General features: G+C 57.7%; 56 protein-coding genes (1 of these 56 running past the window's edge). 21 read left to right on the forward strand and 35 right to left on the reverse strand.

Features of this window, described 5'->3' with window-relative positions; all coding sequences use genetic code 11:
* Nucleotides 1-293: 293 nt before the first annotated feature.
* Entirely contained in the window at nt 294-1,169 is an 876-nt protein-coding gene (locus PH5382_RS09045) for a hypothetical protein (protein ID WP_058334060.1), read from the forward strand.
* Nucleotides 1,170-1,290: 121 nt separating this feature from the next.
* On the opposite strand, the gene PH5382_RS09050 is transcribed toward PH5382_RS09045, so the two are convergent.
* On the reverse strand, nt 1,291-1,743 hold the full coding sequence (locus tag PH5382_RS09050; RefSeq protein WP_231751835.1) for a hypothetical protein: 453 nt from the start codon (nt 1,741-1,743) through the stop codon (nt 1,291-1,293).
* A 162-nt stretch (nt 1,744-1,905) separates the two neighbouring features.
* Between PH5382_RS09050 and PH5382_RS09055 the strand changes: the two genes are divergently transcribed.
* Nucleotides 1,906-2,895 carry a hypothetical protein gene (locus PH5382_RS09055; protein WP_058334061.1) on the forward strand — a complete coding sequence of 330 codons (990 nt, stop codon included), beginning with the start codon at nt 1,906-1,908 and terminating at the stop codon, nt 2,893-2,895.
* A 156-nt stretch (nt 2,896-3,051) separates the two neighbouring features.
* Entirely contained in the window at nt 3,052-4,344 is a 1,293-nt protein-coding gene (locus tag PH5382_RS09060; RefSeq protein ID WP_058334062.1) for an O-acetylhomoserine aminocarboxypropyltransferase/cysteine synthase family protein, read from the forward strand.
* Between the two features lie 83 nt (nt 4,345-4,427).
* On the opposite strand, the gene PH5382_RS09065 is transcribed toward PH5382_RS09060, so the two are convergent.
* Complete coding sequence (locus tag PH5382_RS09065) at nt 4,428-5,144, reverse strand: SIMPL domain-containing protein (protein ID WP_058334063.1); 717 nt, start codon at nt 5,142-5,144, stop codon at nt 4,428-4,430.
* A 173-nt stretch (nt 5,145-5,317) separates the two neighbouring features.
* On the opposite strand from PH5382_RS09065, the gene PH5382_RS09070 reads away from it, so the two are divergent.
* A complete protein-coding gene (locus tag PH5382_RS09070) occupies nt 5,318-8,119 on the forward strand; it encodes a hypothetical protein (RefSeq protein ID WP_058334064.1) in 2,802 nt (933 codons plus the stop codon).
* Between the two features lie 247 nt (nt 8,120-8,366).
* Here the strand turns inward: PH5382_RS09070 and hppD are convergent, their stop codons facing one another.
* Entirely contained in the window at nt 8,367-9,467 is a 1,101-nt protein-coding gene (gene hppD, locus PH5382_RS09075; RefSeq protein ID WP_058334065.1) for a 4-hydroxyphenylpyruvate dioxygenase, read from the reverse strand.
* A 158-nt stretch (nt 9,468-9,625) separates the two neighbouring features.
* Here hppD and PH5382_RS09080 point away from each other — a divergent pair, with 158 nt between their 5' ends.
* The 4 genes from PH5382_RS09080 to PH5382_RS09095 all read left to right on the forward strand — a co-directional run bounded on the left by PH5382_RS09080 (nt 9,626) and on the right by PH5382_RS09095 (nt 14,745).
* Nucleotides 9,626-10,081 (forward strand): Lrp/AsnC family transcriptional regulator, encoded by a 456-nt coding sequence (locus PH5382_RS09080; protein ID WP_058334066.1) that lies wholly within the window; start codon nt 9,626-9,628, stop codon nt 10,079-10,081.
* 62 nt (nt 10,082-10,143) lie between these two features.
* Nucleotides 10,144-11,364, forward strand: a complete 1,221-nt coding sequence (locus PH5382_RS09085) for a PAS domain-containing protein (protein WP_058334067.1) — start codon at nt 10,144-10,146, stop codon at nt 11,362-11,364.
* 128 nt (nt 11,365-11,492) lie between these two features.
* Nucleotides 11,493-12,713 carry a PAS domain-containing protein gene (locus PH5382_RS09090; RefSeq protein WP_058334068.1) on the forward strand — a complete coding sequence of 407 codons (1,221 nt, stop codon included), beginning with the start codon at nt 11,493-11,495 and terminating at the stop codon, nt 12,711-12,713.
* A 148-nt stretch (nt 12,714-12,861) separates the two neighbouring features.
* Entirely contained in the window at nt 12,862-14,745 is a 1,884-nt protein-coding gene (locus tag PH5382_RS09095) for a monovalent cation:proton antiporter-2 (CPA2) family protein (protein WP_058334069.1), read from the forward strand.
* Nucleotides 14,746-14,830: 85 nt separating this feature from the next.
* On the opposite strand, the gene cobT is transcribed toward PH5382_RS09095, so the two are convergent.
* Nucleotides 14,831-15,847 carry a nicotinate-nucleotide--dimethylbenzimidazole phosphoribosyltransferase gene (gene cobT, locus PH5382_RS09100; protein WP_058334070.1) on the reverse strand — a complete coding sequence of 339 codons (1,017 nt, stop codon included), beginning with the start codon at nt 15,845-15,847 and terminating at the stop codon, nt 14,831-14,833.
* A 100-nt stretch (nt 15,848-15,947) separates the two neighbouring features.
* On the opposite strand from cobT, the gene PH5382_RS09105 reads away from it, so the two are divergent.
* The gene (locus PH5382_RS09105; protein ID WP_058334071.1) at nt 15,948-16,715 is read left to right on the forward strand and encodes an adenosylcobinamide-GDP ribazoletransferase; all 768 of its coding nucleotides are present in this window, start codon (nt 15,948-15,950) and stop codon (nt 16,713-16,715) included.
* Nucleotides 16,716-16,856: 141 nt separating this feature from the next.
* On the opposite strand, the gene PH5382_RS09110 is transcribed toward PH5382_RS09105, so the two are convergent.
* From PH5382_RS09110 to PH5382_RS09130, 5 genes are all read right to left on the reverse strand, one after another.
* Nucleotides 16,857-17,369 carry a CarD family transcriptional regulator gene (locus PH5382_RS09110; protein WP_058334072.1) on the reverse strand — a complete coding sequence of 171 codons (513 nt, stop codon included), beginning with the start codon at nt 17,367-17,369 and terminating at the stop codon, nt 16,857-16,859.
* 348 nt (nt 17,370-17,717) lie between these two features.
* Nucleotides 17,718-18,056, reverse strand: coding sequence for a ferredoxin FdxA (gene fdxA / locus PH5382_RS09115; RefSeq protein WP_058334073.1), 339 nt, complete (start codon nt 18,054-18,056; stop codon nt 17,718-17,720).
* 63 nt (nt 18,057-18,119) lie between these two features.
* Nucleotides 18,120-18,506 (reverse strand): RNA-binding S4 domain-containing protein, encoded by a 387-nt coding sequence (locus PH5382_RS09120; RefSeq protein ID WP_058334074.1) that lies wholly within the window; start codon nt 18,504-18,506, stop codon nt 18,120-18,122.
* A gap of 6 nt (nt 18,507-18,512) precedes the next feature.
* Nucleotides 18,513-21,512, reverse strand: coding sequence for a helicase-related protein (locus PH5382_RS09125; RefSeq protein ID WP_058334075.1), 3,000 nt, complete (start codon nt 21,510-21,512; stop codon nt 18,513-18,515).
* Between the two features lie 65 nt (nt 21,513-21,577).
* Entirely contained in the window at nt 21,578-22,147 is a 570-nt protein-coding gene (locus PH5382_RS09130; RefSeq protein WP_058334076.1) for a tetratricopeptide repeat protein, read from the reverse strand.
* Nucleotides 22,148-22,262: 115 nt separating this feature from the next.
* Between PH5382_RS09130 and PH5382_RS09135 the strand changes: the two genes are divergently transcribed.
* From PH5382_RS09135 to PH5382_RS09150, 4 genes are all read left to right on the forward strand, one after another.
* Nucleotides 22,263-22,553, forward strand: coding sequence for an SCP2 sterol-binding domain-containing protein (locus tag PH5382_RS09135; RefSeq protein WP_058334077.1), 291 nt, complete (start codon nt 22,263-22,265; stop codon nt 22,551-22,553).
* Complete coding sequence (locus tag PH5382_RS09140; RefSeq protein WP_058334078.1) at nt 22,553-23,527, forward strand: alpha/beta fold hydrolase; 975 nt, start codon at nt 22,553-22,555, stop codon at nt 23,525-23,527. Before PH5382_RS09135 ends, PH5382_RS09140 begins: the two co-directional genes overlap by 1 nt.
* A gap of 200 nt (nt 23,528-23,727) precedes the next feature.
* Nucleotides 23,728-25,575, forward strand: coding sequence for a M3 family oligoendopeptidase (locus PH5382_RS09145; protein WP_058334079.1), 1,848 nt, complete (start codon nt 23,728-23,730; stop codon nt 25,573-25,575).
* The gene (locus PH5382_RS09150; RefSeq protein WP_058334080.1) at nt 25,575-26,045 is read left to right on the forward strand and encodes a GNAT family N-acetyltransferase; all 471 of its coding nucleotides are present in this window, start codon (nt 25,575-25,577) and stop codon (nt 26,043-26,045) included. The genes PH5382_RS09145 and PH5382_RS09150 overlap by 1 nt, the downstream gene beginning before the upstream one ends.
* A gap of 74 nt (nt 26,046-26,119) precedes the next feature.
* Here PH5382_RS09150 and PH5382_RS09155 read toward each other — a convergent pair whose 3' ends face one another.
* Complete coding sequence (locus tag PH5382_RS09155) at nt 26,120-27,241, reverse strand: serine/threonine protein kinase (RefSeq protein WP_058334081.1); 1,122 nt, start codon at nt 27,239-27,241, stop codon at nt 26,120-26,122.
* A 318-nt stretch (nt 27,242-27,559) separates the two neighbouring features.
* Between PH5382_RS09155 and PH5382_RS09165 the strand changes: the two genes are divergently transcribed.
* A complete protein-coding gene (locus PH5382_RS09165; RefSeq protein ID WP_082645613.1) occupies nt 27,560-28,309 on the forward strand; it encodes a helix-turn-helix transcriptional regulator in 750 nt (249 codons plus the stop codon).
* A 100-nt stretch (nt 28,310-28,409) separates the two neighbouring features.
* Nucleotides 28,410-28,886, forward strand: coding sequence for a DUF995 domain-containing protein (locus PH5382_RS09170; RefSeq protein ID WP_058334084.1), 477 nt, complete (start codon nt 28,410-28,412; stop codon nt 28,884-28,886).
* Between the two features lie 16 nt (nt 28,887-28,902).
* Here the strand turns inward: PH5382_RS09170 and PH5382_RS09175 are convergent, their stop codons facing one another.
* The 3 genes from PH5382_RS09175 to PH5382_RS09185 all read right to left on the reverse strand — a co-directional run bounded on the left by PH5382_RS09175 (nt 28,903) and on the right by PH5382_RS09185 (nt 31,978).
* Nucleotides 28,903-29,172 carry a DksA/TraR family C4-type zinc finger protein gene (locus PH5382_RS09175; protein ID WP_058334085.1) on the reverse strand — a complete coding sequence of 90 codons (270 nt, stop codon included), beginning with the start codon at nt 29,170-29,172 and terminating at the stop codon, nt 28,903-28,905.
* 704 nt (nt 29,173-29,876) lie between these two features.
* Entirely contained in the window at nt 29,877-30,773 is an 897-nt protein-coding gene (gene rpoH, locus PH5382_RS09180) for an RNA polymerase sigma factor RpoH (protein ID WP_058334086.1), read from the reverse strand.
* Nucleotides 30,774-30,937: 164 nt separating this feature from the next.
* A complete protein-coding gene (locus PH5382_RS09185) occupies nt 30,938-31,978 on the reverse strand; it encodes an RluA family pseudouridine synthase (protein WP_058334087.1) in 1,041 nt (346 codons plus the stop codon).
* Here PH5382_RS09185 and PH5382_RS09190 point away from each other — a divergent pair.
* Entirely contained in the window at nt 31,977-32,294 is a 318-nt protein-coding gene (locus PH5382_RS09190; protein ID WP_058334088.1) for a DUF6476 family protein, read from the forward strand. The two genes, PH5382_RS09185 and PH5382_RS09190, sit on opposite strands and share 2 nt — an antisense overlap.
* A gap of 51 nt (nt 32,295-32,345) precedes the next feature.
* Here PH5382_RS09190 and PH5382_RS09195 read toward each other — a convergent pair whose 3' ends face one another.
* A complete protein-coding gene (locus tag PH5382_RS09195; RefSeq protein ID WP_058334089.1) occupies nt 32,346-32,843 on the reverse strand; it encodes a GNAT family N-acetyltransferase in 498 nt (165 codons plus the stop codon).
* Between the two features lie 91 nt (nt 32,844-32,934).
* Between PH5382_RS09195 and PH5382_RS09200 the strand changes: the two genes are divergently transcribed.
* Complete coding sequence (locus tag PH5382_RS09200; RefSeq protein ID WP_058334090.1) at nt 32,935-33,123, forward strand: DUF6324 family protein; 189 nt, start codon at nt 32,935-32,937, stop codon at nt 33,121-33,123.
* A gap of 154 nt (nt 33,124-33,277) precedes the next feature.
* Here the strand turns inward: PH5382_RS09200 and PH5382_RS09205 are convergent, their stop codons facing one another.
* From PH5382_RS09205 to ribB, 5 genes are all read right to left on the reverse strand, one after another.
* Nucleotides 33,278-33,751: an MmcB family DNA repair protein gene (locus tag PH5382_RS09205; RefSeq protein WP_058334091.1), complete on the reverse strand. Its 474-nt coding sequence runs from the start codon at nt 33,749-33,751 to the stop codon at nt 33,278-33,280.
* 470 nt (nt 33,752-34,221) lie between these two features.
* Nucleotides 34,222-34,557: a hypothetical protein gene (locus PH5382_RS09210; protein ID WP_058334092.1), complete on the reverse strand. Its 336-nt coding sequence runs from the start codon at nt 34,555-34,557 to the stop codon at nt 34,222-34,224.
* A 206-nt stretch (nt 34,558-34,763) separates the two neighbouring features.
* Nucleotides 34,764-35,246: a transcription antitermination factor NusB gene (gene nusB / locus PH5382_RS09215; protein ID WP_058334093.1), complete on the reverse strand. Its 483-nt coding sequence runs from the start codon at nt 35,244-35,246 to the stop codon at nt 34,764-34,766.
* Nucleotides 35,243-35,794: a 6,7-dimethyl-8-ribityllumazine synthase gene (locus PH5382_RS09220; protein WP_058334094.1), complete on the reverse strand. Its 552-nt coding sequence runs from the start codon at nt 35,792-35,794 to the stop codon at nt 35,243-35,245. Before PH5382_RS09220 ends, nusB begins: the two co-directional genes overlap by 4 nt.
* Before the next feature lies 1 nt (nt 35,795).
* Nucleotides 35,796-36,917, reverse strand: coding sequence for a 3,4-dihydroxy-2-butanone-4-phosphate synthase (ribB, locus tag PH5382_RS09225; protein ID WP_058334095.1), 1,122 nt, complete (start codon nt 36,915-36,917; stop codon nt 35,796-35,798).
* Nucleotides 36,918-37,101: 184 nt separating this feature from the next.
* Between ribB and PH5382_RS09230 the strand changes: the two genes are divergently transcribed.
* Complete coding sequence (locus PH5382_RS09230) at nt 37,102-38,154, forward strand: proline racemase family protein (protein WP_058334096.1); 1,053 nt, start codon at nt 37,102-37,104, stop codon at nt 38,152-38,154.
* 183 nt (nt 38,155-38,337) lie between these two features.
* On the opposite strand, the gene PH5382_RS09235 is transcribed toward PH5382_RS09230, so the two are convergent.
* Entirely contained in the window at nt 38,338-38,925 is a 588-nt protein-coding gene (locus tag PH5382_RS09235; protein ID WP_058334097.1) for a riboflavin synthase, read from the reverse strand.
* Between the two features lie 276 nt (nt 38,926-39,201).
* On the opposite strand from PH5382_RS09235, the gene PH5382_RS09240 reads away from it, so the two are divergent.
* The 3 genes from PH5382_RS09240 to PH5382_RS09250 all read left to right on the forward strand — a co-directional run bounded on the left by PH5382_RS09240 (nt 39,202) and on the right by PH5382_RS09250 (nt 43,773).
* On the forward strand, nt 39,202-40,494 hold the full coding sequence (locus PH5382_RS09240; RefSeq protein ID WP_058334098.1) for a capsule biosynthesis protein: 1,293 nt from the start codon (nt 39,202-39,204) through the stop codon (nt 40,492-40,494).
* Between the two features lie 95 nt (nt 40,495-40,589).
* Nucleotides 40,590-41,726, forward strand: a complete 1,137-nt coding sequence (locus tag PH5382_RS09245; protein WP_058334099.1) for a polysaccharide biosynthesis/export family protein — start codon at nt 40,590-40,592, stop codon at nt 41,724-41,726.
* Nucleotides 41,727-41,730: 4 nt separating this feature from the next.
* Nucleotides 41,731-43,773, forward strand: coding sequence for a capsular polysaccharide biosynthesis protein (locus PH5382_RS09250; RefSeq protein WP_058334100.1), 2,043 nt, complete (start codon nt 41,731-41,733; stop codon nt 43,771-43,773).
* 84 nt (nt 43,774-43,857) lie between these two features.
* On the opposite strand, the gene ribD is transcribed toward PH5382_RS09250, so the two are convergent.
* From ribD to PH5382_RS09320, 15 genes are all read right to left on the reverse strand, one after another.
* On the reverse strand, nt 43,858-44,955 hold the full coding sequence (gene ribD / locus PH5382_RS09255; protein ID WP_255354100.1) for a bifunctional diaminohydroxyphosphoribosylaminopyrimidine deaminase/5-amino-6-(5-phosphoribosylamino)uracil reductase RibD: 1,098 nt from the start codon (nt 44,953-44,955) through the stop codon (nt 43,858-43,860).
* A 124-nt stretch (nt 44,956-45,079) separates the two neighbouring features.
* Entirely contained in the window at nt 45,080-45,547 is a 468-nt protein-coding gene (gene nrdR, locus PH5382_RS09260) for a transcriptional regulator NrdR (protein WP_058334102.1), read from the reverse strand.
* Nucleotides 45,548-45,686: 139 nt separating this feature from the next.
* Nucleotides 45,687-46,142, reverse strand: coding sequence for a secondary thiamine-phosphate synthase enzyme YjbQ (locus PH5382_RS09265; RefSeq protein ID WP_058334103.1), 456 nt, complete (start codon nt 46,140-46,142; stop codon nt 45,687-45,689).
* Nucleotides 46,143-46,212: 70 nt separating this feature from the next.
* A complete protein-coding gene (locus tag PH5382_RS09270) occupies nt 46,213-46,635 on the reverse strand; it encodes a hypothetical protein (RefSeq protein ID WP_058334104.1) in 423 nt (140 codons plus the stop codon).
* An 88-nt stretch (nt 46,636-46,723) separates the two neighbouring features.
* Entirely contained in the window at nt 46,724-47,164 is a 441-nt protein-coding gene (locus tag PH5382_RS09275) for a hypothetical protein (RefSeq protein ID WP_058334105.1), read from the reverse strand.
* A gap of 242 nt (nt 47,165-47,406) precedes the next feature.
* Nucleotides 47,407-47,817, reverse strand: a complete 411-nt coding sequence (locus tag PH5382_RS19440) for a DOMON domain-containing protein (protein ID WP_082645615.1) — start codon at nt 47,815-47,817, stop codon at nt 47,407-47,409.
* A 249-nt stretch (nt 47,818-48,066) separates the two neighbouring features.
* Nucleotides 48,067-48,366 carry a hypothetical protein gene (locus PH5382_RS09280; RefSeq protein WP_058334106.1) on the reverse strand — a complete coding sequence of 100 codons (300 nt, stop codon included), beginning with the start codon at nt 48,364-48,366 and terminating at the stop codon, nt 48,067-48,069.
* 143 nt (nt 48,367-48,509) lie between these two features.
* Complete coding sequence (locus PH5382_RS09285; RefSeq protein ID WP_058334107.1) at nt 48,510-49,040, reverse strand: DUF4166 domain-containing protein; 531 nt, start codon at nt 49,038-49,040, stop codon at nt 48,510-48,512.
* The gene (locus PH5382_RS09290) at nt 49,037-49,468 is read right to left on the reverse strand and encodes a thiol-disulfide oxidoreductase DCC family protein (protein WP_058334108.1); all 432 of its coding nucleotides are present in this window, start codon (nt 49,466-49,468) and stop codon (nt 49,037-49,039) included. Before PH5382_RS09290 ends, PH5382_RS09285 begins: the two co-directional genes overlap by 4 nt.
* Before the next feature lie 21 nt (nt 49,469-49,489).
* Nucleotides 49,490-49,960 (reverse strand): hypothetical protein, encoded by a 471-nt coding sequence (locus PH5382_RS09295; RefSeq protein ID WP_156414875.1) that lies wholly within the window; start codon nt 49,958-49,960, stop codon nt 49,490-49,492.
* Nucleotides 49,961-50,058: 98 nt separating this feature from the next.
* Nucleotides 50,059-52,050: an RNA polymerase sigma factor RpoD gene (gene rpoD / locus PH5382_RS09300; RefSeq protein WP_058334110.1), complete on the reverse strand. Its 1,992-nt coding sequence runs from the start codon at nt 52,048-52,050 to the stop codon at nt 50,059-50,061.
* A gap of 128 nt (nt 52,051-52,178) precedes the next feature.
* On the reverse strand, nt 52,179-54,218 hold the full coding sequence (gene dnaG, locus PH5382_RS09305; RefSeq protein ID WP_058334111.1) for a DNA primase: 2,040 nt from the start codon (nt 54,216-54,218) through the stop codon (nt 52,179-52,181).
* A 1-nt stretch (nt 54,219) separates the two neighbouring features.
* On the reverse strand, nt 54,220-54,558 hold the full coding sequence (locus tag PH5382_RS09310; protein WP_058334112.1) for a hypothetical protein: 339 nt from the start codon (nt 54,556-54,558) through the stop codon (nt 54,220-54,222).
* Nucleotides 54,559-54,594: 36 nt separating this feature from the next.
* On the reverse strand, nt 54,595-55,140 hold the full coding sequence (locus PH5382_RS09315) for a sarcosine oxidase subunit gamma (RefSeq protein WP_058334113.1): 546 nt from the start codon (nt 55,138-55,140) through the stop codon (nt 54,595-54,597).
* Nucleotides 55,133-56,399: the final stretch of a sarcosine oxidase subunit alpha family protein gene (locus tag PH5382_RS09320; RefSeq protein ID WP_058334114.1), read on the reverse strand. The gene runs 1,679 nt beyond the window's last position; only the last 1,267 of its 2,946 coding nucleotides appear in the window; its start codon lies beyond the right edge, outside the window; its stop codon occupies nt 55,133-55,135. Before PH5382_RS09320 ends, PH5382_RS09315 begins: the two co-directional genes overlap by 8 nt.

Genomic DNA, 56,399 nt, shown 5'->3' on the forward strand with positions numbered 1-56,399 from the left:
AAAGAGTAGCTTAAATCACGCCAGATCCTGTCCAAGGATTGGGGAGTAGCTCAGCCCTTCAGACGACTTGCGCTACAAAGCTAATTGGAGCCTTTGCGCGGGCAACTGGCTTCATTTGTGTGTGTGCTTGCAGCTGACAAAACACACCAACCGGAAAAGTTCTTGTCTTTTTTTTCCACTACCCTAAGGACAATCGCCGTGCCCCCGCGCGATTTGACCTTACAGACGCGTAGGAGTAGTCCTGAGACGTTCCAAGACAGCCGAACACGCGAAAGCCGAACACAGGGGGCCAGATGCAGGTCATTTTCCATTGCGGAGCACACGGTACAGAAGAAGACCGCTTGCTGAAAACCTTGCAACTCAACAAAAGCCTGCTCAAAAGCATCGGAACAGCGGTCCCGGGCCCCAAGAAATACCGCAGTCTGATCAAGGAAAGATATACCGCCCTACTAGAAGGCGCTCCAACCACCGTGGATCAGGAAAGCCTGTCGCAACTGATACTTGCAGGAACGCAGGCGGATCGGGCGGTCCTGTCAAATGCGCATTTCTTTGGGTCACAACGCCAGTCGCTGGAAAGCAATCAATTCTATCCCGAAGCTGAAACGCGTGTGCAAGCCTGGCAACAGATGTTTCCCTTTGATCAGCTTGAAATCTTCCTTGCATTGCGCAATCCTGCCGCACTTGTTCCGGACCTGTTGAAGCGGGCAAGTCCGCAGCGCAAAAAGGAAGTCCTGCACGCGCTTGACCCCTACCAGCTGCGGTGGTCCGACCTTCTGATCCGCCTGCGTCAGGCCGCACCCAATGTGCCGATTACCATCTGGTGCTTTGAGGATATGCCGATGATTTGGGATCAGATCATCCGTGACATGACCGGCATCGAGATACAGCAGGAAATTGTCGGCAGCATGAGCCTGCTCTCTGCGATCATGACCGACGAGGGCATCGACCGGCTGCAACAGTATCTCGGACAGCACCCCAATATGACCGAGATTCACAAACGCCGGGTGATTGCTGCCTTCCTCGACAAATTCGCCGATCATGAGGCGCTGGAAGAAGAAATCGACCTACCTGGTTGGACCGAAAACATGATTGAGGCCCTGACAGATCTTTATGAGGAAGATATGGAACGGGTCAATCGGATCCCCGGCGTGACGCTTATCGCCCCCTAGATCCTCCATTTCCGCCATCAATTGCCCCCGCCTCTGCAGCCTTCTCCCCTGCGGAGTGGGCATGGTCGATCTTCGATAGGGCCGTCTCGCAGGATAAAGCCCCATGGGTTCATTGGTTCATTCAGGGTGAAATCGGGTGCCCCTGTCGATCTACGGTCAGTGTTTCCACTGTCTGGTCGTCGTAAAAAACATCAATGGAGATGTTCTGGATCGACTGCAATGGATAGGCCTTGTAGGGCGGACCGTCCCCCTCCAGAATGGCGTTTGGCGCGGCTTGATCCAGATGACAGTCCGGCAAGGGCCAGTTTTGCGGTGCAGCGCCATTTATTCCGATACGAATCGCATCCAAGCCGCAGCGCCAAGACCACAGGTGCGTCACATAGAGCAGGTCTTGTCCCTGGTATTCGCGCACCGACACCCAATTGGCACGTGTCGCAGCAAGGATCGGCTTGACCTCGCCCGCAGTTGTAAACGGGCCTGCTGCCGCCTGATCCGAAGGCGCAAAGACCCCCGCGCCAAGTGCCATCACTGAAAACATGCGAAACATTACTACCTCCAAACTGATACCAAACATTACTACCTCCAAACTGATACCAAGATGACGCTGCGCCGTAACAGTGTCACCGCAGTGCCGCGAAATCTCAAAGATTAACTTTTGTGCCCGGGTCGCAGTGATTATAGCTGATGAGACCCCAAAGCCCCAACCGCTCATGAGAGGCGGAAGACAGGAAAAACGATGGCACAGCAGTCTTTCAATGTCATGATCATCGGCCAGGCGGGCCGCCTGCAATATGAGGCACTGCTTTTCGCCGCCTCGTTGCGTCACAGTTCACCGAATTTTTCGGGTCGGGTGTTTGTCGCCGTGCCTCAGCCTGGCCCGCTGTGGGACAAAGACCCCAGCATCCGCAGCGCCCCGGTGCTCGAGGTGCTGCAGCGGCTGGACGTCGAGATCCTGCCTTTTGAAAGCAAGATCTTTGGCTCCAAGTATCCCTATGGCAACAAGATCGAGGCACTACAGGCCCTGCCCGAGGGCGAGCCTTTTGTGTTTTTTGACAGTGACACGCTGATCACTGGCGATCTTGAAGCGGTGCCATTTGATTTCTCCCGCCCCTCGGCCTCGTTGCGGCGCGAAGGAACCTGGCCCAAGCCGACGCTGTATGGGCCAGGCTATACGGAAATCTGGCGTGCGCTCTATGAACGCTTTGGCCTGGATATGGACGCCACTTTGGATCTGAGCCAGCCGGATGAGTTTTGGAAACGCTATCTCTATTTCAATGCCGGGTTCTTTTATGGCGCCTGTCCGCGCGCGTTTGGTAAACGGTTTGCCGTCTATGCTCAGTCCATTCTGAAAGACCCGCCGCCAGAACTGATCGGCCAGTCATTGGACCCCTGGCTGGATCAGGTCGCCCTGCCGCTGGTGATTCATTCCTTTGGGGGCGGGCGTGACGCCCTGCCGACCGGCTATCTTGATGGTGAGACCAGCTGCCACTATCGCCTTTTTCCGCTGCTCTACGCTCGTGAAAGCAATGCCGTTGTGGACCTGTTGCAACAGGTGGCCGCACCCAACTGGATCAAAAAGGTCCTGAAGGCCTATGACCCGATCAAACGTCTGGTCTACCAGGGCCGCGGAGAACGGGTGCGCGCTCTGTTCGACCAGAACCACCTGCCCCGGCGCGAGCAGGCTATTCGAAACCGCATCAAATCCGAAGGCTTGTGGGAACGTTAACCCTTTCACAACCGTTTAGACAAAACCCGCCGGGATGATTTCCTTTGAAACTGGGCTTTGGCGACGCGGACGTTCCGAATTTGATCCCTCGCGTTGTACCACAGGACAAGCTGTCCTACACATTTGGCAACAGAGTTTTCAAAGGGAGATAATGACATGAGTGATGCACCTGCCTACGGTTTTGACACCCTGCAGATCCACGCTGGCGCCAAGCCTGATCCGGCGACCGGCGCCCGCCAGACGCCGATCTATCAGACGACCGGCTATGTGTTTCGCGATGCAGATCACGCCGCAGCCCTGTTCAATCTACAGGAAGTCGGCTTTATCTATTCGCGCCTGACCAACCCCACCGTTGCCGTGCTGCAGGAACGCCTTGCCACGCTCGAAGGTGGTGTTGGCGCGGTGTGCTGTTCATCCGGCCATGCGGCGCAGATCATGGCGCTGTTCCCGCTGATGGCTCCGGGTTGCAACATCGTAGCCTCAACCCGCCTTTATGGTGGCACCGTCACCCAGTTCAGCCAGACCATCAAACGTTTCGGCTGGTCAGCGACATTTGTCGACACAGACGATCTGGATGCCGTGGCTGCAGCCATCGATGAAAACACCCGTGCGGTATTTTGTGAATCCATCGCCAATCCCGGTGGCTATGTGACTGACGTACGTGCATTGGCCAATGTTACCGATGCGGCCGGCATTCCGCTGATTGTCGACAACACCACCGCCACACCCTATCTGTGCAATCCGATCGCACAGGGCGCGACCCTGGTGGTGCATTCGACCACCAAATACCTCACTGGCAATGGTACGGTCACGGGCGGTGCAGTGATCGACAGCGGCAAGTTTGACTGGTCCGCCAATGACAAATTCCCATCGCTGTCGGCACCCGAGCCTGCCTATCATGGGTTGAAGTTTCACGAGACCTTTGGCGCACTGGCCTATACGTTCCATGGCATTGCTATCGGGCTGCGTGATCTGGGTATGACTATGAACCCACAGGCGGCGCACTACACTCTGATGGGCGTTGAAACCCTGTCGCTGCGCATGCAGCGCCACTGCGAAAACGCCATCGCCGTTGCCAGCTGGCTGGAGCAGGATGACCGGGTTGACTACGTGACCTACGCCGGGCTTGAATCCTCGCCTTATTACGCTCGCGGCCAGGAGTGCTATCCCAAAGGGACTGGCGGCCTGTTCACCTTTGCAGTGAAAGGCGGCTATGATTCCTGCGTCAAACTGGTGGATTCACTGGAAATCTTCAGCCATGTGGCCAACCTTGGCGACACCCGCTCGCTGATCATCCACTCCGCCTCGACCACCCACCGTCAGCTGACCGCCGAGCAGCAAGAAGCCGCAGGCGCAGGTGCCAATGTGGTGCGAATCTCCATCGGCATCGAAGATCCGGCGGATCTGATCCGGGATCTGGATCAAGCCCTGGCCAAAGCCTGCGGCTGATCTCTTTCAAGCGAACAAAAAGGCCGGGGAATTGCCCGGCCTTTTTACGTTTTCGGCTATTATCCAGCCCTGTTGTCAGGCCTCTATTCGGCTTCGGGCACCAAAAGGTCAAAAACCATCTGCACCGAATGGGAGTAGTTCAGCTCCCCTGCCTCGATCGGCATGGCGGAACTGCGCGCCATTTCCATCGCCATCATCGGGCGCCCACCGCCCTGATCGTGGTCGCTGATCATGCGCACCGGCCCCAGTACCATCTGCGCGGCCTTCGCCAATTGGCGTGCTTTGCGAATGCCATCCGCCACGGCCGCATTGCGCATCTGATCTTTCACCTCCTCCAGATCAGCGACGCCAAAGCTCAGCCCCTGAAACTGATTGGCCCCGGCCTCCAACACCAGGTCTAGAACCGGCCCCAACTGATCCAGATTCCGCACCTTCAGCGCCAGATTATTAGACGCAGAAAACCCGGTAATTTTATGCGCCGTGCCCGAAACCAGAGACCCGGTTTTCGACCAGATCGGCTGCAACGAGACCTGCCGTGTCTGTAAGTCTGCGGGATCAATCCCCGCCCCGCGAAGCGCTGCAACAACAGCAGACATTTCCTTTGAAACTGCGGCCATAGCGGCATCAGCCTCGCTTGCTTCTTTTGTCACACCCAGGGTGATAACCGCCTGATCCGGTGCGACTGCGAGTTGCCCCTCGCCGGTCACGGTAATCTGGCGCAGGTCTTCCCCAGCGGCAGCCAATCCGCCCATTGTACAAGCTGCCAAAACAGCGGCGAACAAAACATTCTTTGTTTTCATAACTCAGGCTCCAATCCTTTGCCCCAAGATGGGGATGGCAGATCGCCGCTGACAAGGGGAAACCCTGCTCTTTTCCTTTCACTCGGCGAAGTCCTGCTTTATGGTCTGCACAGACGACTTGAATGGACTCCTCGCGGTCCGGGCACTTAAGATTTGGATGGTTTGACCGCAACATGAAACCGGGGTTTGCTCTTTCTCTTTCCTCAGAGGGTATCGTTCTGCTGCACCGCGCTGCCGGTGGCTGGCGCAATGTTGGGCTGGTGCCACTGGACAGCCCTGATCTGCCGACCGCACTGTCGGATCTGCGAACCCGCGGCGATGCGATTGAACAATCAGGCTGCTGCAAGCTGATCATCCCGAATGAGCAGATCCGCTATCTGACCATTGAAACCGGCACCCATGACAGCATTACCCGCCGCGAGATGGCACGCACGGCGCTGGAAGGGGCAACCCCCTACCCGGTGGATGATCTCGCATTTGACCTCTCTGAAGACGGTACACAGACCCATATTGCTGCGGTGGCGCTGGAAACCCTGGCCGAAGCCGAGAGCTTTGCGCTCGAAAATGGCTTCACGCCGGCATCTTTTGTGGCCGTTCCTGGTGAGATGAATTTTCTGGGGGAGCCGTTTTTTGGCCCTGCCCCATCCTTTGGAGGTGAGCCGGTCGACACAGACGGAATTGCCGTTGTGGATATCGGCCCTGCTGCAAAGCCTTCAACAGAGCCGGCTGCGAAACCACAGGGTAAGTCTTCTTCCAAGGGTAAGAAATCGGTCAAATCGGATGCCGCGTTGAAAAACGCGCCAGTCAATGGGCCAGGCAACGCACCAGGCAAGCGAGTCAAACAGACAACAGCCGAACTGAACATCCCCAAAGCCCTTGAGAACCGCCCTTCTGCCGGGCTCAACACCCCGGCAAAGGATTCTCCAGTTCAGCCAAACGTCCAGACGGGCCTGACGAAATCCGCTCCTGGCAGTGGCTCTTTGGAAGAATCTGGGCGTTCGGATGAAGACAATGGTCCGGTCCCCGGATTCAGCAGCAGACGCCGCAAAACCACTGACACGGGCCCGATCAAACTCCGTGCTCCGTCTCTGGGCAATACCGAAAACAGTGCCACTGCCGGAGCAACACCCGCGCTCGCCGGAGCCAGCCGCACCCCGCCCCCAGCGCCCGCGCAGGCTGGCAAGTCGGCTGAAGCTACGGCGGCACCAACAGGTATGTCGACGCCACCAGACAAGTCCCCATCTGGCAAAGCTTCACTTAACACATTGGCGTCTGGCCCGTCGTTAAAGTCTGGCCCATCCGAACAGCCCACGGCGACAACAGCCGTCATGACCTCTGCTACTCACGGAAAAGTACCGGCCGCTCCGAAGAGTTCTGCCGTGACGTCAACGGCAGCGGTTGCTGATCAGCCAAGTTTGGCCATCGCCAAGGCCGAACCCACCAGTGCGGCCGACAGCGACGCCAGAAAATCCGTTGAGACCCTGACGCAGGTATCGCAAACATCTTCGAACATGAGCCAGACCGGAGGCAAGCCGCGCCATTTGGGCCTGATACTAACAGTGGTGCTGTTGCTGGCCATGGCAGCCGTTGCCGCCTTTGCGCTTTTAACCGAGGGGGAAATCTTTGGGTCTTCTTCCGAAGAGGGACAGCGACAGCGTCCTCCGGTTGTTGAAGAAACGCCCGAACGCACCCCACCACCAGAAGTTAAGCCAGAGGATTCGACAGCTTCGCCTGAGGTGACGCCTGAAGCTGAGGTCGAGGAACCGCCCGCAGCAATCGCGCCCCAGGTCAGTGCCATCCCCAGTCAACCAGATCCGGGCGTTGTCGACTTGGTTGAGCCAACCTCCCCTGCGGCCAGCCAGCAAGCCAACCTAGGAACAGAAGTTGACGCAAGCACGGATCAGTCCGTGCTTGATGCGTTAGACGGTCAGCCAATTCAAGATCCCGAGCCCCAGAGTGATGGAACCACCGAGGGTTCCATTGGGAGCGAGCCCGCCTCAGAACAGGCCGATCAGAACCTTGAACAGGCTGCACTTTATGCTGCCACCGGCATTTGGCACACGGTCCCTCAGATTGCCGAAGCCCCGGCATTGATCAGCTTGGATGACATCTATATCGCCTCCATTGACAACAGCAGTCTTTCACAAGATGCCGTCGCCCTGCCGCCCGCCACGGGGCTGGTCACCGATGGTGCACCGAATTCCGTCAGCTCTCCGGCGGCTGTGGGCAGCGCTTTTGCCTTGGACAGCCGTGGCTTGGTTATTGCCACCCCGGAAGGCACCCTGAACCCGGACGGGGTGATGGTTTATCTTGGGCGCCCACAGAAGACACCTCCCGCCACACCTGAGCGCGCCGATCCAACCCTAGCCGAAGCAGAAGCCGAACTGGCCCGTCAGCAAGCCCGCCTGGCGGCTCTGGCCAGCAAACGCCCGCGCCCGCGCCCCACCGATCTGGTCGAACAGGCCGAACGTGCTTTATTGGGCGGCTTGAGCCGGGAAGAACTGGCAAGCGTGCGCCCCCGCGCCCGCCCGGCCGGGCTGAAGACCGAAGAACAGGAAAACCAACCAGTCAGCGATCTTGCTATTGTCAGTTCGGTCTCCCCCAGAGGGCGGCCTGCCAATTTCGCCAACCTCGTGGACCGGGCTAAACGTCGGCAAGCAGCTGCCCCCGCAGCCACAGCTGCGGCAGTGCCGACAATTGCGCCTCGAACAGTGACGCCCAGCCTGCCCAGCTCTGCTTCCGTGGCACGACAGGCCACCGTGAACAACGCGATCAATCTGCGGCGTCTCAATCTGATCGGCGTCTCTGGCCCCCCTGCTGACAGGCGCGCGCTCGTACGCCTGCCAAGTGGGCGCTACAAGACAGTCAAGGTCGGAGACCGCATTGACGGCGGCACGGTCGTGGCGATTGGCGACAGCCAGCTTCGCTATCAGAAGCGCGGTAATAACACGACGCTGGAGATGCCCGGCGGCTAAGCCCCGCAGGCAAGTCCGGCAAAAGCCCCACATAATTCCCTCTGACAATGCCCTTGTAGGCAATGCCTCAACCCATTGGCAGACCTGCTGCAGGTCCGGGCCGGGACGCCGACCCGGATCAAGCAGCAATTTGCCCGCTTTAGAAAGCGCAACAGGCAGAGCAAGAACCGAACAAAAAAGACCGAGTGCACGAGGCACCCGGTCTTTTGTCGTTTTACCGGAAACACAGCCGCCCGTTTGAGGCAGGTTATTCAGCCGCTTCGATTTCGCCGTTGTCGATCTGCTCCTGCTCGATGGATTCGAACAGCGCCTTGAAGTTGCCCTCGCCGAAACCATCGTCGCCCTTGCGCTGGATGAACTCGAAGAAAATCGGGCCGATCACCGTCTTGGAGAAAATCTGCAGCAGGATCTTGGTCTCACCACCATCCACGACGCCTTCGCCATCGATCAGGATGCCGTGTTTCTTCATCCGGTCAAGCGGCTCTTCGTGGCCAACGACGCGGTCCTTGCTGAGATCATAGTAGGCCGCCGGGGGGGGCGGCATAAACCGGATGCCGCGTTCGGAAATCTCATCGGTGGCGCTATAGATGTCTTCGCTGCCGACGGCGATATGCTGGATGCCTTCGCCTTTGTATTTCTTCAGATAAGCAACGATCTGGCCGGTTTCACCACGATCTTCGTTGATCGGGATACGGATGCGGCCACAGGGAGAGGTCAGCGCCCGGCTCAAAAGCCCGGTGAACTTGCCCTCGATATCAAAGAATCGAATCTCCTTAAAGTTGAACAAATCTCCATAGAAATGAAACCATTTGTCCATATTGCCCTTGTAGACGTTATGGGTCAGGTGATCGAGGTAGTAAAACCCAACGCCGCGCGGCTTGGACTGTTTGGTCCATTCGAATTCTTCGTTGTAAGGCGAGGTCTCATAATACTGGTCAATAAAGTAGATCAGCGAGCCACCAATGCCCTTGATCGCGGGCACATCCATGGTTTTATCCGCGCCTTCATAGGCTTCTGCCCCTTTTGAAACCGCATGGTCAAAAGCCTTTTGCGCATCAACGACCCGCCAGCCCATGGATGGTGCACAGGGACCATGTTCGGCGACAAATTTGTCAGCGAAACTGCCTTTTTCAGCATTGAGGATATAGGTGATATCACCCTGTTGCCAGAGCTCGATCCCTGGCTTGGTCTTGTGATGGCCGACCTGCTCGTAGCCCATCTTGGTAAAAAGATCGCGCAGTTCTTGCGGTTCGGGGCTGGCGAATTCAACAAATTCAAAGCCGTCGGTGCCGGCGGGGTTTTCTTCGCTGATGACGGATTTCGGGGCGTTGTGCGGGAATGGACCCATGGTGGTCTCCTCCAAATTGCGCGTGCTGCGATGTTGGTATCTGTTCCCGACCAGAATAACGCAAACCAGATGCTTGTTTTGCGCGTTTCTTAGCGTATATCGGATCTCATATGCGCATTTTTATCACTTTTCTAGACAATTAGGAGAATACCACGCAAATGCTAGACTCTGCCGACACCAAACTCCTTGCTGCGCTGCAAAAGAATGCACACCTCACGGCGCAGGAATTGGGCGAGATATTGAACCTGTCACCAAGCCAGGCTGGCAGGCGGCGCCAACGGCTTGAAACCGAAGGGTACATACAGGCCTATTGCGCCCGCCTGGATCCGGCTAAGCTGGGCCTTACAGTGCAGGGCTTTGTTCATGTCAACCTTGGCAGCCATGGCCCGGAGCAATCCAAAAGCTTCAGTACTCTGGTCAGTACCCGCCCCGAAATTACCTCGGCCTGGACCATGACCGGCGAAGCAGACTACCTTTTGCGGGTCTATTGTCGCGACTTGCAGGCGTTGAATCAGCTCATTCATGAAATCCTGCTGCCACACCCGGCAGTTGCACGGGTCCAAAGCCAGATCGTCATGGCGCAATTAAAACGCGACGCCCCCCTGCCGACTTAACAATAAAGGAAGGTTTCACCGTTAGAGGTCGAGGTCGCATGATATAGAAGTGGAACGCTCCATTGTCCTTTGTAGACCGTCGCCTAGAAACCCGCCCCTCAAACGGCGAAGCGCCTTTTGCCTTGCATGAGGTTTTCTTTTCACGCACCGATGATCGAGGGGTTATTCAGGCAGGCAATTATGTTTTCAAACGGGTTGCCAACTATGAATGGGACGAATTGATTGGCGCTCCACACAAAGTTATACGTCATCCGGATATGCCAAAAGGCGTCTTTCAGTTGTTCTGGGATACACTGAAGGCCGGTGACAGCATTGGCGCCTATGTCAAAAACAAGGCCAAAGACGGGCTGTATTATTGGGTCTTTGCTGTAGTCATCCCCTGCAAGGGCGGCTTTTTGTCAGCGCGCATCCGTCCCAGCAGCAAACTCTTTGAGGAAGTGAAGCTGGCCTATAGCCAGATGCTTCAGGCCGAGAACAACGCAGGTCTGGACCCGGAAGAAAGCAGTGAACAGCTGCTGCAATGGATCCGTGAAAAGGGTTTTGAGAACTATCATCAGTTCGCCACCCACGCCCTGAGCGAAGAGCTTTTGTCGCGGGACGTCAATTTGGAAAAACCCAAAGACCCCAAGATCACCGACCTGCGCAAGATGCTGTCAAACGCCGAAACTCTGGTGACCGAAACCCAGGGGCTGGTGAAGGATTTTGATGCCATGCACACCATCCCGCATAACCTGCGGGTGATCGCCTCCAGGATCGAACCTTCGGGTGGGCCTGTCACGGTCTTGTCGCAAAATTATGGCGCCATGTCGCGTGAAATGTCAGACTGGTTTGCCGCTCATGTGATGGGGGAAAACAGCAATTTCAACACGATCAAACTGGCGGTCACCAACAGCCTTTTTGTCGAAGGCATGGCGCGCATCCTCAATGAATGTGACGCTCAGCTCAAGACAGAGCGGCGTGGCCTTGGTAAAATCGACATGGAGAGCGAACGTCAAATTCTGAGCGACCTGGTCAAGAACGAAACCGATCGGGCCCACAAAGGCGTCGAAGAAGTAGATCACGAAGCCGAACGCATTATGCGGGCCTGCCAGGTAATGCATCGCCAGTTTCTCGGGCTCAGCTCAACACGGGTTCTGTGCAAAATCGAAAGCGCGCGCCTGCCTGAATCCGGAGAAACCCTGTCTGACATCATTGATCAGCTTGGCGTTTTCCAGGAACGGATTTCGCGACGTCTGGACAACATCACCAAGCTCAGCAACGAGATTAGGATGATGGAACACTAGTCTTTCAATCGGGTGGCGCAGGATCTCTAGGCGCCACCCGTTTTCCTCTCCGGTCTCCCCCTGTGTGGAGATTTGGCGAGCTGTCAAAGTAGTCAGTAAACCAGTTACATAAAAAGAGGAGAATTCCCTTGTCTTTTGTCGAACGTCGACGGGAATCCCGCCCAACAAGTGGTGAAGCCCCCTTTGGGCTGCATGAAGTTTTCTTTTCACGTACGGATGACCGCGGGGTCATTCTTGCTAGCAACTACGTTTTCAAACGCGTTGCCCATTTCGAATTCGACGAACTGATCGGTGCGCCTCATAAGATCATCCGCCATCCAGACATGCCGAAAGGCGTCTTTCAGCTCCTCTGGGACACGCTTAAACGTGGCGAGAGCATGGGTGCCTATGTGAAGAATAGGGCCAAGGACGGGCTCTACTACTGGGTCTTTGCGGTGATCATTCCCTGTCCGGGCGGGTTTCTGTCAGCCCGTATCCGCCCCAGCAGCGCTTTGTTCGAAGAGGTCAAACTGGCCTATGACGAGCTGCTGCAAGCGGAGCAAGAGGGCAATGTCAGCCCGGAAGAAAGCGCCAAGACGCTTTTAAAATGGATTCAGGACAAGGGTTTTACAACCTACAATCAGTTTGCCACCCATGCGCTCAGTGAAGAACTGATAGCGCGGGACATTGGCCTGGAACGCCCGCAAGACCCCAAGATCGCAGAGCTGCGACGAATGCTGTCAAATGCACAAACTCTGGTCGAGGCGACCCAGGGCTTGGTTCAGGACTTTGAGGCCATGCACACCATCCCGCATAATCTGCGGGTGATCGCCTCCAGGATCGAACCTTCGGGTGGGCCTGTCACGGTCTTGTCGCAAAACTATGGGGCCATGTCACGGGACATGTCCGACTGGTTCGCGACCCATGTGATGGGTGAAAAGAGCAATTTCAAAACCATCGAACCGGCCGTAAACAACTCTCTGTTTGTCGAAGGTATGGCTCGTATCCTCAATGAATGCGACGCACAGCTAAAGGCGGAACGGCGCGGTCTTGGTAAGATCAACATGGAAAACGAACGTGCGATCCTCAGCGATCTGGTCAAAGAGGAAAGCGAACGCGCCCGCAGTGGTGTTGAGGAAGTCGAACGCGAAGCAGAACGCATCATGCATGCATGCCAGGTGATGCACAGGCAGTTCCTCGGCCTAAGCTCGACACGGGTTCTTTGCAAAATCGAAAGCGCACGTTTGCCGGAAACCGGGGAAACGCTTTCTGACATCATCGACCAGCTCGGTGTTTTTCAGGAGCGCATTTCACGGCGTCTCGACAATATCACCAAGCTCAGCAGTGAAATACGAATGATGGAACACTAGCGCCAACTCCTGATCGAAATGCGCAGGCTGCCTGAGTGGCGGCCAACGCCTTGTTTCATGTTCCTGCTTTCCACTGACTTTTAGCCGATCCACGCATATTGAAGCTAAAACCGTTGCCAAGCTTTCTGCTGCTTGCGATACAAAATCCATGGACGCATTTCTCTATCAAGCCACAATCTACCTTGCCGCCGCAGTTATCGCGGTTCCTCTTGCCGCGCGGCTCGGGCTTGGGTCGGTTTTAGGCTATCTGGCAGCCGGCATAATTATTGGCCCGATCCTGGGACTGGTCGGGGCCGAGACCGAAGACTTGCAGCATTTTGCCGAATTCGGCGTAGTGATGATGCTCTTTCTCATCGGGCTGGAACTTGACCCGCGCGCGCTCTGGGCGATGCGACACAAGCTCGTCGGATTGGGTGGTTTGCAGGTCCTGCTCAGCACCCTTGCGCTGATGGTTGCTGCCACTGCCGCAGGCGAGACCTGGCAGGTCAGTCTTGCCGTCGGCTTGGCGCTTTCGCTATCTTCCACGGCGATCGTGCTGCAAACCCTATCGGAAAAGGGACTGATGCAGACACGGGGCGGGCGCGCGTCATTTTCGGTGTTGCTGACCCAGGATATCGCGGTCATCCCCATTCTGGCCTTCCTGCCACTGCTGGCCATGAGCGGCGTTCCCCAAATCAGCACCGATGGGTCTATTTCGCGCAGCGAGGCTTCAAACCACGCCAGTGACGGCCATGAGGCCCTGTCGCTGGTGGCAGGGCTACCCGGCTGGGCCGTCACCCTCACTACCATCGCAATGATTGCCATCATCATTCTCGCTGGCATCTACCTTACCCGGCCCTTGTTTCGCTTTATCCACGCGACCAATCTGCGTGAGATGTACACGGCTCTCGCCCTGTTGATCGTCGTCGGGATTTCATTTCTGATGACCCTGGTTGGCCTGTCCCCGGCCCTTGGCGCCTTTCTGGCCGGGGTGGTTTTGGCCAACTCCGAATTCCGCCACGAGCTGGAAAGCGATCTCACCCCCTTCAAAGGGCTGCTTCTGGGGCTGTTTTTCATCACCGTCGGGGCGGGCATCAACTACCGACTATTCCTCGCCAGCCCCGGCGATTTCATCGGCCTTGCATTGCTGGTCATTGTCACCAAAGGGGTGATCCTGTTCTTTGTTGGTCGCGCCTTTGGGCTGCGCCGCCGCAATCACTGGCTGTTTACTCTCAGCCTGGCGCAGGCTGGTGAATTCGGCTTTGTCCTGCTGGCCTTTTCAAAGCAACAAAACGTCATTCCAGCCGCCTTGGCTGAAAAGCTGCTGTTGGTGATTGCCTTGTCGATGCTGATCACCCCGCTGCTTTTTATCATCTACGATCTGTTGTCGCACCGTATGGGCGAGACCCGTGTGGAACATGAGCCCGACGAAATTGATGAACAGGGCCCGGTGATCATTGCAGGCATCGGTCGTTTCGGGCAGATCGTTAACCGGCTGGTCCGGGCCAGTGGCTACAAGACCATTCTACTGGACAATGATATGCAGGCCGTCCAGCTGATGCGGCGCTTCGGGGTCAAAAGTTTTCTGGGAGATCCGACCCGCCCTGAATTGCTGAAGGCCGCTGGCATTGCCAAGGCACAGGTGCTGGTGGTGGCGCTGGACGACCCGGAAAACACCGTAAAAATGGTCACCTATGTCCGCCGAACCTACCCTGACCTTCACATCATCGCCCGTGCCTATGATCGCAACCATGTATTTGAACTCTACAAGGCTGGTGCCGATGATATCGTGCGGGAAATGTTCGACAGCTCATTGCGCGCCGGGCGCTATGTTTTGGAAAAAATCGGCCTCAGCGAATATGAAGCGGCCCAGGCAGAGCAAACCTTCTACGCCCATGACCGACTGACAGTTCGCGAACTCGCAGCCCTTTGGGTGCCGGGTGTGCCCGCCAGTGAGAATGAGGCCTATATCGAAAAGGCCCGCGCATTGGAAAAAGACCTGGAAACCGCACTGCAGGAGCTGGCCGAGAAAAAAGATCATAAATCCAACTAGGTCAGAGCCCCTTGCAACGATGCCCAAATGCAAACGCCCCGGAAAAAATCCGAGGCGTTCTGAAATTCTATCGGGAGCGCAAACCTTAGCCGTCTGACACACCTGCCTCGGCAAATGTCGCCATTCCGCTGTGGCAGGCTATCGCCCCCTTAAGCACCTGAATGGCCAGTGCCGCGCCGGAGCCCTCGCCAAGGCGCAGCCCCAGTGACAGCAAAGGCTCTTTTCCCAGCGCTTTCAAAACAGCTGCATGCGCGCTTTCGGCGCTCTGATGCCCGGCAATGGCGTGATCCAGCGACGTGGAGGATGTGCGTTGCAGGCAGGCTGCGGCCGCACAACAGATAAAGCCATCCAGAATAACCGGGATATGCAGCACGCGCGCGGCGGCAATGGCCCCCGCCATGGCCGCTATCTCGCGGCCACCAAGCCGCTGCAATGCATCCAGCCCATCCGCAATCGCAGGACCATGCAGAGCCACGCCTTCCGCCACAACGCGAGACTTGTTTGCCAGCCCGGCATCATCTACCCCGGTGCCGCGCCCGGTCCAATCCGCCGCCGCGCCGCCATACAGTGCATGCGCAAGCGCTGCGGCAGGTGTTGTGTTGCCAATGCCCATCTCGCCCACGACCAGCAGATCCGCGGTGGGGTCGACCGCACTCCAGCCCGCTTCCAGTGCGGCCAGAAGCTCGATCTCGCTCATGGCCGGGGCCTGGGTGAAATCCTTGACCGGCGTCTCCAGATCCAGCGCATGAACATCCATGCGGGCACCTGCCAACTTGGCCAGCTGGTTGATCGCCGCGCCGCCGTGTTCAAAATTGATCACCATCTGCGCTGTGACCTCAGCCGGAAAGGCAGACACGCCCTGGGCAGTGACACCATGATTGCCGGCAAAAACGATCACCTGTGGGCTTTGCACCTCTGGCCGGTCGGTTTTGCGCCAGCCACCATACCAGATCGCAAGGTCCTCAAGACGTCCCAACGCGCCGGGCGGTTTGGTCAGCTGGCCATTGCGCGCCGCCGCCGCATCAACAGCGGTCTGATCGGCTGCACTGGCCTTGGACAGCTGGGTACGGAAATCATCAAGGGAAGTCAGGGGTGGCAGCATGTAAAGCCTCGTTGCATCTGAGTGAAGGACGCGCGTAAATCGGATTTCATCCTGTTTAGCGGCTCATCGCCGCTTCGCAAGTCCTGCAAGAGGCCCGCCCATGCGTAAAAACGACATATTTTTGCTGGATATTCCTCTGGCACTGGTTTTGCTGACCCGCCTGCCCCTGCCCCGACTGCCACAGGCAGCCTTTACCCGTCAGGCTGCAGCGGTCTGGGCTTTTCCTGTCGCCGGTCTGGTCGTAACCACCATCGCCTGTCTGGTGGCAATGGCCTGTCTCGCCCTTGGCCTGTCGGCCCCGATTGTGGCCGGGATTTTGCTGACCGTGCAAGTATTGTTGACCGGAGCCATGCACGAAGACGGTCTGGCCGATTGCGCCGATGGCTTCTGGGGTGGGTTTACGCCTGACCGTCGGCTCGAGATCATGAAGGACAGCCAAATCGGCACATATGGAGTTCTAGCACTGCTGATCTCGCTTGGTTTGCGCTGGCAAGCCATAGCGGTTGTGCTGGATCTCGGTGCCATGTGGTCGCTTCTGGCACTGGCGATGCTCAGTCGGGCCGCCATGCCCTTTGTCATGCTGTGGTTGCCCAATGCCCGCCAATCCGGTTTGTCACAAAGCGTCGGTCGACCCAGTGCCCCGACAGTTTGGGTAGGCCTTGTCTTGGCATTCGGACTGTCATTGCCTGTTCTTGGCACCGCAAGCCTGTTGCTGTCCCTGATCATGGCCCTGGCTGCCTTGGCCTGGGCCGTGGTGGCAAAAGTGAAGATCGGAGGGCAAACCGGGGATGTTCTGGGGGGCTGTCAGCAGATCTGTGAATTAGCCGGGTTGCTGGCTCTGCTGCCACTGCTGCCACTGCTGGCCTAGACCTCACTGCCGACAAAAAGGCCCGCACCAATCGGTACGGGCCCTTAAATTTTTCACCAAAGTATCCACTGCCCCATCCCGTCATTTCCTGCCATGAACACGGCAGGCAAACAGGGTTGGAGAAACAGGCAAGCCCTATGGTCAGGCGGCGACGCGAGAGGTCAAAACCTCGTCCACCTGTTTGGCCGCAAGGATTTCATCCCCACCAGCCACAGCTGCCACTTCTCGGGTCAGGCGCTCCAGTGCTGCTTCATACAGTTGACGCTCCGAATAGCTCTGCTCGCGCTGATCATCGGTGCGGTGCAGGTCGCGGACCACTTCGGCGATCGCGATCAAATCACCTGAATTGATCTTCTGTTCATATTCCTGGGCACGACGCGACCACATGGCGCGCTTGACCTTGGCCTTGCCTTTCAGCGTTTTCATCGCCTGATTGATCACATCAGGCGAGCTGAGCGAGCGCATGCCCACTTCGACGGCCTTGTTGGTTGGCACCCGCAGGGTCATCTTGTCCTTTTCAAAGGTGATCACGAAAAGCTCCAGCGCAAAGCCGGCGACTTCCTGCTCCTCGACAGAAATGATCTGGCCAACCCCATGGGCCGGATAAACCACAAATTCGTCAGGGCGGAATGCGAGCTTCTTCGATTTTGTCATATAGGTCTTTCCTTACTCTGAGGTCGAGGCAGCCAGCCGGGCTGCAGCTTCGACGCAAGAACGGCAACGCTATCGCTCCCGAGGCGCATTACACGCTTCGCGAGGTCAATCGTCGCCGTGGGTCAATTTCCGAAGCCGCCCAAAACACACCATGAAGAGGGCCGCCGAGGTTTCACAATCATATACATCTAACGAAAGAGTATATCACAAAAACGCCCCCCCCGAAAGTCGAGGAAGGCGATGATCTGTCGCTTTCATGAGGGTAATACCAGGATCTAGTTGTTTTCCAGCCAGAAAATCCCGAAAAAGCAGGGCAATTTGACACAAACCAGCCTACTCAGTCTGGGGTTAGCCGCCCTCTCCGGGAGCTTCAGAGAAGTATTTCTCCATCTTGCCTTCTTCGCCATCACGTTCTTCGGCGTCAGGCATGGGATCCTTTTTCGAAACGATAACGGGCCACATTTCGGAATATTTGCGATTGAACTCGACCCATTTGTCCATATCCGGCTCTGTATCCGGGCGGATCGCGTCGGCCGGGCACTCCGGTTCACAAACACCGCAATCGATGCATTCATCCGGATGAATCACCAGGGTATTTTCACCCTCGTAGAAACAATCGACCGGGCATACCTCTACACAATCGGTGTATTTGCAGGCGATGCAGTTATCCGTAACGACATAGGTCATGTGGGCTCAGTCCCGTTTGCTGTTTGCCACTAGCTAATTCAGAGCGGCGTCTTCTTCAAGACGTCAAGTTGGGCCCCTCTCACGGGAAAGGTCAAGCGCTCTGCGAGTCTTCTTGTCCGGGCGCCCTTTTCCCTCAAATCGGGGATTGGCCGGAACCACGTCCTGTTTCGGCGTCTTATCAAGGTACAGCGCCTGAGCTTCCGGAGCGGGACCACGCCGTGTTCCAATGCCCCGCACCTCGACCACGCGATTCTGTCTGCCCTGCGGAAAGCTCAGAACATCACCAGTGGTGACGCTCTGAGCTGATTTTGAAATCTTGGCCCCATTGAGGCGCAGATGTCCGGCGCTGACCTGTTTGGCGGCCAGGCTGCGGGTCTTAAAAAACCGTGCATACCATAGCCACTTGTCGATCCGGATCTTCTCCGCTGTTGGGTCCCTCACCGGATCCATGACAGGTCAGTCGCCCTGCTTCAGCCCCATAAGAGCTGCGGCAAAGGGATTGTCAGGATCGATCTGCTTTTCCTTTTTCGGCGGACGTGCCGAATAGGTTTTGCCACCCTGCTGTCCCGGACGCTCGCCGCGTTTGCCACCAGGCTTGCCGCCACCAGAGCGGCCACCAGGTTTGCCGCCGGAACGGCCCTGGCCACCCTTGGCGCCACGTGGTTTTCCATCGCCACGCGCCTGATCGTCACCAGCATCCTGAGCCTGACCTTGGTTCTGGCCATTGCCCCGGCGCTGTCCACGATTGCCACCGGCCTGACGGGCACGGCCACCCCAGGCAAAGGTGTAAAACACCTCCATCTCGGCGGGGGCCTCTTCGGCCGCTTCAGAAGCGACTTCGGGCTTTGCGATCTCGGCGTCGGCCTGGACCTCAGCGGATGCGTCAGCATTGCCTTCGGCGACAGGTGCCTCCTCAACTGCAACTGGTGCTTCGGCAGTGTCTGCATCAGCACTTTCTGCGACAGGCACTTCGACAGCGGCCTGTTCGGCCTCTGCTGGTGTCTCCGCAGCCTCCGCCGTGCTTTCAGCCGCCGGATCCGCCGCTGGTGCCGCATCTTTTGGCGCATCGGCCGCGGCTTTCACCTTGGCACGTTCACTTTTTTCGGCGCGGTAACCGAGGCCCTGCATCAGATCAGCGAATTGTTCCAGCGTCATGCCGGTGATCGACAACATATCTGCCTTGGCTTCAAAACCACCACGACTGTCTTCGGAGCGCAGCATATCGGCCAGACGTTCCAGCATGTCGATACGGATCATCCGCTCACCCGCTTCGCGGTAGCCGGACATGGTATCATAGCCCTGCGGCGCACCCTTGGCGGCTGGCACTGTGACCAGGCCGGGAGGCGGCGCTTCGGGGAATTCCTGCAAACCATTGGCCAGCGACCAAAGCACCAGACGCAGACGCGTCGGCGCCGGTTTCAGCAAGAGTGGCATAAAGATCGTGAACTGACCAAAGCGGATACCGTGCTTGCGCAACGCGCCACGGGCGTCCTGATCTAGGTCCTTCACTTCCTGCATCACCGAATGGCGCTGCAAAAGACCCAAGCCTTCGACCATGCGGAAGGCGAAGCCCCGCGCGAGACCGGTCAGCTCTTCGTCTTTCTGTAGGTTGATCAGCGGCTCGAACAGAGCCTGAACCTTGCGCGAGATAAAATGCTGCAGTCGGCGTTCCACCTTTTGCGCAACATCTGCCCCGGCAGCGTCATCGACAAAGACCTCGACCTGTGGAGCCAGCGGATCGGCCCCGGCCACAAGTTTGCCAACGGCAGCATCGCCCCACATCAGGCCACCCTGCTCGGTGAAATCGATTTCGGTATCGGGCGCATTGTAAAACCGGTCTGCGCGCAGATGGAATTGCGGCGCCAACGCTTGCAGCGAGGCAGACTTCAATGTCTTTGCCTCTGCCCCTTGTGCGCTTTTGTCCGGGGTAAACCGGAACCCGTCCAACCGTCCGACAAATTCGCCCTCGACGGTTACTTCACCCTTGTCATTCACTTCGGCCAAAAGGGCCTCCTTCTGTTTGAGCCGGCGCAGAAGCACGGATGTGCGCCGGTCCACAAATCTTTGAGTCAACCGCTCGTGCAGCGCGTCTGACAACCTGTCTTCTACAGCGCGAGTCACGCCACGCCAATGGCTTTCGTCACGCAGCCAGTTTTTCCGTTGTGAGACATAGGTCCAAGTCCGGATAAAGGCCAGCCGTTTGGAAAGTGTATCAATATCACCATCGGTGCGATCAATACGTTTGATCTGACGCGCCAGCCAGTCATCCGGAACCACGCCGCCGCCATGCAAATACTCGAATATATTGCCTATCAGCGACGCATGCTCCCCATGCGAGATGCCGCGAAAATCAGGAATGCGGCACACATCCCACAGCAGGCGCACAGATTGCGCATTTGTGGTGCGCGATATTATGCCGCTATCGCGCGACAGAAATTTCAACGCACTCAGATCATCAGCTTCGCGGGCCCGCATCAACACCTCGTTTTCGGGGTTTGATTCGAGCGACCGGATCAGCGCCTCGACCGTGCCGAACTGAAGCTCCGACGAACGCCAGTTGAGCTTTTTCAACGGTGCAAAGCGATGTTCCATGATTGCCTCGGCGACCTCATCGTCCAGCGGAAGAGCGTCCCCTGTGACACCAAAGCTGCCATGGCTCATGCCGCGCCCGGCGCGACCGGCGATCTGCGCCAGCTCGTTCGGGGCCAAGGGGCGCATGCGCCGCCCGTCGAACTTGGAGGTGGCCGAAAAGGCGACATGATCAATATCAAGGTTCAGCCCCATCCCGATGGCATCAGTGGCGACCAGATAGTCGACCTCGCCGTTTTGATAGAGCGCCACCTGGGCGTTGCGGGTGCGCGGGCTGAGTGCGCCCATGACGACAGCCGCACCGCCCTTTTGGCGTTTCAGCAGCTCGGCGATGGCATAGACATTATCTACCGAAAAGCCGACGATTGCAGTGCGGGGTGGCATCCGGCTGATTTTTTTCGACCCGCCATAGACCAATTCAGACATACGTTCGCGGCGCAGGAATTCCACCTCTGGCACCAGCGCTCTGATGGGGCCACGCATGGTGTCAGCGCCTAGAAAAAGTGTTTCATTAGTGCCGCGTGATTTCAGTAACCGTTCGGTAAAAACATGACCACGTTCCGGATCAGCACAGAGCTGGATCTCATCAATGGCCAGAAAGTCACAGCCCATTCCGGGCGGCATCGCCTCGACGGTGCAGATCCAGTATTTCGCCCGCGGCGGCACGATACGTTCTTCGCCGGTGACCAGCGCGACAACTGAAGGTCCGCGAATGGCAACGATTTTGTCATAGACCTCACGCGCCAAAAGGCGCAGCGGAAAGCCCATGATGCCGGTGCGATAACCCAGCATGCGTTCGATTGCGTAGTGAGTCTTACCGGTATTGGTCGGACCGAGAACGGCTACCACCCGAGATGCGCCTGCCATCTATTCAGCCCTTGTTTTATCTCTGACCCTAGACGTCGTTTATGACAAAAAAGAGTTCAGCGCGGCTAAAGATCCTTGCCTGCAACATCGGGCCGCAGGCGTTCCAGCGCGTTGAGTACTTCTTCGTGATGTGGATGTATAGCCTTGGCCCGCAAATAGGCCGCATAGGCACGCTTGGGTTCGCGGAACTGCTCAAACACTGTGCCCAGCGCATAGATTGCATTGTAGTCATTCGGATTGAGCGCCAACGCACGTTCAAGATCAGCCACCGAAGGCCCATACAGCCCCGCTGCATGATAGGCGCGCGCGCGCTCGAACCATCCGCGGGCAAAATCCGGGGCGTGGTCCGTCAGCGCAGTGAGATGTTCGATTGCCGCGTCGACATCGCCTGCCTCAAACGCCTTGGTCGCGCGTGACAGCAACAGATCCATGGCTGGGGATCCGCTTTTGCGCCACAGCGCCTGCAATTCGCGGTCCAGTTTGCGGGCCGTTTTGGCATCGGCGGAAACCAGCGCAGAAAGCAGTGCAGATTCGTCGCCCTGAGATTGTGCCGATGTTGCCAAAGGCACGGAAATCGTGACTGTTAGCAGCGTTGCCGCCACGATAGCTTTGAGGTTCAGGTGATTTGCAATCATGATGGTGCCCAGTGTAACCCTACGCCGCATTTTTTCCAGTGCTGGTAGCAATTGCTTCACGCAAACTTGCGAAACCCGGACCAAAGCGCGGTACAAATGAACAAAGGACGAAACGATGAGCGAAACACTTGAACAGGCCGCAGCAGCCATGAACGAAAAACTGAGCGGCAGCGATTTTGACGCATCAGCCAAGTTCGAAATCGAAGGTATGGGCGCAATCGTGCTGGATGGTGACGGTGCGCGTGTGAGCGATGACGAAGCCGATGTTACCATGTCCGCAGATGCCGAGACCTTTCAGGCGATCCTGACCGGCGACATCAACCCCACCAGCGCCTTCATGTCCGGTAAACTGACAATCGACGGTGACATGGGTACCGCAATGAAGCTGGCTTCGGTGCTGGCCTGATGGACAAAAGCCTGATGGACCTGACCCCAGCCCCCTATTTTGCTGAAATTGCACAGGGACCAGCCGCCGGTCAGGCCCATTGGGCGACCACTGATGACGGGTTGCGCATTCGGGTCGGCCACTGGCGCCCCGAATCCACAGAGCCGGTCAAAGGAACTGTGCTTATCTTTCCTGGTCGCACAGAATACGTCGAGAAATACGGCCCCGCCGCCATTGATCTGGGCAAACGCGGCTATGCCAGCCTTGCCGTGGACTGGCGCGGCCAGGGGCTAGCGGATCGCATGCTGCCAGACCGGCGTCTGGGCCATGTCGAAGACTTCGGCGATTTCCAGAAGGACGTGGCCGCAGTTGTTAAGCTGGCCCAACAGCTGGACCTGCCGCAACCCTGGTTCCTGCTGGCTCATTCGATGGGCGGTGCCATCGGCCTGCGCGCCCTGATGCAGGATCTGCCGGTCAGGGCCTGCGCCTTTACTGGCCCCATGTGGGGCATTCAAATTCCAACCGTGATGAAGCCACTGGCCCTGCTTTTGGGCACCTTGGCACCGACCCTTGGTTTTAGTGCACGACGGGTTCCAACCACGACCCAGGGCCACTATGTGGAAACCGCCCCCTTCAAGGGCAATACCCTGACAAATGATCCAGCGATGTATCAAATGATGATCGATCAGCTGACTGCCCAGCCGGATCTGGTGCTGGGTGGCCCGACCATTAACTGGCTGCTCGAGGGGTTGAAGGAATGCGAAGCCCTGGCACAGGAAGCATCGCCTGCCCTGCCCTGCATCACCTTTCTTGGCACCCAGGAGCAGATCGTCAATGCGGAGGCGATCCACAACCGCATGGCCCGCTGGCCCGGTGGCGAGCTGGAACTGGTGGACCCCGGCCAACATGAAATCATCATGGAAGGCGAAGCGACGCGCGACGCCGCCTTTGACAAGATGACACGACTGTTTGATCAGTACGGCCAACAGCAATAGCCCCGGGTCCACGCCTGCAAACACTGCGCACCAGCCTTCGGCCTAGGCTGGCGCAGTAAAGGCGCGTTTGCGTAAAAATCACGCTGTTCTTTGCCGTCAATGCTGGTCGCCAGGTCGGCCCTTGCTTGTGATCCCGTCACGCGCCCCTTAGATATTGTGCAAAGCCAAAAAACACCAAACATGCCCGCCAAGGAGGCCCCATGTTGAACCTGCCCTTTCCCGCCCTCTCTGCAACCAAAATGACCCTGCTACGCGATGCTAATGCATCCTCTGGCTCTGAGGGGCTGGGCAACCTGCCGGAATGGGATCTGAGCGATCTCTATACCTCGGACGAGGCGCCGGAACTCGACCGTGATCTGGACTGGCTGGAGCAGGAATGCGCTGCCTTTGCCGGTGACTACGAAGGCAAGCTGGCAGATTTGGATGCCGCAGGCCTGCTGAACTGCATCCTGCGCAACGAAAAGATCAACGCTATTGCCGGGCGTATCATGTCCTATGCCGGTCTGCGCTACTATCAGCTGACAACGGACGCGGATCGCGCCAAGTTCATGTCCGACATGCAGGAAAAGATCACCGTTTTCACCACGCCGCTGGTGTTTTTCACGCTGGAGATCAACCGCATTGATGATGACGTGCTGGCAGCACATTTTGCCGCCAACGCAGATCTCTCTCGCTATGAACCGGTGTTTGAACGCATCCGCGCCATGAAACCCTATCAGCTCTCGGACGAGCTGGAAAAATTCCTGCATGATCTGGGCGTCGTCGGCGACGCCTGGGAGCGGCTGTTTGACGAAACTATTGCAGGGCTCACCTTCACCATCGACGGCCAGGAGCTGAACATCGAGGGCACGCTGAACCTGCTGACGGAACAGGATCGCAGTAAACGCGAGGCGGCTTCGCGCGAATTGGCGCGGGTGTTTCAGGACAACATCAAAACTTTTGCTCGTGTGCACAACACGCAAGCCAAGGAAAAAGAGATCGTTGATCGCTGGCGCGGCATGCCAACGCCGCAGACCGGGCGCCATTTGTCGAACCATGTCGAGCCCGAAGTGGTCGAAGCCCTGCGCGAAGCCGTTGTGGCCGCCTACCCCAAACTGTCGCACCGCTATTATGAGCTGAAGCGCAAATGGCTGGGGCTGGACCGGATGCAGGTCTGGGACCGCAACGCCCCGTTGCCAATGGAAGACAGTCGCGTGGTGGATTGGGATACCGCCGAAAAAACCGTGATGGAGGCCTATACTGCCTTTGATCCGCGTATGGGCGAGATCGCAGCCCCGTTCTTTTCCAAAGGCTGGATTGATGCGGGCGTGAAACCCGGCAAGGCTCCTGGTGCTTTTGCCCACCCCACCGTGACCGACGTGCACCCCTATGTGATGCTAAACTATCTGGGCAAGCCGCGCGATGTGATGACCCTCGCACATGAGCTGGGCCACGGCGTGCATCAGGTTCTGGCCGCCGATCAGGGCGAGATGCTGTCATCGACCCCGCTGACCCTGGCCGAAACCGCAAGTGTCTTTGGCGAGATGCTGACCTTCCGCAAGATGCTGGACGGCGCCGAAACCAAGGAACAGCGCAAGATCCTGCTGGCCGGCAAGGTCGAGGACATGATCAACACCGTGGTGCGCCAGATCGCGTTCTACGATTTTGAATGCAAACTGCATGCTGCCCGTTCTGAGGGTGAGCTGACACCGGATGACATCAACGTACTCTGGATGTCGGTACAGGCAGAATCCCTGGGCGAAGCTTTTGACTTCATGGAAGGCTACGAAACCTTCTGGGCCTATATCCCGCACTTCGTGCATTCGCCCTTTTATGTCTATGCCTACGCCTTTGGCGACGGCTTGGTGAACGCGCTGTATTCGGTCTATGCCGAGGGCGGTGAAGGTTTTGAGGACAAGTATTTCGACATGCTCAAGGCTGGCGGCTCCAAGCACCACAAAGAGCTGCTGGCTCCTTTTGGCCTCGATGCGTCGGACCCAAAATTCTGGGACAAGGGCCTCAGTATGATTTCCGGCATGATCGATGAGCTGGAAGCCATGGAGGACTGATGCCCATCAGCCTGCGCCCCGTTTCGCCCGAAGACTTTGATCTAGTGTGCCACATTCAGGTGGAAGCTGATCAGATACTTTTTTCAGGCACCGTAGCGCAGGCCTTTGCAGCAAACGAGGAAGGCGTGGATTTTCACGCCATCCTTGACCAAGACAGGCCCGTCGGATTTTTCAAGCTGGATTGGCTGTTTCACCAACAGTATGGTTTTGCCCAAGCGAATGAGCTGGGCCTGCGGGCCTTTATGATCGACCGCCGCCATCAGGGCAAAGGTGTGGCAACGGCAGCGGTACGGACACTAAAATCCTATATCCCTGGCCTCTATCCATCCCACAAAGCCGTGGTTCTGACGGTGAACATGCAGAATGTTCCAGCCATTCGCTGCTACAAGGCAGGTGGATTTGTAGATACTGGTGATATCTACCCACATGGTATGGCAGGTCCGCAGCATATTATGCGTTTGGACCTTTAAAGCCCGGAATTCACTTGAACAGCGCGCCATCCGCCGGGTGGCGGATGGCCAGTTTTCCCATTCCCAACAGTGCCTTACAGATTGGGGAAGTAGTCTTCGCACTCGCCATCGCGATAGACGTCGGCGGTGCAGCAGTGCAGACCACCGCCAAAGGCATAGGCGTCGCGCAGCTCGACCTCGACCACTTCCATCCCCAGCTTGTCCATCTGCTCAGCCTGATAGACCTCGGATTTCTCGACACAGACGGTTTTGGGATCCAGCACCAACACATTCATGCTGAGCCAGGTGGAGGAATAACACAGCGCCGGTGGTGTGTTATGTGCGGGACGTACCGCGTCGACGATCTCCCAACCGTTCTTGTTGAACATCTCACGCTGCTCTTCCGGCAAGCGGCGCTGTGGGTTGTTCAGGATAAGGCCCGGGCGCAACGGCGTGAAGGTGGCGTCAATGTGGATCGGGTAGGGGTCACCGGGGAAGTTCACCGTGTGCACGCGGTGATCCGGGAAATGGCGGCGCAGCCATTCGATGCCTTTGAGGTTGGTGGTAAAACCATGCTGCACCACCAGATCCTTGCCAAAGCGCAGCACGTCAGCGGCATCAAACAAAGGCTCTTCCTCGGTGGTCACAAAGAATTTTTCGGCAGCCCATTGCAGGCGTTTTTCTTCACCAATCTTTTCGCTCAGATAATCCGGGTGGTAGTCCGCATCCGTCAGGCGCGGCTTGGGCGCCGCCTCATGACGGAATTTCGGGTCCTCTTCCCAATACTGTTTCAGCAACGGGCGATAGTTCAGATATTCGAACCAGCGGCACCGATAGGACATGGTTGCTTCCAGCATCTCGTGGCCCACTGTCAGCAACACATCGCGCGGCGGCATGCAGCCAAACTGGCTGTCAGTGTGGAAATCCGGTGTCGTCACGGGCTGCGAATGATCGATAGAGCTCGGGCGGTCAACGCGAATGTCACGCTTACGCAGCTGGCTGGCAAAGTTGTCCAAAAGCTCGTTCGCACGATCAATGGTTTCCTGCGGGCGACGGCCCCACTGGCCACGCATGTCGCTGTCTTCGGGAACCTTGGCATCCAAGGCGGGCTCTTCTGGCGGAATGTGGCAATCATCTGCCCGCCCCACGATCACATGGCGCAGCGTATCCCATTCATTCCAGCTTTTGACTTCTGTTTTATCCGGCGACCAGGCCATGGATGCCTCCCGTTCTGATGGGAGACAAAGGCGGGGCCTTCAATCTCCCGATTGAAAGTCCCGGCGTACAGGAGCGTGATTTGAGGGCAAAAGCAGACTACTCTCTGGCGACGCCATCGCCTGTGAACCCAGAGCAAGATATAGCATTGTCAAACTGCACGGGAAAGACGTTTCAGAGACAGGAAGAGCCCCGCGTATTTAGGTCGCAGGTCATGTTTCACTCCAAGCACAAAACGGTTTCAGACATTTCTGATGATTTTTTTTGAAATTCGTCTAAGCTGAGCCTGTCAGGTCCTCAAACTGATAGGTTGTGCTTTTATGTCTAGGAAATTCGTTCATTTCATTGAAGACATCTCTAGCAAGATGGTCTCTGCTGTCACACCAGATGACCGATGGGCCCAGTTCGGTGCCATTTTGGCAAAGTTTGGGGCCAATGCTGTGAATGCCGCCGAAATAGATGTCAAAGCCGGAGCACCGCTCTGGTTTCGCAGCTCACTCAAAGAACCGATCCTTAAGACCTATCTTTCCGAGGGTCACTTTGAGAACGACATTGTTGTAAGGCACGCAGCGCAGGATGGCGCTCCCCTAGTTTGGTGTCCTCAAAACCAGTTGCGCCACATGAGTGACAAAAAGCAGCGAAGCTTTGGCAAATTCGTTCTGAACTCGGGATATCATTCTCTTGTTTCTCACACCATGAATGGGCCTATTTCGGGGCGTGTTCGAAATTTGACTTTCTGCACCCAACACGCCCCGCAAGAAATCCTGCAGGCGACAAACCTCAAGCGTATTCAGCTGGCTCTGAACCTCCTGTTGCCCTGGCTTGAATGGCCAAAGGACCAAAGCCAGCCCCAGTGTATCCCCATTGCCCGCCCCGCCCTGTCGCCCCGAGAGAGCGAAGCGCTCAGCTATCTTGCCAATGGGTTGATGAACGCCCGCATTGCCAGGGCGATGAACATCACAGAAGCAACGGTTGCCAAACATCTGAATGGGGCGAAGCTCAAGCTTGGCGCTAAGACACGCACCCAAGCGGTTGCCATCGCCATCCTAGAGCATCGCATTCAGCTGTAAACATAGCGAAACCACTACCTGTTCCTACCCTCTCAATCCGCCCACACTTTGAGGCGTGATTTCGCAGTTCAACAGTTCTTGATTGTAAGAGGGAATGCATATGTTTGATTTTCAAAGCTCAGCCAAATTTATCACGAGTGCGGTTTTTGCCTGTCTTGTTGCAGCCACACCATCAAAGGCCGTTTCGCCGGACCGGCAACGCCCCGTCAGCGGTGAAAGCGTCATCGAGATCTACTCCGGGAAGACCTGGATCTGGGAACACGGCGGATCCTACTGGGGTAGAGACGGCAGCTTTCGCGGTCTTTGGAAAGAAACGAACGTCGGGATCGGCAAATGGTATGCCACCAGCAAAGGTAAACTTTGCTACGAGGCCACTTGGTATGGCGCCAAAGATTCGCCAGGCGAAGACATCAAGCGCTGCTGGCGTCATGTGGTCGATAGCGAGGGGGCTATATGGAAACAAAACATGGATACTAAAGATTGGTACAGGCCAACAAAGGAATTTTCCGAACGCTTGCAGGCCGGCAACAAGGTCCAAGCCGCAGTCAATCGTCTAGTCCGCAGATACGGGATCTAGTTGAGGGTTCGTCGGACTACTTTAATTGGCTGTCTTTTGAACCACGTCGATTGATACCACCGCGCGTCTTATGCGCGCCGTCACGCTCCTGCTGACACTCGATGCAAAGCTTTACCCCGGGAACTGCCAAACGGCGCTTCTCGGGGATCTCTTCCTCACATTCGGCACAATGGCTCAGGCTTTCCCCCTGGGGCCGTTTTTGTGCCTGCATCCGCGCCAGCTCATCCTTGAGTGTCGCCTCGATCTGCTCACTCACCGCGCCGTCCTGCGCCCATCCACCTGCCATGAAACGTCCTCCTGTCGCCACATAGGCCTGCCCTTCATGAGACACGACCCTAAACCAAAACTGATCCGGCCCGCAAACCCGCCCATTTGGCGCCAGCGCCGCCGCGTTTCATTTCCGTAAAACGGGCATGCCACCTAAATTAGTGAACCACGGAATATCTGACAATTACAGTCAAATATTTGAAATTGAACGCTTTTCCCACACACCGCTATTGACGGCGCGGCCACTGCACTTTATTCAAGTTACAGGAACTGCAGCTAGCCGGATCACTAGGCAGCAAGCAGCACGCTAATCCAGCCAGTCCAGGCCCCCCTGGACAAGCCAGACAGCCAGCCCCGCCAGCAACTTAATGATCTTAGCCAGCCGTTCCTCTTCGTTTGGAATTTAGACTTATCCTGATTTCGGTCCAGCGCCCTGATAGCTTTGCTGCCGACAGGGGGGGGCCAGAAACATCGATCAAAGCAAGGTACGCCCTACGCCCGCCAGCCCTAAAGGCCAGCCCGCTCGCAGTTTCAGATTTCGTGACAGCTCTCTATCGCCAGCTGACAGCAAGCCAATAAGAACACAAGGTAACGCGACCACAGCAAAAACAGAGGGCGAAGCGCGTCGGCTCCGCCCCCTGTGGCTAAATCCTAACCTGTTATTGCAGCGCTGGTCGTTTTGCCGAACCATCCATTTCGGAACACGGCAGGCCTACGACTTGGTTACTGTGTCGCCAGCATGCCTTTGGCGGCGGCCAACTCGCGCATTTTCTTTTGCAGTTTTTCAAAGGCGCGCACCTCAATCTGACGGATCCGCTCCCGGCTCACATCATATTGCGTGCTCAGCTCTTCCAAGGTTTTGACCTTATCCGCCAAACGCCGCTGGGTGAGAATATCCTTCTCCCGGTCGTTCAGCACATCAAGGGCCTGCCCCAACAGTTCGCGGCGGGCTTCCAGCTCATCACGGGCTTCATAATCGCCGGCCTGGTCCGCATCCTCGTCTTCGAGCCAGTCCTGCCACTGCATGGTGCCCTCGCCCTCGCTGCCAACTGTGGCATTGAGCGAGGCATCCCCACCGGACATGCGGCGGTTCATTGAGATCACTTCAGCTTCGGTCACACCCAGATCATGGGCAATCTTGGCGACGTTCTCAGGACGCAGGTCGCCCTCTTCCAATGCGCCAATACGGGCCTTGGCCTTGCGCAGGTTGAAAAACAGCTTCTTTTGCGCCGAGGTAGTGCCAAGTTTCACCATCGACCAAGACCGCAGGACATACTCCTGGATCGAGGCACGGATCCACCACATGGCATAGGTCGCCAAACGGAAGCCTTTTTCGGGATCAAAGCGTTTGACCGCCTGCATCAGACCGACGTTTGCTTCGGAAATAACTTCGGCCTGTGGCAGGCCATAGCCGCGATAGCCCATGGCAATCTTAGCGGCCAAGCGCAGGTGCGAGGTGACCATCCGATGCGCAGCACCAGTGTCTTCCTTTTCCACCCAGGCCTTTGCCAGCATGTATTCTTCTTCCGGCTCCAACAGAGGGAATTTGCGAATTTCCTGCATGTAGCGGTTCAGACCACCCTCAGGGGTTGGTGCGGGCAGATTTGCATAATTAGCCATTCAGTCGGTCCCTCCCAAATACATCTGGTCTCGATGTTTATTAACTTAACATTACTTCATATGGGTTAGCGCCAAACACCTTTCAAGAGGTGCCTACAAGAAACACTATATATTTCGCCATCAGAACTATCTGTGACATCCGTCACAGATAGCAAAATTTAATATCACTTAGTTTCAGGAGCTTGTCTCAAAACGGCAATCAAGCCTGCCATGTCATCCGGCAAGGGCGCTTCAAATCGCATTGCCTCACCGCTGACGGGGTGAATGAACCCCAAGACCGCCGCATGCAGTGCCTGTCGGGGAAAAGACTGAACTGCTGCAATAGCGGCCGGGGTCAGCGACTTGGCAGCCAGTTTCCGTTTGCCACCATAGGTCGGATCCCCAACCAGACTGTGGCCCGCATGAGTCATATGCACCCGGATCTGATGGGTACGCCCGGTTTCCAGCCAGCATTCAATCAGGGCTGCTACTGGTGGGGTGCCAAAGGGCTCGACAATACGGGACCGCGTCACCGCGTGGCGTCCGCCCTGAAACAACACCGCCTGGCGCTGCCGGTCATGTTTGTGACGTGCCAGCTGGGTCGTCAGCTTCAGAATGTTTCCGGTCTCGAAACTGGTGCCCCGCACACCGCGCAGACGCGGGTCATTAGCATCGGGCACACCATAACAAATGGCGCGGTAGTAGCGTTCTACCGTGTGTTTCTCGAACTGGGTCGCCAGCCCCTGATGTGCCACATCGGATTTTGCGACAACCAGCAACCCCGAGGTTTCTTTGTCGATGCGGTGCACGATACCGGGGCGCTTTACACCGCCAACACCCGACAGGTTTTCACCACAGTGATGCAGCAGCGCATTCACCAATGTGCCCGACGGTGTGCCCGGTGCCGGGTGCACAACCATGCCAGCAGGCTTGTTGATGACAATCAGATCGTCATCTTCATAAATCACGTCCAGCGGGATGTCTTCGGGGCCGATATGGCTGTCTTCGGCCTCTTCCACTGCAATGCGGATCTGCGCGCCTTCGGCAACACGCGCCTTGGCATCCGTGACCACGACATCATCCACCATCAGGCTACCGGCCTCGATCAGGCGGGAAAGACGCGTACGCGACAAGGTCGCTTCCTCTGGCACATCGCGCGAAACCGCTTTATCAAGCCGCTTAGGCGGGTTTTCCGCAATGACAAACTCAATCCGGCGGCTGCCCATGACTGATCCTTCCAAGCCTGAAATCCAAGATGAGCCTCCGCAGCTCAAATTCCTGCGGCGACTGGTCACCACTTTGACTGTGGTGATGATTGGCGGGCTTGTAGTGGTTATCAGCCTGCTTGTCATCCGCTTGTCTGCTGATGGCCCCAGCCTGCCCGCAGACCTGACACTGCCCGCAGGTGTCACCGCGCAGGCTGTGACCTTTGGTCAGGGCTGGGTCGCGGTTGTGACCACCGACAACCGGATCCTGATTCTGGATCCCGAGACCAGCGCGCTGCGCCAGGAAATCGCGATCACCCCGCCAGCGACCGATTAAGCCCGCATCTCGTCAGCGACCTCCAGTGACCTCCCGCTACCAAAGGCCCTGCTAGGCGGTCTCATCCACCAGCTGCACGCCCCAGCTTTGCTCGACCAGATCCTGCCCGAACGAATGCACTGGCTTGCTACTGAGCAGCTGCCAGCCGAAGGCCGTGTATAGGGCGCAGGCTGCATGGTGGCTTTCATGGGTCCAAAGCTGCATGTCGCGATACCCTGCGCTGCGCGCAAAATTCATACACTGACGCAGCAGCAGTTTTCCCAATCCCTGACCGCGAGCCTCTGGCGTGAGCAGAAACAGCCGCAGCTTTGCAGTCTGCGAGCCTTGGCGCACACAAAAGATCGACCCCAGGCGCTGATCGCCACGGTGGGCGATCCAGCCCTGTTCGCAAGCCGGGTCATGATCAAGGCAGAAGTCATGTAGAATTTCCGCGACCAGAGGGCCAAAGCTTTCATCAAAGCCTTCATCACGCGCATAGAGATCCTGATGGCGGGCAACCAGCCACTGGCTATCTGTAGGAACGAATCGGCGGAGCGCAATTTCGGACATGCCCCATCAAAGCCCAGAGCCCGCTTGCCTTTCAACCCTCTGCGGTCTAGCACCTAAGACTGGCAATAATATGCGACCGCAGGAGTGCAAAATGGGTATCAATAGCGAACGCGATATCGAAGCAAACATGCAGATCGGCCCCACCGATCAGGGTATGGTGCGTCTCTTTATTCAGGCAGGCGACGTCGAGATCCCGATGGATTTCGACCCCGAGGAAGCCGAAGAGATTGCCGAAGAAATCCGCGCCGCAGCCCAAGCTGCCCGGATTGTCGCAGGTTAATCACAGGTAGGCTTATCAAAGGCAGGCCGGTTACGCCTCCGTCTCTGCTTTACCATGGGCCCCTGCCACAGTATTTGTGGCGGGCGGCATCACATCAGATTTAGCCCCCAACCACCGCTCTGTCGCTCATGTCCGGCCCGTCACGGCTCTCCAGTCACAGCTCTGAAGAGGGCTGGGAAATCAAAAGCCCGTCACGCCCAAAACGCGGATCGCGCAGCGACTGTAAACGCCGCGCTGCATCCATGGCAAATTTCTGCACCAGCTTCTTGCGCCGCGCCCCTGCCAGCTTTTCCTCTGGCGCCATGCGTACCACCTCGCCATCATAGTCATCCGCAATGATCAGGCCGGTCTCATCCGGCAACAGCTCGACCGGGAATTCCAGGTCCACTGCCCAGAAATAACGGTCGCACCAGTCCAGATAACCCTGCCACTTATTGTCTGACTGAAAATCAGCGCGGCTGGATTTGCATTCGACCACCCACAGCTCGCCCTTGGGGCCCAAGGCCATCACATCCACCCGCAGCCCGCGCATGGGGACAAATTCCTCCAGCACGGCAAAGCCAAGCCCGCGCAGATGCCGCGACACACCACGGGCCAATCGCTGTCCTGGTTGCAAGTCACTAGCCATACCCAAATGTGAACAATAGGAGAACGAATTGCAAGCCCTCCTATAGCGTCCAGTCCCCATCCCCCGAACCGCAGCACCGCTATTTCATCGCGCGGCGGCTCCATTTTGACAGGACTGTTTTGCCAAGCCCCCTTGCTTTGGCTCTCGGCTGTGACTACCTAGTGTCGTGGCGGGTTCTGCCCTTCTCGTGACAGGCAGCATTCCAGTGGCCTTAAGCAATTCCACGGGAGCTGGCTCTGTTCGGATCCTGGTCCGTTTACCTGGCGCCCACCTGTACATACAGGTCCCCGGGAATCAAAGCCGCACGGATGTTTGGTGGTCCCGTCACATTTCATGCCAGATGCTCCAGACGTAGCTGGCACAAAACAATAGTCGGCAAAGAAAAACCCGCGCCTCTCTTCAGAGGGCGCGGGTTTTTCTTTATATGACCACAGATGTTCAGATCCGCAGCAGCTATCAACGCGCGTGCCTTAGTGGCGCCGCGTCAACTGGCGATGTTGTTTTGATTCGGCCTTTGCCCGTGCGGGAACCAGCGCTGGTTCAAAGCGATGCGCGACAGGAGTGCCCCCACGAGGGCCTGATTTTTTCTCGGCCATCGACATGATCACCCAAGCAAACTGCACGCCTGCAAAAACGATCCCATTCATGAACCACAACAGGAAGACCGCCAGAATGCCATCGCTGGACTGGCTAACCAGCCCCCAGAGGTTCATCACATTGAACCAGAGCAGCATCGCGACAAAGCCAGCGGCAATCGCAAATCCGATGATGACGTTCTTGATATAGAGTTTGACCAGTTTGGGCATCTCGACCTCATTTCGTTGCATAGATAAGCTAAGCACTCAAAGGTCGGACGTCCAGCGCCTGCGTCAATATTGGTGGATTTTGGCTTAGCGCCAGTGTCGCAGCCCACTTCCATTCCGGCTCCATTCCGGCAACCTTTTGCCCAGACAAAGAAAAACGCCCCAGGAAAAACCGGGGGCGCGTTTTCTGTCATTGCCGTTTTTTGGTCTCAGAACGCTTCGGGCTTTGCCTCGCGCGCCATGTGATCCAATACGCCATTGACGAATTTCGATTCCTTGCCTTCGGGAAAGAAGGCCCGGGCAATATCGACGAACTCGTTGATCACCACCTTGGGCGGTGTTTTCGACTGCGTAAATTCGGCGCCGGCCGCGCGGAACAAGGCTCGCAGGGTCGGATCAATTCGGGCAATCGGCCATTTGGCAACCAGCGCGCGGTCGGTCATCTGGTCGATCGGGCCCTGATAGTTCACCGCATCCTTCACCAGTTTGCGAAAAAGCGCGGTGTCACCTTCGGCCATCTCGTCGCCCTCATAAACCGCGCCAAAACGGTGGTTTTCGAATTCAGCAATCACCTTGTCAAAGGTCTGATCGCTGTGTTCCATCTGGAACAGCGCCTGCACGGCATAAAGCCGGGCTGCAGATTTCATCTGGGTCTTGCCATTGCCCTTGGGGGCGCTGTCCGAATTGGTCATGCTGTGCGGGGTCCGTTTTCTGTGCCAGCCAGCTGAATGGCTTCGGAAGGCGCCTTAAAGCCGACTCCCTTGGTCTGGGCGCCCCACTTACGCGTCAGCGCAATAAGATGCAAGGCCGCAGCTGCAGCACCGCCACCCTTGTTCTGATCCCCCGGATCAGCGCGGACCTCGGCCTGTTTGCGATTTTCAACAGTCAGGATACCATTGCCAATGCACAGCCCCTGCAGCCCCAGCAACTGGATCGCCCGACTGCTGTCATTGCAGACGGTATCATAGTGGGTCGTTTCGCCACGAATGACACAGCCCAGCGCCACAAACCCATCAAAGTTGGAACTGCGGTCAGCAATCGCAATAGCGGTCGGGATTTCCAGCGCTCCGGGCACTTCGACCACCTCAAATGTGCCACCGGCAGCCTCGATCTCTGCCTGCGCACCAGCGACCATGTTGTCCGCGATATCCTTGTAATAAGGCGACACAACAATGGCCAGTTTCACTGGCTTATCAAAAGCGGCACGGGGCATGATGTAGTGCTGTTCGTGTCCAGCCATATCACTTGTCCTTCAGAATGGGGCGGGTGCCAACAATCGAGAGCCCATAGGCATCCAGACCGAGATAAGTCGTGGCAGGCGAATCCGTCAAGAGCTCCAGCTCATCCAGCCCCAGCTTTGACAGGATTTGAGCGCCCAATCCGGTTTGTTTGATGGTGCGCGGGCCCTCGTCTTCGGGCGCATAAAGCGCATGACGCGGCTCGCGGAACAGGCAGACAACACCGCGTCCCTCTTCGGCGATCAGCTCCATAGCGCGCGGCAGCTCACGCACAGGTTTGGGGCCAAGCCCCAGAATGTCAGAGGCTTCGTGCAGCGCATGGGTACGCGTCAGCACCGGGCCGCCGCTGGTAATGTCGCCTTTGATCAGCACCACGTGTTCCACACCATATGTCTGGTCGGTGAACAGGCGCATGTCCCAGTCGCCGCCAAACTCTGAGGTGACAGTACTGCGCGAGGTTTCCACCACGAGATTGTCGTTGCGGGCCCGATAGGCAATCAGATCCGAGATCGTGCCAATCTTCAGTGCGTGTTTCTCGGCGTAGTCAACCAGATCCGGAAGGCGCGCCATAGTGCCGTCTTCATTCATGATCTCGCAGATCACCGACGACGGGTAATGACCCGCCAGCCGTGCCACATCACAGCCTGCCTCGGTATGGCCAGCCCGCATCAAGACACCACCGCGCCGTGCGCGCAGCGGGAAGACATGACCCGGCGTGGCGATATCAGCAGCGGTTTTTTCCGGATCAATGGCCGTGGCCACAGTCAGCGCGCGGTCCGCAGCCGATATCCCGGTCGTAACCCCCTCGCGAGCCTCAATCGACACGGTAAAAGCGGTCTCGTGACGCGAAGAGTTGTGCATCGCCATCATCGGCAGGCCCAGCTCGTCAATCCGTTCAGCAGGCAGCGTCAGGCAGATCAGCCCACGCCCATGGGTGGCCATGAAATTGATCGCAGCGGCATCCGCACTTTGGGCCGGGATCACCAGATCGCCTTCGTTTTCGCGATCTTCGTGATCGACCAGAATGAACATCCGTCCCTCGCGGGCCTCGGTGATGATCTCTTCGATCGGGCTGATCGCCGCGCGCAAACGGGCCTCGATCGGCCCCGGTGTTTCAAAGCTCATGTTTCAGCCTTTCGATACGCATGCTCCAGGGCCCAATCGCCCGGCAGGTTATACAGGGCGAAATAGCCCACCCCAGCCGCAAAGACCAGCCCCACAAGCGGCACAGCGCGGGCTGGACGCGGCGTCCGGCTTCGGGCAGAAAGGTTAAATTGGATACAATATTCACAAAGCAGGAGAGGCCGCCATGCGCGCATCCCGTATACTTCAGGCCGTAGATGCCCACGCCGAGGGGGAACCGGGCCGTGTGATTACCGGTGGTATGCCCTTGCTGAAGGGTGCCACTGTTTTTGAAAAAATGCAGGACATGGCAGTACATTACGATGATATCCGCCTGCAGATGCTGCGCGAGCCACGCGGCAATCCGGGCCTCTGTGGCAATGCTATCGTGCCGCCTTGCCACCCGGATGCCGACGCTGGTTTCATCATCTTTGAGCAGACGGAATACCCGCCGATGTCCGGCTCCAACACCATCTGCGTGGTCACTGTGCTTCTGGAAACAGGCATTGTGCGCATGGTCGAACCCGTGACCGAACTGACACTGGAGGCCCCGGCGGGTCTGATCAAGGTGCGCGCCGACTGTCACGATGGCAAAGTAACCCGTGTTACCTTTGAAAACGTGCCAGCTTTTGCCATGCATCTTGATGCGCCTGTGGAGGTTGCTGGATTGGGCACGATCAAAGTTGACGTGGCCTGGGGCGGAATGTTCTTTGTGCTGATCAACGGCGAAACAATCGGCCTGGATCCCAGCGCCGAGAACGGTACCGAGATCGTCCGCGTCAGCGAAGCGATCCGCCACGCCACGGCAGAACAGCTGCCCGTGGTGCATCCGGAAAATCCCGATATCACCGGCCCGACCATCACCAATCTCTGGGCCCCTGCCCAAAATCCCGAAACCGACGGGCGTGGGGCGATCACCATCTCCACGGGAGCATTTGATCCCGCCCGACCGCAGGACGCCAGCGGCATTCTGGATCGCTCCCCCTGCGGCACGGGCACCTGCGCCAAAATGGCGGTTCTACATGCGCGCGGCCAACTTGCCCTGGGCCAAGACTATGTAAACGCAGGCCCGTTGGGCACCACCTTCACCGGCCGCATTCTGAAGACAACGACGGTGGGAGGCTACCCCGCCATCGTGCCTTCGCTTTCAGGTCAGGGCTGGATCTACGGGCTTGCCTCTTACACCCTGGATCCGAGCGACCCTTTCCCGCAGGGCTATACCGTTGGCGACATGTGGTGACGCGCGCGCCGCGCAAGCGGTGCGCGCCCGACCCAACGGGCCATTCTGCATCTTGGATGCTGAGTGGCTGGGCGGGAGCCCCGCCCTTGCCGCAAACCAGGTGTCCAAAACAAAAAATGTCCGGCAATGCAGCCGGGCATTTTGATCCGTCACAGGAATTTCTGTCACAGGGAAGGTCGCGACCTAGTCGGCCTCATGCAGCCGCGCCACATAACGTGCAAGTGTGTCGATCTCCAGATTGATCTGATCGCCCAACTGCACGTCCCCCCAGGTGGTCACATCCTTGGTGTGTGGGATGAAATTGATGCCGAAATCGCAGCCGTCGACATCATTGACCGTAAGCGAGGTGCCATTGAGCGCAACCGACCCTTTGGGTGCAATGAACCGCGCCAGCTCCTTTGGTGCGCGCAGGGTCACGCGGGTGCTGTCACCCTCATCCACCATTGCGACCACCTCAGCGACGCCATCCACATGGCCGGAAACGATATGCCCGCCAAGCTCGTCTCCCACCTTCAAGGCGCGCTCCAGGTTGACCCGTTTTCCGACCACCCAGGCACCCACATTGGTTTTCGAGACCGTCTCTGCAGAAATCTGCACATCGTAGAAATCCGCGCCCAACTCGATCACGGTCAAGCAGACCCCATCCGAGGCGATTGAAGCCCCCAGATCAATTGTCGCCGTATCGTAGGCCGTTTTGATCCGCGCCCGCAGATCACCTTGCTGATCCAACTGGGCAATGGTTCCAATGTCAGTCACAATACCGGTGAACATGGGTCAGCTCTCCTTGGCTACGGCTGGGGTCTTTTTCCCAAGAGGTAGCTGAGCCCGAAAGCCTCTACAAGTCCTCACAGCTCTCCTCAGGTCTTCCCAATCCCTCGCAAGCGCCCCCGGCGGCTTCCTTTGCTGGGATCGCCCAAGCCATTGCCCGGCAGCCGGAGGCGCGATATGGCTGTGGTACTATACAATTCCCCCGCGGTTCAGCTGCAGACTTGCCCTCCCGGTCCTGCGGAAAACCAGAACTGACCGTCTCTCAAACCCGGCTTCCCGATGTCCGAACACGCCAGTACAACACGCAGCTTTCTCTTTTTGCAGGGACCACACGGGCCGTTCTTTAGCGGCCTGGGAAGAATGCTGCGCGCCGCTGACTGCAGTGTCTGGCGCATCGGGTTCAACGCCGGCGATCAAGCCTTTTGGCGCAACAAGACAAGCTACCTGCCCTTTCGTGGCACGCTTGCGGAATGGCCAGAGTATTTTTTGCAAACCTGTCGCGACAAAGGCATCAGCGACATTGTGCTCTACGGCGACACCCGCCCGATCCATGCCAAGGCCATTGCTGCCGCCAAATCTGCTGGCCTGCGGGTACATGTCTTTGAAGAAGGCTATATGCGGCCCTATTGGGTCACCTATGAGCGCGACGGATCCAACGGCCACTCCCGGCTGATGCAGACCTCGGTGAAGGACATGCGGACAAGACTTGAACAATCCGATATCGAAACCCCACCGCCCCCGGCGCACTGGGGTGATATGCGCCAGCATGTTTTCTATGGGGCGCTCTATCATTGGTTCGTCATGTTTCAAAACCAAGGGTACCGCAATTTCCGCCCCCACCGCGCGATTTCCGTCACCCGGGAGTTTAAGCTCTACCTCAAACGCCTGCTCCTGATGCCTGCGCAGGCCATCGAACGCGGTCTGGCAACCCGGCGCATTCGCAACGGTGGCTTCCCCTATCATCTCGCCCTGCTGCAGCTGGAGCACGACAGCGCCTTCCAGATGCATTCCCCATTCGAGACCATGGTCGATTTTCTGGCCGAGGTGATCGCCGGATTTGCTGCTGGTGCACCGCGTCATCATCATCTTGTGATCAAGGCCCACCCTCTTGAGGATGGGCGCGCGCCCATCCGCCGCGCTTTGCGCCGGCTTGCCCGCAGCCATGGCATCGCTGACCGGGTTCATTATGTGCGTGGCGGCAAGCTGGCGGAACTTCTGAACGATGCCCGCAGCGCGGTCACCGTCAACTCCACCGCCGGGCAACAGGTTCTGTGGCGCGGCATCCCGCTCAAAGTGTTTGGCACCGCCGTCTATGATAAGCCCGAATTCACCTCGGATCAGTCTCTGGTCAAATTCTTTGAAGCCCCTGATAGACCGGATAGCCGCGCCTACCGGGACTATCGGCGCTATCTGATGGAGACCTCGCAGATGCCCGGAGGGTTCTATTCGCGCACCGGGCGCAAGCAACTGCTGCGCCATGTGGTTGATATGATGCTGTCGCCTCATGACCCATATGAGGCCCTGCGTCATGGCACAGCGGCACCAAGGCAACAGTTATCCGTGGTGCGCTGAGCGAAACAACCAGCAACACTGGATTTTTCCCGCACTGCTGGCTAGACTGACCAAAAAACTGAGGCAGAACAATAATAGGTCGAGGAGACCGAGCAGTGAAAAACGTCCCCCTTCGTTGGGCGCGGCCCGTGGCGATTCTCGTTGCACTGTCGCTTGCGGCTTCGTGCAGCCTCCCAAGAGTCGGACCGAGCAAGCGTGAAATCTTTGCCGGATCCGTGCAAAAGGAAGGCGATGCCTTCATCGTTTCCGTCAATGACCGGGTCACCCGTGCCACGGCTGTTGTCCCCGCCCTAGGTTTCTCGAAAAGCTTCACAAACGCTGGTCGCCTGACCTCCGACACCATTCGCCCCGGCGATGTTCTGGGTCTGACGATCTGGGAAAACGTCGACGATGGGCTGCTTGCGGGTGAAGCAACCAATGCCACCGCCCTCGAAGAAGTCCAGGTCGACAGCGCCGGCTACATTTTTGTGCCCTATGCCGGGCGGCTGCGCGCCTCTGGCAACACACCCGAACAGCTGCGCGAAATCATCACCAAGAAACTCGAAGACCAGACTCCTGACCCGCAGGTTCAGGTGCGCCGCATCGCCGGTGATGGATCTACCGTAAGCCTGACCGGCGCCGTGGGTGGACAGGGTGTCTATGCCATCGAACGCCCGACCCGCACACTTTCGACCATGCTGGCCCGGGCTGGCGGTGTCTCGATCGAGCCGGAAATCACCCAGATCACCGTGATCCGCGGCAAGGAACAGGGCAAGATCTGGCTGCAGGATCTGTTCAAACACCCCGAGCTCGACATCGCCCTGCGCGGGGGGGACCGCATTCTGGTCGAGGCCGACAGCCGCTCCTTCACCGCTTTGGGAGCGACCAGCGCCCAGGCCCGTGTTCCCTTCGAAAGTCAGGATCTGTCGGCCCTTGAAGCCATTGCTCAGGTTGGTGGTTTGATCTCAACCACCTCTGATCCCACTGGCGTATTCGTTTTCCGCAATGAGCCCGGCGAAATTGCCAATCACGTTCTGGGGCGAGATGATCTGGTGGGAGCGCAGCGCATGGTCTATGTGCTGAACCTGACGCAGCCCAACGGGCTGTTCGTCGCGCGCGATTTTGTGATCCGTGACGAAGACACGCTCTATGTCACCGAAGCGCCCTATGCGCAGTGGACCAAGACGATTTCACTTCTGGCCAGCCCGCTGACGCCGCTTGCCAATGTCGAGACCCTCTTTGGCGGCAGCTGATCGGATGAATCCGCTGGCTGAACAGACACAGGCCGGGGGCAATGGCTCCCGGCTTTTTGTTTATAACGGCGGTTTTCTGACCCAACGCCGTTTGCGTCGCATCCTGGGCTGTACGGGCTACAAATTGCGCCTTGGGTTGCCTGATCGTGGCGATCTGGTTGGCATCTGGGGCAATTCGCCCACCGCACACCGCGGCCGTAAGGTCGCAAAGGATCGCGGTGTCGGACTACTCAATGTAGAAGATGCCTTCCTGCGCTCGATCCATCCCGGCCGCGTCCACAAAGAGCCCCCCCTGGGGTTGTTGCTGGATCGCCGGGGCATGCATTTTGACCCCAGCAGGCCCTCGGATCTGGAAAACCTTCTGGCAAGCCATCCGCTGGATGACAGCCACATGAACGGGCGCGCCCGCGACGCCATTCACCGGCTGAAAGAGCTGCACCTGAGCAAATACAATGCCTTCTCCCCTGAAGCGCCAGTACCCGCCCCCGGCTATGTCTTGGTGGTGGATCAGCTGCGTGGTGATGCCTCTGTGGCGGCATCCAAGGCGGATCGTGCCCGGTTCTGCGAGATGCTCGTCTTTGCCCAGGAAGAAAACCCCGGCGCGCGGATCCTGATCAAGACCCACCCGGAAACCCAGGACGGTCATCGCCCCGGTCACTACAAAACCCAGGACGCGCAGGACGCCCAAGGCAGGCGGGGGCGCATCGAACTGTTCAGCGATCCGGTCTCACCCTGGGCGCTGCTCGAGGGGGCAACGGCCGTCTATACAGTCTCGTCGCATCTTGGCTTTGAGGCCATCCTGTCGGGCCACAAGCCCCGCGTCTTTGGCCAGCCTTTCTATGCCGGATGGGGCCTGACGCAGGACGAAGACCCGGTGGCCCGCCGCCAGCGCAGGCTGACGCGGGCACAGCTGTTTTCCGCCGCAATGATCCTTTATCCAACCTGGTATGATCCTTTCACCGACCAGATTTGCGAGCTGGAGCGGGTGATTGACACGCTGGAGGCCCAGACCCGCGCTTGGCGCCAGGACCGAAACGGCTGGACGGCTTCGGGTATGCGTTTGTGGAAGCGTAAACCGCTGCAGGATTTCTTTGGTCAGTACAAGAAAGTGCGGTTCATTGAAGACCCGCAGAAAGCCCATATCAGTGGGCGCAACCGTATGGTCTGGGCAGGTAAAGCCACCAAAAATCACGCCGGGGCCGCCAAACTCGAAGACGGTTTTCTGCGCTCCCGCGGGCTTGGGGCCAAACTGGTCGCCCCGATGTCGCTGGTGCTGGACCGTCAGGGTATTTACTACGACCCCAGCCAGCCTTCGGATCTGGATAATCTCATTGCCGCAAGTGTCGATCTGGAGCCGGAAAAGGCCCGCCGCACCGAGGCCCTGCTACACGAACTTATCCGCAATAGCCTGTCGAAATACAACCTCGGCGGTGAGACCCACGAACTGCCGACCGGACGCCGCATTCTGGTCCCCGGTCAGGTGGAGGACGATGTCTCGATCCTGCTGGGCGCAGGCCCCATCAAGACCAATCTGGACCTGCTGCGCGCCACCCGCGAAGCCAACCCAGACGCGGTCATTATCTACAAGCCACACCCTGACGTAGAAGCCGGCCTGCGACCCGGGCTGATCCCGGAATCGGAACTGGCCAATCTGACGGATCTGGTGGCCCATCACAGCGATCCAATCGCCCTTCTGGATGAAGCACAGGAGGTCTGGACCATGACCTCACTTTTAGGGTTCGAGGCGCTGATACGCGGTGCCAAGGTCACCACCTTTGGCCTGCCCTTCTATGCTGGCTGGGGATTGACGCAGGATCGCTGCACCGCACCAAGCTGGCGCAGCGCCCGCCCGGATTTGCTTGGGCTCGCCCATGCGGTACTGATTGATTATCCCCGGTATTATGACCCGGTGACCAGACAGCCCTGCCCGCCCGAAGTGGTGGTGGAACGGCTGGTCACCGGGAACATACCCAAGGCAGGATTTGGCAACCGGACCCTATCCAAGCTCCAAGGGCTTTTTGCGACCTATACGCATCTCTGGCGCTGACCGACCCAAAGATAGAGAGAAAGCCAGAGATCGGGACCTGGATCAAGAATACAAACAAACAGCAGCGATGGCGGCTATTAATGCTCAGCTGGACCGCCGCCAACGATGCATCACATCGCCCCCCACCGCCGCAGTCTCGATCAGATCAAACCGCGGCGCGGCTTCAAGACGTTCAAGACCTAGTGCGCCGATGGATGGCAGGCCTTCAGCGCCGATACCAAGACCGGCGGTAAAACCGATCAATTCATCCACCAGATCAAAGGCCAGAAGTGACGCTGCAAGCGCGCTGCCCCCCTCGCAGAAAACACGCGTCAGACCAGCCTTGCCCAGTTGCTGCAGGATATCATGTGCGTCCAGCTGCACGCCTCTGCTGGCGCAGGGAAGCAATCGCGCGCCCAAACCTTCCCAGGCCTGCTTGCGCTCTGCATCGGCTCCCTGCCCATGGCACAGCCACAGCGGTACATGTTTTGCAGAGGTCGCCAGCTGACTGATCAGCGGCAGATCCAGGTGGCGTGAAGTCACCACCCGCACCGGCTGATGCACAACGCCAAGATCACGCACCGTCAGCGTCGGATCATCTGCCCGTGCCGTCCCGGCCCCCACCATGACCGCATCATGGCGTGCCCGCATGGCATGCACAGCACGCCGTGCCTCAACGCCAGTGATCCATTTGCTTTGGCCCGCGCCCGTGGCGATACGCCCATCAAAACTACTGGCCATTTTGAGTGTCACAAAGGGGCGGCCCTGTTCGGTTTTGTAAAAGAACCCGGCATGATCGCAAGCAGCCTCCTCCGCGAGGACCCCGGTTTTCACGGTGATCCCGGCGCGGCGCAACATCTCGAACCCCTGCCCCGACACCCGTGGATCACTGTCACCGATGGCAGCCACCACATGCGCCACACCCGCGTCGATCAGCGCCTGAGCACAAGGAGGGGTCGCGCCTTGATGCGAACAGGGCTCCAACGTCACATAGGCGGTTGCCCCACGCGCCAACACACCCGCCTGATCCAGAGCTTCGGTTTCTGCATGGGGCCGACCGCCGGGTTTGGTCCAACCGCGCCCGACAATCCGTCCATCTCGTACCAGCACACAGCCAACCGCCGGGTTGGGCCAACAATTTCCCTGCCCGCGTCGGCCAAGCGAAAGCGCCAAGGCCATGTACCTGGTATCCGTATCCGTCACGTCTGATCTGCCAATTCACTTTCAGCAGCGTCCTGTTCCGGTCTTCGTCAAAATCCCGGCATAGGCCTGCTGGTTGCTCTTACTCTGACCTATCGCAGCGCCAATGCGGCACGGCAAGAGCTGGTCAGTCTTCTCCAGGTGTCATCGGGCGAAGTTCGTGGACAAAATCTTCGAAATCATCAGCCGCTTGAAAATTTTTGTAAACACTTGCAAAGCGCACATAGGCAACCGTGTCGATCCGCGCCAGCGCCTCCATCACGATCTCGCCGATCTTCTTGGAAGAAATGTCCGTCTCCCCCATGCTTTCAAGGCGCCGCACAATGCCCGAGATCATCTGATCAATCCGCTCGGGATCAATCGGACGTTTCTGCATCGAAATCCGGATAGAACGTTCCAGCTTGTCACGATCGAAATCTTCGCGTTTACCATTGGTCTTGACGACAACCAGATCGCGCAACTGCACCCGTTCATATGTGGTGAAACGCCCGCCACAGGCAGGACAAAAGCGGCGGCGGCGGATCGACACGTGATCCTCTGCAGGCCGTGAATCCTTCACCTGAGTGTCGATATTTCCACAAAACGGACAGCGCATCAGCCGTTCCCCTTTTCCCAACACCTGTCATTTGTGCGTAGTTGCGCACAGTTATCCACAACTATAGGGCAGCCGCTAGGAATTGGGTAGAGGGGAAATGAAACCGCAAGATAAAGCGATCTTTCCCCCTTGCTTCCTGTCAGAGGCTAAGGTGCGCTACGACCTGCCGTTGGTGCGGAGCATCCCGGTGTTCAAACAAGTAAACGCCTTGCCAGGTCCCAAGGGCCAATACCCCATCACGCACTGGAATGGTCAGGCTTACAGGCATCATGGCCGCCTTGATATGCGCAGGCATATCATCCACCCCTTCATAGGTGTGGCGAAGATAGGACATGCTCGGATCATTGCTCGGGGGGACCAAGCGCCTGAAGAAGGCGCGCAGATCTCTCTGCACATCAGGATCGGCGTTTTCCTGGATCAGGAGCGAACAGGAGGTGTGGCGGACAAACAGGGTGAGAACGCCATATTTAGCCCCAGACCCAGCCTTGAGCCCACTCCCCTGCTTGCAACCACCTGAGGCAAGCCAGCGACGCAAGTCATCTGTAAACTCATAGAGACCCTGACCCTGGGTCGAAATCAAAAAATCATTCTGCATCCTCCAGCCTTGCCGGAGCTCTGCAGCAGCTGCAAGGTCAAAGCCGGGCTGTGATACCCAGAGTTGCAGTTTAGTTGAACGGGAAAAACCGATCCCCAAGCCGATCGGTGCAATGATTGCGGGCCAGCATAGCATTACGATTGTCGCCCACATGCTTGACGTTCAAAGAGACCGTCGGTTTGGTATCCACCCCTGGCGGTGGGGTCAGAGAAAAATGCACAGATTTATTTCCCGGGCGGTTCACAGCCGGTCCAACACCTCGCCAGATATAGATCCGTTGCGTCGCCTGGGTCCGCAGCTGTCGAATGGCAAAATCACCGATGGCACACCAGTAGTCCTGCGCCCCCGACCCCACTTCGTTCACAACCTCCCAAACACCCTGCGAAACCGGTAGAACCTCGTGCCGGTTCCAGGCTCTCCAGGCCTCGGCCGTGACCGGAACCGAAAGCGCTACGGCCATACAAAGAGCAAAGTTTAGAATGCGCCGTGTCATGTTGTTCTCCTCTACCAAGAGTCCTGGTTACAAACTGCACGAAACGTGATCCTATCTCAAACCAATGCCTGAACTGGGAGAGAAAGGGTCAAAACCCCGCCGGTAATTGATTGCAATAGGCATAGGCATCCCGCACAAGCCGACTATCGCCCCGCGCCAAGCTGTTTACGCTGCCAGTCTGCCCGCTGTCCGACCCACCACCCGCCAAGCCAGCCTGCAGTGTGAACTGCACAGCGGACCGGCGGTTGCTGGTCTCACTTGCCCCGAGCCCTCTGTAGACAAAGATGCGCGCATCCCAGGGTGCTTTGAGGGCACGGTGCGCATAGTCTCCGGCTGCGCACCAGTAACTCCGACCATGCCCGCCAGACCGAGGAACAACTTCGTAAACACCATCCTTGACCGGATTGACACGCGTCCCCTCACGAGACGTAAACGCACTGGCACTGCCGGGAAAGCCAAGTGTCAGAACAGAAAAAGCCGCTGTAACAAAAACAGAAAAAACCAATGAAACCCGTGAGACATTCTTCATAGCACCACCCCTAACATTGCGCATAGACGCCCAAACCGGGCGTTCTCGAACAACAATAGTATCTCAGCAGAGCCTGACCATTCACAGTTCCGTGCAAGCCGACCTTCTGACAAGAACGTGTTTGCGCCTCAGCCTCTGGCCTGGCTTTAGTCAGACCAGAGGTCCTTGCAACCTACCGGGCGGCACACGCCACGCGGAATATTTTTCGGATGCCACCCTATCTGAAAACGAATAGCCCCGGGCTAGCGTCGCTCGGTCTCGCGTTGATGACAGTAACCGCGTGCTTGTTGCACGGACATCCTGTCACCTGGATTTATCCCCCAACGCAACCACCCTTGTGGTCTTGGAAACTCGGCAACTTCAGCAGGCGACAGGGTGAACTGAACCGCAGTCCGACGCCCCGTGGTCACACTGGCACCGCGTCCGCGAACGACATAAACCTGATCCGTCCAGCCGGCACCTTTGACCCGACGGGCGTATTCTGCCGCGCCGCACCAGAAATCCCGCAGATCTCCACCCGATGTCGGAATAACTTCGAAAACCTGGGAATCTACCGGATTGACTCGGACTCCAGGTTTGGCGGTGAAAGCCTGAGCAGAAACCGGTTGCAAACTACCTGCTGCCAGACAAAGCATGATCAGATGTCGTTTCATGGTGTATATGTCCCCTATCTGACGCAAATATATGCAAGCCGTCAAAGGGTTCCAAGGGCTGGTGGGACGCAACCGCAAAAACTATACCCGCCTGCGGATAGGTCGCCTTCAGGGCATCGTTTGTGTATCTCACAGAGAGCGCGGACAACCTTTATCAACTGAGAGCCTAGCCAAATTGCCAAGACGCCCCGCCAAGTTTGCAGTTCAACTCCTTGGGTCAAATCCAGGGGCTAGACCTGCAAGCCGGGATTACGCCCCTCCGGCAGCCGGGAAGGCAATGATCTGTGCCGACTGACCAGACCCGAGAGATTTTTCCAGGATCGCCAAGACCGCCGGGTTCGGGGTACTGCCACCATCCGGGCTGAACTTTGCTCGGGCTTGATCGCGCAGCATTTTCCGAGCGGGCCCTGCCGCCATGGCCTGCAATGCCTCCCCCTGCTCCTTCAGGGCTTCGACCATGAATTGATTGGCATCCGTCAGGGTTTTCAGCGTCTCAAGTTTGCTTTCCAAAGCACCAAGCGCAGCATTCAGGTTTTGATTGGCAGACATTTTTTCCCCTTACGACAGCACAGAGCTTCGATCATCACGACCTATTCACCCAAGTTTAGAGGCCAATAGAGGTTGCAAACAAGGCATTCGATTAACAATTGGTTAATCCTTAATTCAATCCTCTACGGATCAAGCGAACCCCCTCAAGTATCTATGAAAAATGCACCCTGATATCGGATCAGCAGCCCTACAAGCGGCAGGCTGGCAGAAATATCAAAGCCAAACTGACCTTGAGCAGTAGCAAATTCACGCGCAGCCGATCTGGGGTTCATCCATCCAGGCAAAGGCAGGCCAAAGATCCGCGCGCCAATCACCCGGACCAACAGATCGTCAACCTTAACCTCAAGGGTCAGATCAATGGCAAAGGGGCCAAAGCGCTCGACGGCGCAGCCACGTCTGCGGTCATAACTCAGCACGGATGTGGTAACCGCAGATGCAAACTGTCGCCGCCAGATCTGGCCTTTGGCATGTGGCGCGACCTCGATCTCAAAGGGAACATTCTGTCCTGCGGCTGGAAACCCCGCAAGACGGGTAACGCAGCGCGCCAGCCAGGACCCGGTTTGCACCTGCGCTCGCCCACTGTACTTGCCAGCCGTGTTATGATGAAACCGCGCAATCTGCACCGGAACCTGCAAGCCCTTGGCTGCAATGATCTCACCAAATGCGTCGCTCATGGTGCTGGTTTCCAATCCAAAAAACGCGCGCGCAGATCGTCATCCGGCACCAGACAAGTTTCCGTCCGCCCAAAGAGCAGATAGCGGTTGCGTGCCACCGCATGATACATCGGATCCTTCAGCCAGACCGGCAGAAACCGACACAGCCCCAGGATCCACCAAAGCCCAGGCAGCGCCCGCATCGCGGCGGCAAACGCATCCAACCGCTGATAGGTCTGACCGTCAACAATTACCAGATTGGTTTCAAAATCGTCTGTCGGCAGCCCCCGTTCACGATAGAGCTGCTGGCCAAGCGCAGACTGTGCCGTGGCAAAAGAAAACCGCTGCGCGCGGTCATGGCGCAGCATGAACCGGAAGAAATGCGAGCACAGCACGCATTCGCCATCAAAGACGATGAGATCACAATCCGGTTGCTTACAGGTCCCCAAGGAGCCCCCCGTATTTTCAAATCAATGCCAGCTTTGGCTCTCATGAGCATAGGTCTGACCAACGGCCTCCTTGGCCGCAAAAAGCGGCAGCGGGTAGCCTGCGCTTGTCACGGACCCGACATCGCAATCCAATTGCGCCAGTGTCTTGCCATTCTGCACAACCGTCACACCACCATAGAGAGGAGACTGGACCTCTTCGCCCCTGCGCTCAAACCCATAGTGGACAAGGTAAAGCACACCTTGGTTTTCAACTGTGAACTCTTCCCAGATGGAGCGACCGATCCCAGGCCAGGGCTGCAGATCGACTTCGCTCACATGCCGAGACAGCTGCAAATCCGGGGTCGCCCCCTTTGCACCAAAGGCATACGAGACCTCATGTCCCTGTAGGCAGGTTTGCAGGGCTTTGCGCCCCTTTTTCAAAGTACAGGAAACCAGGGTTTCTGCCCCAACCGGGCAGGCAGCAACCGGATTGCTAACAAATGTCAGGCTCACGACAGCAGAAAAAAGGAACTGTGAAAAAAATCGCATCAGGACGGCCCCGATTGAATAGCAGCAGTGAAAAGGGCGCCTCCGAGGAGACGCCCATGTCTTTATTGATCCAGGAAGCTGCGCAGCTTGCGGCTTCGGCTGGGGTGCTTCAGCTTCCGCAGCGCTTTGGCTTCGATCTGGCGGATCCGTTCCCGCGTAACCGAGAACTGCTGGCCGACCTCTTCCAGCGTGTGGTCGGTGTTCATGCCGATGCCAAAACGCATCCGCAGAACCCGTTCCTCGCGTGGCGTCAGGGAGGCCAATACCCGCGTGGTGGTTTCCTTGAGGTTTTCCTGAATGGCGCTGTCCAGCGGCAGCACGGCATTCTTGTCCTCGATGAAATCGCCCAACTGGCTGTCTTCTTCGTCGCCAATCGGCGTCTCAAGGCTGATAGGCTCCTTGGCGATCTTCATCACCTTGCGGACCTTCTCCAGCGGCATCTGCAGCTTTTCGGCCAGCTCTTCCGGGGTTGGCTCGCGGCCAATCTCGTGCAGCATCTGGCGACCGGTACGAACCAGTTTATTGATGGTCTCAATCATATGGACCGGGATACGGATGGTGCGGGCCTGGTCTGCGATCGAGCGCGTGATGGCCTGACGGATCCACCAGGTCGCGTAAGTGCTGAACTTGTAACCCCGGCGGTATTCGAACTTGTCTACCGCCTTCATCAGGCCGATGTTGCCTTCCTGGATGAGGTCCAGGAACTGCAGGCCACGGTTGGTGTATTTCTTGGCGATCGAGATCACCAGACGCAGGTTGGCCTCGACCATTTCCTTTTTCGCCTGACGGGCCTCTTTTTCGCCTTTTTGAACCTGCTGCACGATGCGGCGGAATTCAGAGATATCAAGACCAACATACTGACCAACCTGCGCCATGTCTGCGCGCAGCTCTTCGACTTTCTCGGTGGAGCGTTCGATGAACATCTGCCAGCCACGGCCGGGCTTTTCACCCATGTCCGACAGCCAGTTAGGGTCAAGCTCGCGGCCCCGGTAGGCTTCGACGAATTCGCGACGGTTGATACGGGCCTGATCCGCCAGCTTCACCATCGAGCTGTCAATCTGCATGACCCGGCGGTTGATGCCATAGAGCTGGTCGATCAGGGCGTCGATACGGTTGTTATGCAGATGCAGCCCATTAACCAGCTCGACGATCTCGGACCGTAGCGCCTGATAGGTTTTTTCGTCCTGCGAACTGAACGATCCGTCTTCATTGAGGGTCGCCGAAATCCGGCTATCCTGCATCTCCGACAGCTGGGCAAAATCGGTTGAGATCCGCTCCAACGTCGTCAGAACACGGTCTTTCAGGGCCGCTTCCATCGCGGCGAGCGACATATTCGCCTGCTCGTCCTCGTCATCATCGTCATCCGAGGCAATCGGGTTGCCATCCGCGTCGAGCTCTTGGGTTTCTTCCTTGGCGGGTTGCGCCGCAGGGGCGGCGCCAGGTGCGACAGGCACGACCGGCTCATCGGATTCGCCGTCTTCGTCCATCTGGTTGCCAAAAGTGGCCTCCAGATCGATCACGTCGCGCAACAGAATATCTTCGGACAGAAGTTCGTCATGCCAGATGGTGATCGCCTGAAAGGTCAACGGGCTTTCACAAAGCCCGGCGATCATGGTGTTGCGCCCGGCCTCGATGCGCTTGGCGATGGCGATTTCGCCCTCACGGCTGAGCAGTTCAACCGAGCCCATCTCGCGCAGATACATCCGCACCGGGTCGTCAGTGCGATCCAGTTTTTCAGCAGCGGCACCGGCAACAGCGACTTCACGCGGGCTATCGGCGGAAACCAGTTCGGTCGAGCCCTTTTGCTCTTCCTCTTCGACTTCCTCGTCTTCGATAATATTGATGCCCATCTCTGACAGCATCGACATCACGTCTTCGATCTGCTCAGAGCTCACCTGTTCGGGTGGCAGCACCTGATTGAGCTGATCATAAGTGATGTAGCCCTTCTCACGGGCTTCGGCGATCATCTTCTTGACCGCGGTCTGGCTCATGTCCAGCGAGATTTCAGCGTCCTGATCGTCAGGCTTACGGTCGTCGTTATCTTTGGCGGCCATTCATTGCTCCCCTAAGAGGCTGGGCGATTCGGATGCGCGAATCATTAGCGCGATCTGGTGATTCGTCACCCGGTTTAGCGAATTTTCTTTAGCTCTTCCTTAGCAAAACGACTCGTGGGCCTCACGAATCACTTTTGAGAAAAGCCAATTCTGTCCAAAAGGGCGCCAAAGGCATCACGTTCTTCGCGATCAAGACGTGCTCCATTCTCGCCCACATCATATGTGGCCTTGTCCTCATTCTCGCTGCGCACAGCGCGATTGCGGGCTTCTGCAGCCTGCTTCAAACGCCAGGTCAATGCCTCATCAGCAAGCCCTGTCAGATCCTCTGCGGCCTCGGCCAGTTCTGCATCCAACCCCCGCATTGCTTCCAGCTTGGCAAATTCTTCGGCCAGAGTCAGTCGGGCCGCTTCGGTATCGCCGGGTTTACGCAGGCACGGAATGATTGCCACATGGCGAAGGGTCATCAGGTTTTCAAGAGCCAGTGGCCCGAGGTTGTCGAGAATGCGATCCTTGAGGCCCATTGGAGCATCAACTGATGCATCGATACCATAGCGCAGCACCTGATCACGCAGCGCGCCAAGGTCCGGATCGGCACAGTGCATCCGTTCCAGATTGCTTTCGAACTCACCGATGACATCTGGTGTGGTGATCGCCACCGCCAGCACCACAGCTTCGCGGACCCGCGCCAGCGCCGCATCATCAGCCGCCGCCACCAATGAGCTACGGGTACTGGCAAGCGGTGCAGGTGTTACCCCCTGCCCTTTCCAGGGCTTGCGCGCGCCATCGCCAAACCCGCCCTTGCGACCTGGCTTCCAGCCATCGCCGGACCTGCCGCCCTGCACGCCCCCCTGCATGAAGTCACCGCCAGCGCCTTCGGGACGATTGCCTCGAAACAAGTCCCAACGCAGATCCTTGATGTCTTCGCCGTAGTGTTTGCGAATAGAGGGGTCACGGATCAGTTTGATCTTTTCGCGCAGCGCTTTATCCAAAGCAGCCTTGCGTTCGGGACTGTCAAAGACCTTGCCTTCGGTTTCGCGCTGCCACAGCAATTTGACCATGGGCATCGCCTGGTCCAGCACCGCCTTCACCGCTTCGGGGCCCTTGGATTTGATCAGGTCATCCGGATCCTGGCCATCCGGCATCACCGCAAAGCGCAGGGATTTTCCGGCCTGCAATAGTGGTAGGGCCAGATCGATCACACGCATGGCTGCACGCAGCCCGGCCGTGTCGCCATCCAGTGCAATGATCGGCTCATCCGCCATGCGCCACATCATCTGCAGCTGGTTTTCCGTCACTGCCGTTCCCAGAGGGGCGACTGAGGACTGAAACCCGCCTTCGGACAGCGCGATCACATCCATGTAGCCTTCGGCCACGATCAGCGGCGTGCCCCGCCCGGCCGCCGCACGTGCAGGGGCGTGATTGTACAGACTGCGCCCCTTGTCGAACAGTTCGGTCTCGGGCGAGTTCAGGTATTTGGCGTTGTCATTTGGATCCATTGCGCGACCACCAAAAGCAATGGCACGCCCACGTGCATCCCGGATCGGGAACATGATCCGGTTGCGAAAGGTATCATAGGATCTTCCGCCCTTGGTTGACGGCTTGGCAAGCCCTGCCGCCATGATCAGGTCTTCGGGCACATTCTTGCCGCGCAGATGATCCCAAAGGTTCTGCCAGCCATCCGGGGCAAAGCCGATCTCCCAGCGATCCAGCGCCGGAGGCGTCAGGCCGCGTCGCTGCAGATAACTGCGCGCCATTGCGGCGTTGTTCGTTTTCAGCTGCAGACGGAAAAACTGCACCGCCTGTTCCATCACCTCGATCAACAGGGTGCGTCGGTCCTGTTTCTGCTGTGCCTTGGGATCCCGCGCAGGCATCTCCATTCCGGCTTCGCGCGCCAAGATTTCCACCGCCTCCATGAAGCCGACATTCTCGGTTTCCTGGACGAATTTCAGCGCATCCCCTTTGGCCTGACAGCCAAAACAGTAATAATAGCCCTTGCGGTCATCCACATGAAAAGACGCGCTTTTTTCATGGTGAAAGGGACAGGGCGCCCAAAGATCACCCTTGCCCATATTGGATTTTCGCTGATCCCACATGACTTTGCGCCCCACAACATCTGAGATGCTGATGCGGCTGCGCAATTCATCCATGAAGCCGGGTGTCAAAGACATATCAGTTGGATTTCAGCTGTTGCTGCATCGCCTGGATCTGGTCCCAGTTCTCAAGACATTGCTGTTCGAGAAGGGGGCCAAATTCGGTCACTTTCAGGTCACGACGCTTCATCGCATAGATATGCGACACAAGCTGCGGAATCGCCTTGGAATACTGCGCGGGCCATGCGGGGTTACTGTCGAGAATAACCTGCTCTGCCTGAGCATGTTTCACGCGATCCAGACGCGCGGCCTGAACGGCGGCCATGACCTGGCCCTGGTACTTGCAGCTTTCCTCTTTCTTTTCAGCTGCATAGACAGGCGTAGCCAAAAGAATGGCCGCGAGGGTGATGCGGATCATGGATCGCTCCCGGAATCAGTTGATGATTGAGAGAGATTACCCGCGCGCCGCCCAGGCTTCCATCGCTGTTTTCAGATCATGTAGCAATGTGCGCGCCATTGACCGGAACACCGTGATCATAAAGGCATCTTCGCCAACGCGTGTCACCGAGGCCATCATGTGCCTGGCCTCTGTGCGCACCGTGGCCCCCACGGCAAACTGCGACAGCCGCAGATCGACCGGGCAGAGCCGCGCCAGCACATCTGTGGCCCCGTCGCCTACCAGCTCCATCATGGCCCAGCCCTGACTTTGGTCCGTCAGGGCCGCATATTGCGCAAGGCCCGCATCCGGTTCTGGCCCCAGCAACAGCGCCATGTCCCGGCCAAACCAGATAGCACGCGCATCTGAAGCTGCGCTGGATCCGTTTACTGTGGGCAAGCCCAGCCCATGGGCAGCTTTCAGCGCCTTGTCCAGCGCTGCCGCTTGGCCTGTGTAGGCGGCAATCGTGGTCATCGTCACCGGTTTTGCTTCATGCAGAGTAAGCCCGGCAATTTGCAACGGCAGCAGGCCCTCGCAGGCGGTTTTTGCGAGCAGTTCAGCCACGGGCCTTACCTCCTTCAACATCGTAAAACACCGGCTCCATCACCTGACAAAGCGTATCTATGCCGCGCATATGGTCAACCAGTCGGATCTCATCACCGATGCGACCCGCGCCGCCCTTCAGAAAAGCTAGCCCGATCATGTGGCCAAGCAGGGGCGAAAAGCCGACCGAGGTGACATACCCCTGATCCTGGATCCGCTCCACCGGGTCTTCGGGGTTGAACAGATGCGCGCCTGCGCTCAACTCTTTGACCGCCCCAACGGGCTTCAACCCCACCATCTGCATGCGATCCGCATCGATCAGGCCGGGTCGGGCCGCCATCGCCTTGCCGATGAAGTCTTTTTTCTTCGACATCATCCCCTGCATGCCCAGATCAAAAGCCGTCACCGTCCCGTTGATCTCGGCGTGGGTGATGAACCCCTTCTCGATCCGCAGCACATTCAGCGCCTCCATTCCATAGGCGCCACCGCCCAGCGCTTCAGCCCGTTCCAGCAGGATGCGGAACAGACTGTCACCATAGGAGGCAGGCAGCGCCAGCTCATAGGCCTCCTCCCCAGAGAATGAGATCCGGAATAACCGCCCCTTGATGCCCATGACAGAGACTTCACCGCAGGCCATAAATGGCCAGCTGTCGCCATCGATCGGCTGGTCCAGCAGGCCGTTTAGCAATGCCCGTGCCTTGGGGCCTGCGATCGCAAACTGCGCCCAATGCTCTGTGACCGAGGCAAAGCGCACATCCCATTCGGGGTGAAGCACCTGTGCCACAAATTCCAGATGCGCCATGACCTCTCCGGCGGCGGCCGTCGTAGTGGTCATCACATAGTGGTTTTCACCCAATCGCGCGGTGGTGCCGTCATCCATGACAAAGCCGTCTTCGCGCAGCATCAGACCATAGCGCACCCGCCCCTGCTTCAGCGTGCTAAAGGTATTGGTATAGACAAAATCCAGCAGCCGGACCGCGTCTGCGCCCTGAATGTCGATCTTGCCCAGGGTCGACACATCGCAAATACCAACGGCATTGCGCACATACATGATCTCGCGATCACAGGACTGCCGCCAGCTGGTCTCGCCTGGTTTGGGGAAATAGGCCGCGCGGTACCACAGCCCCACTTCCAGCTGGCTGGCGCCGCGTTCCTCAGCAACGGCATGCGATGTGAGAAACCGCTGCGGTTTGAACCCCTGGTCCGCCGCCCCGGCCCCCATGGCGCCAATGGCCACAGGCACAAAGGGCGGGCGAAAGGTGGTGCTGCCGGTTTCCGGG

The organism is Phaeobacter sp. CECT 5382 (genome assembly GCF_001457775.1).
GTDB lineage: Bacteria > Pseudomonadota > Alphaproteobacteria > Rhodobacterales > Rhodobacteraceae > Pseudophaeobacter.

Coding starts and splice junctions, on each gene's coding strand:
- PH5382_RS09280 (WP_058334106.1), bottom strand. CDS start 48,366: ATGTCTGCCAATCAAAACCTGAATGCTGCGCTTGGTGCTTTGGAAAGC.
- PH5382_RS09275 (WP_058334105.1), bottom strand. CDS start 47,164: ATGAAGAATGTCTCACGGGTTTCATTGGTTTTTTCTGTTTTTGTTACA.
- PH5382_RS09235 (WP_058334097.1), bottom strand. CDS start 38,925: ATGTTCACCGGTATTGTGACTGACATTGGAACCATTGCCCAGTTGGAT.
- PH5382_RS09165 (WP_082645613.1), top strand. CDS start 27,560: ATGTCTAGGAAATTCGTTCATTTCATTGAAGACATCTCTAGCAAGATG.
- PH5382_RS09055 (WP_058334061.1), top strand. CDS start 1,906: ATGGCACAGCAGTCTTTCAATGTCATGATCATCGGCCAGGCGGGCCGC.
- PH5382_RS09145 (WP_058334079.1), top strand. CDS start 23,728: ATGTTGAACCTGCCCTTTCCCGCCCTCTCTGCAACCAAAATGACCCTG.
- PH5382_RS09220 (WP_058334094.1), bottom strand. CDS start 35,794: ATGGCTGGACACGAACAGCACTACATCATGCCCCGTGCCGCTTTTGAT.
- PH5382_RS09195 (WP_058334089.1), bottom strand. CDS start 32,843: ATGTCCGAAATTGCGCTCCGCCGATTCGTTCCTACAGATAGCCAGTGG.
- PH5382_RS09190 (WP_058334088.1), top strand. CDS start 31,977: ATGACTGATCCTTCCAAGCCTGAAATCCAAGATGAGCCTCCGCAGCTC.
- hppD (WP_058334065.1), bottom strand. CDS start 9,467: ATGGGTCCATTCCCGCACAACGCCCCGAAATCCGTCATCAGCGAAGAA.
- PH5382_RS09105 (WP_058334071.1), top strand. CDS start 15,948: ATGCGTAAAAACGACATATTTTTGCTGGATATTCCTCTGGCACTGGTT.
- PH5382_RS09155 (WP_058334081.1), bottom strand. CDS start 27,241: ATGGCCTGGTCGCCGGATAAAACAGAAGTCAAAAGCTGGAATGAATGG.
- PH5382_RS09130 (WP_058334076.1), bottom strand. CDS start 22,147: ATGATTGCAAATCACCTGAACCTCAAAGCTATCGTGGCGGCAACGCTG.
- PH5382_RS09095 (WP_058334069.1), top strand. CDS start 12,862: ATGGACGCATTTCTCTATCAAGCCACAATCTACCTTGCCGCCGCAGTT.
- PH5382_RS09240 (WP_058334098.1), top strand. CDS start 39,202: ATGTCCGAACACGCCAGTACAACACGCAGCTTTCTCTTTTTGCAGGGA.
- PH5382_RS09150 (WP_058334080.1), top strand. CDS start 25,575: ATGCCCATCAGCCTGCGCCCCGTTTCGCCCGAAGACTTTGATCTAGTG.
- dnaG (WP_058334111.1), bottom strand. CDS start 54,218: ATGTCTTTGACACCCGGCTTCATGGATGAATTGCGCAGCCGCATCAGC.
- PH5382_RS09310 (WP_058334112.1), bottom strand. CDS start 54,558: ATGATCCGCATCACCCTCGCGGCCATTCTTTTGGCTACGCCTGTCTAT.
- PH5382_RS09230 (WP_058334096.1), top strand. CDS start 37,102: ATGCGCGCATCCCGTATACTTCAGGCCGTAGATGCCCACGCCGAGGGG.
- PH5382_RS09110 (WP_058334072.1), bottom strand. CDS start 17,369: ATGACAAAATCGAAGAAGCTCGCATTCCGCCCTGACGAATTTGTGGTT.
- PH5382_RS09285 (WP_058334107.1), bottom strand. CDS start 49,040: ATGAGCGACGCATTTGGTGAGATCATTGCAGCCAAGGGCTTGCAGGTT.
- PH5382_RS09200 (WP_058334090.1), top strand. CDS start 32,935: ATGGGTATCAATAGCGAACGCGATATCGAAGCAAACATGCAGATCGGC.
- PH5382_RS09250 (WP_058334100.1), top strand. CDS start 41,731: ATGAATCCGCTGGCTGAACAGACACAGGCCGGGGGCAATGGCTCCCGG.
- PH5382_RS19440 (WP_082645615.1), bottom strand. CDS start 47,817: ATGAAACGACATCTGATCATGCTTTGTCTGGCAGCAGGTAGTTTGCAA.
- PH5382_RS09080 (WP_058334066.1), top strand. CDS start 9,626: ATGCTAGACTCTGCCGACACCAAACTCCTTGCTGCGCTGCAAAAGAAT.
- PH5382_RS09120 (WP_058334074.1), bottom strand. CDS start 18,506: ATGGATCCGGTGAGGGACCCAACAGCGGAGAAGATCCGGATCGACAAG.
- PH5382_RS09175 (WP_058334085.1), bottom strand. CDS start 29,172: ATGGCAGGTGGATGGGCGCAGGACGGCGCGGTGAGTGAGCAGATCGAG.
- rpoH (WP_058334086.1), bottom strand. CDS start 30,773: ATGGCTAATTATGCAAATCTGCCCGCACCAACCCCTGAGGGTGGTCTG.
- PH5382_RS09185 (WP_058334087.1), bottom strand. CDS start 31,978: ATGGGCAGCCGCCGGATTGAGTTTGTCATTGCGGAAAACCCGCCTAAG.
- PH5382_RS09060 (WP_058334062.1), top strand. CDS start 3,052: ATGAGTGATGCACCTGCCTACGGTTTTGACACCCTGCAGATCCACGCT.
- PH5382_RS09140 (WP_058334078.1), top strand. CDS start 22,553: ATGGACAAAAGCCTGATGGACCTGACCCCAGCCCCCTATTTTGCTGAA.
- PH5382_RS09045 (WP_058334060.1), top strand. CDS start 294: ATGCAGGTCATTTTCCATTGCGGAGCACACGGTACAGAAGAAGACCGC.
- nusB (WP_058334093.1), bottom strand. CDS start 35,246: ATGACCAATTCGGACAGCGCCCCCAAGGGCAATGGCAAGACCCAGATG.
- ribB (WP_058334095.1), bottom strand. CDS start 36,917: ATGAGCTTTGAAACACCGGGGCCGATCGAGGCCCGTTTGCGCGCGGCG.
- PH5382_RS09070 (WP_058334064.1), top strand. CDS start 5,318: ATGAAACCGGGGTTTGCTCTTTCTCTTTCCTCAGAGGGTATCGTTCTG.
- nrdR (WP_058334102.1), bottom strand. CDS start 45,547: ATGCGCTGTCCGTTTTGTGGAAATATCGACACTCAGGTGAAGGATTCA.
- PH5382_RS09135 (WP_058334077.1), top strand. CDS start 22,263: ATGAGCGAAACACTTGAACAGGCCGCAGCAGCCATGAACGAAAAACTG.
- PH5382_RS09065 (WP_058334063.1), bottom strand. CDS start 5,144: ATGAAAACAAAGAATGTTTTGTTCGCCGCTGTTTTGGCAGCTTGTACA.
- PH5382_RS09050 (WP_231751835.1), bottom strand. CDS start 1,743: ATGTTTGGTATCAGTTTGGAGGTAGTAATGTTTCGCATGTTTTCAGTG.
- cobT (WP_058334070.1), bottom strand. CDS start 15,847: ATGCTGCCACCCCTGACTTCCCTTGATGATTTCCGTACCCAGCTGTCC.
- fdxA (WP_058334073.1), bottom strand. CDS start 18,056: ATGACCTATGTCGTTACGGATAACTGCATCGCCTGCAAATACACCGAT.
- PH5382_RS09210 (WP_058334092.1), bottom strand. CDS start 34,557: ATGCCCAAACTGGTCAAACTCTATATCAAGAACGTCATCATCGGATTT.
- PH5382_RS09270 (WP_058334104.1), bottom strand. CDS start 46,635: ATGACACGGCGCATTCTAAACTTTGCTCTTTGTATGGCCGTAGCGCTT.
- rpoD (WP_058334110.1), bottom strand. CDS start 52,050: ATGGCCGCCAAAGATAACGACGACCGTAAGCCTGACGATCAGGACGCT.
- PH5382_RS09265 (WP_058334103.1), bottom strand. CDS start 46,142: ATGCAGAATGATTTTTTGATTTCGACCCAGGGTCAGGGTCTCTATGAG.
- PH5382_RS09125 (WP_058334075.1), bottom strand. CDS start 21,512: ATGGCAGGCGCATCTCGGGTGGTAGCCGTTCTCGGTCCGACCAATACC.
- PH5382_RS09170 (WP_058334084.1), top strand. CDS start 28,410: ATGTTTGATTTTCAAAGCTCAGCCAAATTTATCACGAGTGCGGTTTTT.
- PH5382_RS09205 (WP_058334091.1), bottom strand. CDS start 33,751: ATGGCTAGTGACTTGCAACCAGGACAGCGATTGGCCCGTGGTGTGTCG.